Source organism: Kitasatospora sp. NPDC089913 (assembly GCF_044748625.1).
Classification (GTDB): Bacteria; Actinomycetota; Actinomycetes; order Streptomycetales; family Streptomycetaceae; genus Kitasatospora.
In genome coordinates, this window is the sequence record NZ_JBIVGI010000004.1 from 256,069 (window position 1) to 313,739 (window position 57,671).

The 57,671-nt window shown below is 75.1% G+C and carries 22 protein-coding genes (2 of these 22 only partly in view); 19 read left to right on the forward strand and 3 right to left on the reverse strand.

Going from position 1 to position 57,671, the window contains the following annotated elements; translation table 11 throughout:
• The 5 genes in view from ACIPYS_RS09320 to ACIPYS_RS09340 are tightly spaced (at most 25 nt apart) and all read left to right on the forward strand, a layout consistent with a single transcriptional unit that may run on beyond the window.
• On the forward strand, positions 1-677 hold the 3' portion of the coding sequence (locus ACIPYS_RS09320) for an amidohydrolase family protein (RefSeq protein ID WP_093858306.1). Its footprint begins 361 nt before the window's first position; the window shows 677 of its 1,038 coding nt (coding positions 362-1,038); the start codon falls outside the window, past its left edge; the stop codon is at positions 675-677.
• An 18-nt stretch (positions 678-695) separates the two neighbouring features.
• Positions 696-1,385 (forward strand): 4-carboxy-4-hydroxy-2-oxoadipate aldolase/oxaloacetate decarboxylase, encoded by a 690-nt coding sequence (gene ligK / locus ACIPYS_RS09325; protein ID WP_400745028.1) that lies wholly within the window; start codon positions 696-698, stop codon positions 1,383-1,385.
• 2 nt (positions 1,386-1,387) lie between these two features.
• The gene (locus ACIPYS_RS09330) at positions 1,388-2,416 is read left to right on the forward strand and encodes an amidohydrolase family protein (RefSeq protein ID WP_400745030.1); all 1,029 of its coding nucleotides are present in this window, start codon (positions 1,388-1,390) and stop codon (positions 2,414-2,416) included.
• A 25-nt stretch (positions 2,417-2,441) separates the two neighbouring features.
• Positions 2,442-3,749: a protocatechuate 4,5-dioxygenase subunit alpha gene (ligA, locus tag ACIPYS_RS09335; RefSeq protein ID WP_400745032.1), complete on the forward strand. Its 1,308-nt coding sequence runs from the start codon at positions 2,442-2,444 to the stop codon at positions 3,747-3,749.
• Positions 3,750-3,753: 4 nt separating this feature from the next.
• Complete coding sequence (locus ACIPYS_RS09340; protein ID WP_400745034.1) at positions 3,754-4,725, forward strand: Gfo/Idh/MocA family oxidoreductase; 972 nt, start codon at positions 3,754-3,756, stop codon at positions 4,723-4,725.
• Positions 4,726-4,865: 140 nt separating this feature from the next.
• Here ACIPYS_RS09340 and ACIPYS_RS09345 read toward each other — a convergent pair whose 3' ends face one another.
• A complete protein-coding gene (locus ACIPYS_RS09345) occupies positions 4,866-6,326 on the reverse strand; it encodes an acyl-CoA dehydrogenase family protein (protein ID WP_400745036.1) in 1,461 nt (486 codons plus the stop codon).
• 354 nt (positions 6,327-6,680) lie between these two features.
• Between ACIPYS_RS09345 and ACIPYS_RS09350 the strand changes: the two genes are divergently transcribed.
• The 10 genes from ACIPYS_RS09350 to ACIPYS_RS09395 all read left to right on the forward strand — a co-directional run bounded on the left by ACIPYS_RS09350 (position 6,681) and on the right by ACIPYS_RS09395 (position 15,927).
• Positions 6,681-7,580, forward strand: a complete 900-nt coding sequence (locus ACIPYS_RS09350) for an inositol monophosphatase family protein (protein ID WP_400745038.1) — start codon at positions 6,681-6,683, stop codon at positions 7,578-7,580.
• Positions 7,581-7,617: 37 nt separating this feature from the next.
• Positions 7,618-8,214, forward strand: coding sequence for an NADPH-dependent F420 reductase (locus tag ACIPYS_RS09355; RefSeq protein WP_093858299.1), 597 nt, complete (start codon positions 7,618-7,620; stop codon positions 8,212-8,214).
• A gap of 1,600 nt (positions 8,215-9,814) precedes the next feature.
• Entirely contained in the window at positions 9,815-10,099 is a 285-nt protein-coding gene (locus ACIPYS_RS09360; RefSeq protein WP_400745041.1) for a hypothetical protein, read from the forward strand.
• A gap of 101 nt (positions 10,100-10,200) precedes the next feature.
• Entirely contained in the window at positions 10,201-10,746 is a 546-nt protein-coding gene (locus tag ACIPYS_RS09365) for a stage II sporulation protein M (RefSeq protein WP_400745207.1), read from the forward strand.
• Positions 10,731-11,312: a hypothetical protein gene (locus ACIPYS_RS09370; RefSeq protein WP_400745043.1), complete on the forward strand. Its 582-nt coding sequence runs from the start codon at positions 10,731-10,733 to the stop codon at positions 11,310-11,312. Before ACIPYS_RS09365 ends, ACIPYS_RS09370 begins: the two co-directional genes overlap by 16 nt.
• 23 nt (positions 11,313-11,335) lie before the next feature.
• The gene (locus ACIPYS_RS09375; protein ID WP_400745045.1) at positions 11,336-11,887 is read left to right on the forward strand and encodes a hypothetical protein; all 552 of its coding nucleotides are present in this window, start codon (positions 11,336-11,338) and stop codon (positions 11,885-11,887) included.
• A 205-nt stretch (positions 11,888-12,092) separates the two neighbouring features.
• Positions 12,093-13,628 (forward strand): hypothetical protein, encoded by a 1,536-nt coding sequence (locus tag ACIPYS_RS09380; protein ID WP_400745046.1) that lies wholly within the window; start codon positions 12,093-12,095, stop codon positions 13,626-13,628.
• Entirely contained in the window at positions 13,625-14,254 is a 630-nt protein-coding gene (locus ACIPYS_RS09385; protein ID WP_400745048.1) for an ATP-binding cassette domain-containing protein, read from the forward strand. The genes ACIPYS_RS09380 and ACIPYS_RS09385 overlap by 4 nt, the downstream gene beginning before the upstream one ends.
• Positions 14,247-15,179, forward strand: a complete 933-nt coding sequence (locus ACIPYS_RS09390) for an ABC transporter ATP-binding protein (RefSeq protein WP_400745050.1) — start codon at positions 14,247-14,249, stop codon at positions 15,177-15,179. Before ACIPYS_RS09385 ends, ACIPYS_RS09390 begins: the two co-directional genes overlap by 8 nt.
• On the forward strand, positions 15,172-15,927 hold the full coding sequence (locus ACIPYS_RS09395; protein WP_400745052.1) for a hypothetical protein: 756 nt from the start codon (positions 15,172-15,174) through the stop codon (positions 15,925-15,927). The genes ACIPYS_RS09390 and ACIPYS_RS09395 overlap by 8 nt, the downstream gene beginning before the upstream one ends.
• Before the next feature lie 193 nt (positions 15,928-16,120).
• Here the strand turns inward: ACIPYS_RS09395 and ACIPYS_RS09400 are convergent, their stop codons facing one another.
• Positions 16,121-17,476 (reverse strand): DUF4157 domain-containing protein, encoded by a 1,356-nt coding sequence (locus tag ACIPYS_RS09400; protein WP_400745054.1) that lies wholly within the window; start codon positions 17,474-17,476, stop codon positions 16,121-16,123.
• A 490-nt stretch (positions 17,477-17,966) separates the two neighbouring features.
• Here ACIPYS_RS09400 and ACIPYS_RS09405 point away from each other — a divergent pair, with 490 nt between their 5' ends.
• Positions 17,967-19,235, forward strand: coding sequence for a hypothetical protein (locus ACIPYS_RS09405; RefSeq protein WP_400745056.1), 1,269 nt, complete (start codon positions 17,967-17,969; stop codon positions 19,233-19,235).
• Positions 19,236-19,428: 193 nt separating this feature from the next.
• Here the strand turns inward: ACIPYS_RS09405 and ACIPYS_RS09410 are convergent, their stop codons facing one another.
• The gene (locus ACIPYS_RS09410) at positions 19,429-19,962 is read right to left on the reverse strand and encodes a hypothetical protein (RefSeq protein ID WP_400745057.1); all 534 of its coding nucleotides are present in this window, start codon (positions 19,960-19,962) and stop codon (positions 19,429-19,431) included.
• Positions 19,963-20,303: 341 nt separating this feature from the next.
• On the opposite strand from ACIPYS_RS09410, the gene ACIPYS_RS09415 reads away from it, so the two are divergent.
• The 3 genes in view from ACIPYS_RS09415 to ACIPYS_RS09425 are tightly spaced (at most 37 nt apart) and all read left to right on the forward strand, a layout consistent with a single transcriptional unit that may run on beyond the window.
• Complete coding sequence (locus ACIPYS_RS09415) at positions 20,304-34,655, forward strand: type I polyketide synthase (protein WP_400745059.1); 14,352 nt, start codon at positions 20,304-20,306, stop codon at positions 34,653-34,655.
• Positions 34,656-34,671: 16 nt separating this feature from the next.
• Positions 34,672-49,743 (forward strand): type I polyketide synthase, encoded by a 15,072-nt coding sequence (locus tag ACIPYS_RS09420; RefSeq protein WP_400745060.1) that lies wholly within the window; start codon positions 34,672-34,674, stop codon positions 49,741-49,743.
• Between the two features lie 37 nt (positions 49,744-49,780).
• Positions 49,781-57,671: the 5' portion of an SDR family NAD(P)-dependent oxidoreductase gene (locus ACIPYS_RS09425; protein ID WP_400745061.1), read on the forward strand. Its footprint extends 3,959 nt past the window's final position; only the first 7,891 of its 11,850 coding nucleotides appear in the window; it begins with the start codon at positions 49,781-49,783; the stop codon falls past the right edge of the window.

Consider the following 57,671-nt stretch of genomic DNA (forward strand, 5'->3'; position numbering starts at 1 on the left):
CCGCCACCTGCCTGCCCGAACTGCGCCGTGCGGTCGAGGAGCTCGGCGCGGTGTCGGTCAACCTCAATCCCGACCCGTCGGGCGGCCGGTGGAGCGCTCCACCGCTGACCGACCGCAGCTGGTACCCGCTCTACGAGGCGATGGTCGAGTACGACGTCCCGGCCATGATCCATGTCAGCACCTCGTGCAACCCGGCCTTCCACACCACCGGCGCCCACTACCTCAACGCCGACACCACGGCGTTCATGCAACTGGTCCAGGGCGACCTGTTCGCCGACTTCCCCACGCTGCGGTTGGTGATCCCGCACGGCGGCGGCGCGGTGCCCTACCACTGGGGGCGGTTCCGCGGCCTGGCGATGGCGCTCGGCAGGCCGGACCCCGAGACCCTGCTGGACAACGTCTTCTTCGACACCTGCGTGTACCACCAGCCGGGCGTCGACCTGCTGACCCGGGTGGTCCCCAGCCGGTCGCTCCTGTTCGCGAGCGAGATGATCGGCGCGGTCCGCGACGTCGACCCGCGCACCGGCCACCACTTCGACGACACGAAGCGGTACGTGGACGCCACGCCGCACCTCTCCGACGAGGAGCGGGCGGCCGTCTACGCGGGCAACGCCCTGCGCGTCCACCCCCGTCTCGCCGCGCGGCTCGCGGCGCGCCCGGCCGCGTCCGGCCGCTGAACCCACGAGGAGGAACACATGGAGCACACCGAGATCGGCGTCGTGCGCACGTCGGTCACCCGCGCCGCCCCCGAGGCGGTCGCCGCGCTGTCGGCGTTCGGCGTGGCGACCGTCCACGAGGCCATGGGAAGGGTCGGGCTGATGCGTCCTTACCTGCGCCCCGCCTACCCGAAGGCCCGGCTCTGCGGTACGGCGGTGACCGTCCTGCTGCAACCCGGCGACAACTGGATGCTGCACGTCGCCGCCGAGCAGGTCCGCCCCGGCGATGTCGTGGTCGCGGCCTGCACGACCGAGAGCGAGGACGGGTTCTTCGGCGACCTGCTCGCCACGTCCTTCCGCGCCAGGGGATGCCAGGGGCTGGTCATCGACGGCGGCGTGCGCGACGTGGCCGACCTGGAGGAGATGGACTTCCCGGTCTTCGCGCGGGCGATCAACGCCAGGGGCACGGTGAAGGCCACCCTCGGCTCGGTCAACGTGCCGGTGGTCTGCGCCAACGCCCTGGTGCGGCCCGGCGATGTCGTCGTCGCGGACGCGGACGGCGTCGTCGTGGTGCCGCGCGAGCGGGCCGCCGAGGTCGCCGAGGCGTCGGCCGCGCGGGAGGCGGGGGAGGCGGGCAAGCGCGCGAGGTTCCGCGCGGGCGAACTCGGCCTGGACGTCTACGGCATGCGCGGCCCGCTGGGCGCGCTCGGGCTTCGGTACGAGGACTGAGGATGACCCCGACCCCGGCCCCGACCCCGGCCCCGGCCCCGACCCCGGCCCCGGCCCCGACCCCGGCCCCGGCCCCGACCTCGACCTCGGCCCCGGCCCCGGCCCCGGCCCCGGCCCCGGCCTTCGAGAAGACCCCCGGCTGGCTTGACTGGTACGCCGCTCCGAGTCGCCCGGAGCTGCGGCTGCCCGCGGGCGCCGTCGACGCGCACTGCCACGTCTTCGGCCCCGGTACGGAGTTCCCGTTCGCCCCCGAACGCAAGTACACCCCCTGCGACGCCTCCAAGGAGCAGCTGTTCGCGCTGCGCGACCGGCTGGGTTTCGCCCGCACGGTCGTGGTCCAGGCGACCTGCCACGGCGCCGACAACAGCGCCATGGTCGACGCCCTACGGGCGTCGGGCGGCCTGGCCCGCGGGGTCGCGACGGTGCGACCCGGGACCGCGGACGCGCGACTGAGGGAACTGCACGAGGCCGGCGTGCGCGGAGTGCGGTTCAACTTCGTCAAGCGGCTCGTCGACGCCGCGCCGCGGCAGGAGCTGTGGGACGTCGTCGAGCGGATCAGGCCGTACGGCTGGCACGTCGTCGTCTACTTCGAGGCGGCCGACCTCCCCGAGCTGCGCGAGTTCCTCCTCTCGGTCCCGGTGCCGCTGGTCGTCGACCACATGGGCCGCCCCGATGTCACCAAGGACCCGCACGGCCCGGAGTTCGAGGCGTTCCTGGACCTGTTGCGGGCCCGGCCCGACATCTGGTGCAAGGTCACCTGCCCGGAGCGGCTGTCGGTGGACGGCCCACCGGCCCTGCACGGGGAGCGGACGGCGTACCGCGACGTGGTCCCGTTCGCCCGCCGCGTGGTCGAGGAGTTCCCCGACCGGGTGCTGTGGGGCACCGACTGGCCCCACCCGAACCTCACCGACCACATGCCCGACGACGGCCTGCTCGTCGACTTCCTCCCGCACATCGCGCCGACACCGGCCCTGCGGCACAAGCTCCTCGTCGACAACCCGATGCGCCTGTACTGGCCCGATGCCGACTGACCCGCCACCCGATCGGAGCCCCAGCATGTCGCTGGACAAGACCTACCAGCTGGTCCCGGGCACGACCGTCTTCGACGCCGAGCAGTCCGCCAGGGGCTACCACCTCAACCAGTTCTGCATGTCGCTGATGACGGCCGACAACCGCGAGCTGTACCTCGCCGACGAGCGCGCCTACCTGGACGCCTGGCCGCTGCGGGAGGAGCAGAAGCGGGCGCTGCTGGAGCGCGACCTGAACGCCGCGATGCGCGAGGGCGGCAACATCTACTTCCTCGCCAAGTGGGGCGCCACGCTGGGACTGTCGTTCCAGCAGATGGCGGGCTCGATGACCGGCATGACCGAGCAGGAGTACCGCGACATGATGCTGCGCGGCGGCCGCTCGGTCGAGGGCAACCGGATCGACCACGCCGTCCTCGAAGCCGCCCACGCCGACCGCAGGCCGCCCGCCGGGCACGCGACCGTCACCGGCGCGGTCTTCACCTCGCACGTGCCGGCGATCGGTGCGGCGATGGACCACCACAAGACCGACGAGCCCTACTGGCGGCCCGTCTTCGAGGGCTACGAGTACTCCAGGCGGTGGGCGCGCGAGAACCTCCCCGACGTGATCCTCCTGGTCTACAACGACCACGCCTCCGCCTTCGACCAGTCGATGGTTCCGACCTTCGTGCTCGGCACCGGCGCCGCCTGCCCCACCGCCGACGAGGGCTACGGACCCCGCCCGGTCCCCGGGACCGAGGGCGATCCCGACCTGGCCGCGCACATCGCCCACTCACTGATCCGCGACGACTTCGACCTCACCCTGGCCAACGAGATGAGCGTCGACCACGGCCTGACCGTTCCGCTGTCGCTGATGTTCGGCGACGTCGAGCGGTGGCCGTGCAGGGTGATCCCGCTCCACGTCAACGTGGTGCAGTACCCCGTGCCCTCGGGCGCCAGGTGCTTCGAGCTCGGCAGGGCGCTGCGCAGGGCCGTCGAGTCCTACGAGCGGCCGCTGAAGGTCCAGGTCTGGGGCACCGGCGGCATGAGCCACCAGCTCCAGGGGCCGCGCGCGGGTCTGATCAACCGCGCGTGGGACAACGCCTTCCTGGACCGCTTGATCACCGATCCGCAGGGACTGGCCCGGGTCCCACACCTGGAGTACGTCGAGGAGGCCGGCTCCGAGGGCATCGAGCTGGTCATGTGGCTGATCGCCCGGGGAGCGATGAGCGACGTCGACGGCGCGGGCCGCACCGAGGTCAAGCACCGCTTCTACCACGTGCCGGCGTCCAACACCGCCGTCGGCCACCTGATTCTCGAGAACCACCCGGCGGGCGGGACGCCCACCACGAAGGAGTGACGACATGACCGACGAGCAGACCGTGCGGATCGCCCTGGTCGGGGGCGGCGCCTTCGGCGCCAAGCACGCGGCCGCGCTGCGCCGGATCGAGGGAGTGGAGGTGGCCGCCGTGGTCAGCAGCACCCTGGAGAAGGCGCGCAGGTTCGCCGAGGAGCAGGCCGTGGGCCGCGCCGTCGCGACGCTGGAGGAGGTGCTCGCGGCGGACGACATCGACGCGGTGGTCCTCGCGACGCCCACCCACCTGCACGCCGGGCAGACCCTCGCCTGCCTGGAAGCGGGCAAGCACGTCCAGGTCGAGATCCCGCTCGCCGACTCGCTGGGCGACGCGGAGGCCTGCGACGCGGCGCAGCGCCGGACCGGGCTGGTCGCCATGGTGGGCCACACCCGGCGCTTCAACCCCAGCCACCAGTGGGTGCACCGGCGGATCCGCTCCGGCGACTACCGGATCCAGCAGATGGACGTGCAGACCTACTTCCTGCGCCGCGAGAACCTCAACGCCCTGGGCCAGGCGCGTTCCTGGACGGACCACCTGCTGTGGCACCACGCCGCGCACACCGTCGACCTGTTCGCCCACCAGACCGGCTCGCCGATCGTGCAGGCCAACGCGATCCAGGGGCCGGTCCACCCCGAACTGGGCATCGCGATGGACATGTCCGTCCAGCTGCGGGCGGAGAACGGAGCCATCTGCACGCTGTCGCTGTCCTTCAACAACGACGGTCCGCTGGGCACCTTCTTCCGCTACATCGGCGACACCGGCACCTACCTGGCACGGTACGACGACCTGTTCACCGGCCAGGACGTGCCGATCGACGTGAGCGGGGTCGACGTCTCGATGGACGGCATCGAGCTGCAGGACCGCGAGTTCGTCGCCGCGATCCGCGAGGGCCGCGAGCCGAACGCCTCGGTCGCCCAGGTGCTGAACTGCTACCGGACGCTGGCCGTCCTGGAGCAGCAGCTCGCGGCCGCCGCGTCCTGACCGGGGGCCGACGCGAGGCTCCGGGCGCCGCGTGTCGCGACGCCCGGGGCCCTGGGAGGTCCTGACCCGGTCCTCGAGGGGTGCGCCGGGGGCGGGTCAGGTCGGCCCGGCGGGTTTCGCCCCTCCCGCGCCGGTGCTGGTCAGGAGCCGGGCGCAAGGTCGTCCAGGAGGTCGAACTCGACGCGGACGCGGTCGATGTCGGCCCGGAGGAACGCGGCCGCGCGGCGGGCCCGGTCGGCGTCGGCGCCGCTCTCGCGGGCCCACTGCAGGACGCGGGCGGCGGCGAAGGTGTAGGCGATCGCCCGGCCGGCCAGGACCAGGTGCTCCTGGGCGAGTTCGCGGTCGAGGAACCGCAGGTCGAGGCCGTGCGCCGGGACGGCCGGCGCGGTCGGTTCCCAGTCGGCGAGGAAGGCGCTGAGGGAACGGCCGGGCGAACGGTCCAGGCAGTGCTGGGCGAGTTGCTGGCCGAGGAGGTCGTTGGTGCCGTCGAACACGGTGAAGACCCGGGAGTCCAGGAACGCCTGGGCGGCGATGTTGGTCGGCGAGCCGTTGCGGTAGCCCTCGCCGCCCGCGAGTTGCTGGTAGTGGTTGGCGGAGCTCACCATCAGCTCGGTGGCCACGATCTTGACGGCCTGGATGCAGGGGAACGCGGGGGTGAGGTCGGCCGTGAGGTCCAGCCGGGTCCGGACGTAGTGGTCGAGCGCCGCGCAGACGGTGTGGGCGGCGTCGACGGCTTCGAGCCGGTGGCGGACGAACCCGATCGCCGACAGGGGCGAGCGCCCGACGCGACGCGCGTCGGCGTAGGCGCGTGCCTCGCGGGCGAGACGGCGCAGGAAGCCGCACGCCAGCGCGCCGATCAGGGCCCGCCCCGACAGGTAGATGTCCACCATCGAGCTCAGGTCGCCCGCCCCGACGTCGATGCGCCGGTGTGCGGGAACGATCGCGTCGATGTCGTTGACCCCGTAGTCGATCACCTTCAGGCCCAGCGCCTCGTACCGCTGCGAGGTGCGGAACCCGTCGCCGCGCTCGACGACGAACCACCCGTACTCGCGGCCGCCGTCGCGGTCCCGTTTGGCGACGACCACCCACCACGACGCGGTGGCGCTCAGCGCCTGCCAGTGCTTGCGGCCGCGGATGCGGTAGCCGCCCTCGACCTCCTCGAAGGTGGTGGTCAGGCCCGACATGGCGGAGCCGCAGCCGGGTTCGGTGGAGGCGAACCCGGCCGTCGGCGCGACCGGAGCGGCGAACAGGGGCAGCACCTCGCGCTTGGTCTCCTCGCCGGCCCACCGCACGACGGGTCGCAGTGCCAGCCCGGTGACGATCGCCGTGTGGACGGCGACGGCCAGGTTCCGCTCCGCCAGGACCTCGACCACCCGGCACATCTCGACGTGGCTGCCCCGGCCGCCGTACTCGACCGGCAGCACCGGCAGCAGCACGCCCGCCCCCGTCAGCCCGGCCCAGTCCTGCGCGGGCAGTTCCCGCTGCGGGTAGGTGGCCGCGTCGAACCGCACGGCGGCCGCCTCGATCCCGGCGACGAACTCCTCCGTCGGGAGCGAGGCGAGGACCGCGACCGACGTGCGGGCGTCCGCGGCTTCAGTCATGACTCCATCCGTTTCCGGGACGTGCGACCCGGTTGCCCGGAACCGTTCCTGACGGTTCGCGGCGGCCGCCGACCGGGCGGCGCGGGTGTCGGTCCGGTGATCCTACTGACGGGCTCGGCCGGAGAGCCGCAGGGGGCCGGACGGAGTGCTGCCGGCCCCACCCGTCCCCTGCGGCGGTGCGTCGTGCACGGCCCGGCGGATTCGAGTCCGATTGCATGCCGGTAATTCCAGGCGTTCCTGACATGCATTTGAAGTCAGTCATGAGGGCGCCTACCTTCGTTACCGGAGCGCCGCATAGGGCGCGCGGTTCGGTCCGAACCTCCTCATCACCCGCTTTCTGCAAGGGAGTTCACCATGCAAGAAACGCTTCGGAACGCCGTCGCCTCCGCCGGTCCCGCGCCCGCCTCGGTTCCCGGCCCCGCCTCGGTTCCCGGCCCCGTTTCCGTTACCGCCCCCGTTTCCGTTCCCGCCTCCGATGCGGACCTGCTGACCCGTACCGCGCTCGCCGTGCGCGAGGCCGGCGCCGCGCTTCGCGCGCTCTTCGGCGAGGTGGTCCGTTACGAGAGCCGCGAGGAGCTGATGCGCGCGCTGGCCGTCAACGACGACGCGGCGCTGGAGATCCTGCGCCCCGCCCTCACCGGGCTGCGCCCGCAGGCCCGGTGGGTGGAGGACGAGCTCGACGGCGGGGCGCTGCCGCCGGGTGAGTGGTGGGTGGTGGATCCGGCCGAGGGCAACGTCAACCACCTGCACGCCCTGCCCGAGTGGGCGGTGACCGCCACCCTGGTCCGGGAGAACAGCCCGGTCCTGACCGTGGTCCACCTGCCGCTGACCGGCGAGACCTACACCGCGCTCGCCGGCGCGGGCGCCCACCTCGACGGTCGGCCGTTGCGCGTCGCCCCGACCACCGACCTGGGCCTTGGCATCGTGGCCACCAGCCAGGCCCGCCCCGACGAGGACGAGAGCGTCGTGCGGCGCATCGGCTCCTCCGTCACCGCGATGCTCCTCGACGCACTCGTCGTGCGCACCTCGGTGCCCGCGACCCTGCACCTGGCCAACGTCGCCGCCGGCCGCACCGACGTCTTCTGGCAGTTCGCCGGGGCCCGTGCCGACCTGCTCCCCGGCGCCCTGCTCGTCACCGAGGCCGGCGGACACGTCTCCGACACCGACGGCCGCCCCTGGACCCCGCGGAGCGAGAGCTTCCTGGCGACCGCCCCCGGCATCCACGCCCAGGCCGTCACCACCCTCTCGCGCTGAACCTCACCACCGACTGCACGTACGGAAGGACCACATCATGACCACGATCGCAGTTCTCGGGAACGGCCGCGTCGGCGGCAATCTGGCCGCGGCCCTCACCCGGGCCGGCCACCAGGTCACGGTCGCGGACCGCGCACCGGGCGAGGCCGCCGCGGCGGCCCGGACCGCCGAGATCGTCATCAACGCCACCCCCGGCGCCGGCTCGCTGGAGCGGCTCGCCGCCCTGCGCGAGGAACTGCGCGGCAGGATCCTCGTCGACGTCTCCAACGCCACCACCGACGGACCGGACGGACTGCCCGCCGACCTGCTCCACCCCGGCTCCAGCCTCGCCGAACAGCTGCAGGAGGCCCTCCCGGAGACCCACGTCGTCAAGACCCTCAACACCATGCTCTTCCCGGTGATGACCGCACCGGCCACCCTCACCCAGGCGCCGACCGTCTTCCTGTCCGGCGAGGACCCTCAGGCCAAGAAGACCGTCCACGACCTGCTCACCGACCTCGGCTGGCACCCCGAGTGGATCACCGACCTCGGCGGGATCACCACCGCCCGCGCCACCGAGGCCGCGATCCTGTTCGTCCCGCACATCATCCGCTCCACCGGATTCACCCCCTTCGCGATCTCCATCGCCCGCTGACGGTCGGTCCGGAGCCGACCCACCGGCTCCGGACCGGCGCCGACCGGCCGCCAACGCACCGGCCCCGGCGCAGGGGAGGGCACCAGTGCCGGCCTCGCCGGACCGTGAGACGGGCCGGCGATCGCGTACTCCGGAGAGGATCTTCGTGTCGCGGTGAGCGCCCTGCTGCTCGAGCGTGGTCTGTCGTTCTCGACCGAGGCAGCCCGGGAGGACCTGGGCGACCGGTCGGCGGCCGAGGTCAGGAACGCGTTCCGTCCCGGAGATCCGCTCCTTCGGGCGCGAATCCACAGGACTCCGTTACCGACCCGCACGGCGGAACGGCCGGGCGGGCTCGCCTCTTGGTGGCCCGACCCGAGGCCACGGCGGTGCCCGTCGCGCTCTCGGGGCGGGCCGAAGGGGTGAGCTGGTTCAGCGGATGGTGGCGTCGCCGGCGAAGTAGCCGGGCGCGAGCCGGTCGGAGTTGGCGAAGAGCAGCACGCACTGCTCGTTGAGGAAGCCGCTGATCTGCGCGGACTCGCGGGCCATCCTCTCGGCGTCGCGCTTCGCCTTCTGGGGCTGTTCCGGTAGGCGAAGCCGCTGAACGTCCGTGTCTCCTGGGTGCCGGCAACGGCGCGGGCACCGCTCGTCGTGGCGGTCGTGGCGGTCGTGGCGTGAGCGGCGGTCGGCGCGATCACGGCCAGACCCGCGAGGACGAGGGCGGCGCCGCCCCGGACGAGCATCGACGTCATGACGTTCTCCGGCGTGCCCGCCACCCGGCGGGTCTCTTTCCCGCCGGGTGGCGAGTGGGTTCCCCCACCCGGACCCGGTTCCGGTCGCTTCCGGCGATCTACGGTAGGTGGTCCAGGCGCGGCATCGGGGGGATTCCCGGTGTCGTAGCCGCACCGCTCCCACACCACTACGGCGGCCCCACGTGTGCCGGCAGCGGCCGACGGGGGCCGCCCGCCGATGAACGGACCACCGACCTGATGAGCCGGGCTTCGTGACCCACCACCGGCCTGTGCGAACAGTCCCCGCCCCGGAACCGTCCGTCCTGTGCGACTCTTCTTCCTCGCCGAACGGGGACATCCCCCTCCCGCCCCGGGCGGCCAGGGTGGCCGACCTCTCCCTCGGGGTGGAGCCGGCGGCATGGGCGGCACCGGACGCACCGTCAAGCAGCTTCTGCAGAGCCTCCCGCGGGGCTCGGGTGAGCGCGCGCCCGGACGTCGCCCTGGTCGCTGTTCTGGAGCGCGACGGGACGCGGCCGGGCGGGTGGCCATCCGTACACCGGCACCGACGTCCACCTGTTCCTCCGCCGGTTCGTGGACGAAGCTGGTGCTCGGCCCGGACGCAGCCCCTCGGGGACCGGGGGGCCGGGAAGGCCCTGGGCATCCCCGCGTCGCGCCCCTGGGGCGTCGACGGGACGTTCCCGGTGCGTCCGCGCAGCTCCCGATTCATTTCGGAGAGCATGTCCGAAATATCGTTCCGTATATCGGTCCGTTAATTTTTCATCGAATGTGATAGAAACGCCTCTGCCGATTCGCATGGTCGGCAGAAAAGGGGTCGGCCGAGATCCGCGAATGGCCGCGAATCCGGTGTGCCCCGGGGATTTTCCAGAAGGAGAATGATGAACAACATTGCTGCGCCGCGCTTCGTTCGCGCGGCCGCGCTTCCGGCCGCCGTGTTCGGCGCGCTGATGATGGCCGCCGTCTCGGTGCCGAACTTCATGAAGAGCGCGTTCGGCATGAGCTCCGACAGCGCCAGCGCTGCTTGGAACGCCATCAACACCGGAATGGACGTCGCGTCCGCCGTCGGCCTGGCGAGCGGTGGTCTCGCGGTCGGTGCGATCGCGATCTGGGGTCTGAAGCGTGCGCTGAAGTCCGGCGGCAAGTCGGCCGCGATCAAGTAATTCACGGTTCGGCGCGGTCGGGGTGTCCGTTGGAGTCGGGCACCCCGACCGCTGCCGGATTCATTCTCGGATACAGGGAGGCTCGGATCCGGGTGAAAACGATGGGAAGCGGCGTTGCGGCGGCCGTGGGAGGCCTGGTTCACCGGCAGCGCTGGGCGCTCTCGACCGGTGTGCTCGCCTGGTGCGCGGCCTTCGCGGTCGGCTGGCGGTGGTGCGACCCACACCCCTACGGCCTGATCCCGGTCCGGCCGGATCCGGGCCTGGCGTTGTTCTCCGAGATCCTCACACGCAACGTCGGTGTGGCATCGGCTCTCTGGTTGTCAGGGCTGCTGACCGCCGGGGTCGCGGTGCTACCGGCGACGCTGGCGGTCGGTGCGCTGGCGGGCGTGACCTGGGGGCAGGCTCTGCCCGTCCTCGGGCTCGAGGCGGTGGTTCGCCACGTACTGCCCCACCTGGGGGTCGAGTTTCTCGCCGTCGGCTGCGCCGTCGGCGCAGGGCTGGTCCCGTTCAGGCCGCTGTGGCGCAGTGTCACCGGCGCAGGACAGGCCGACTGGCGTGCGGAGCTGGCCGATTCGGGGCGGCTGTGGGGTGTGGTGCTGGTGTTGCTTGCGGTAGCGGCGGGAGTGGAGACATGGATAAGTACCTGAGTGCTGCCGGGCGAGGGCCGAAGGCGTGGCTGCTGTCGCGTCGCGGCCACGTGTGGACGGTCGTCGTCCTGCTTGCGCTGGTGACGGTGATGTGTGTGCCGGTCTGGGGTCCCCTTCGGGCACAGGTCGCGGAGCGGCTCCCGGACACCTCGGCAGAGGCCGTCACCCTCGGCGCCGCCGTCGGCTGGACCGCTCTGACGATCGGGAACCTGGCCACGGTGGGGGTGCTGATGGCCCTGATAAGCGTAGTGGGGGCGGGGCTGGTGCGGTGGGTCGGGGGATCCGGCGACTTCGCGCGGGCCCGCCGGGGTTTCGCGCTGGGCTGGGTCGCCTTCGTGGTGCTGCGGGCAGGCGGCTGGCTTCTGCTCCCCGGACCGGCCGACGGCGAGGCGGCCGCCGCGGTGCCTTCGGTGGTCCGCGCGGACGCCGGCGTGCTGCTGATGCTCCCGCTGGCGGTGTGTGTCGCCTGGGGCCTTTGCGAGCTCTCGCTGCGGAGGGCGCTGCTCGCGGGAGGAGCCCTCGGAGGACTCTTCGCCACGTCCTGTCTCGGCCTGAGCGGCCTGTAGATCCCCGATCCCATGGAGAATCCGTGATCACACGATTCCTGCTGACGATGGCCGGCGACCGGCGGGTCCTGGATCTCTCGATCCGCTGTTGGGTGGCGGTCGTGGACGGCCTGTCCAGGCCCTGGCTGCGGGCGGTGGCGAGCGCCTGCTCGGTGCTGGCCGGAGTGCTCGCGATCGTGCGCTTCGGATGGTTCCGGGCCACGGCCGACGAGACCCTGCGGGCGCTGTCCGCGCCCGGCGCGGTGAACGCCGACCCCCAGCAGGTGATGCGCATGGCCGAACTGATGAACGTGCTCTGGCTCGCCTCGGGAGCGGTCCTGCTGGTGTTCGGCCTCATGGTGGCCGTCGCCGGTTCCGGCAGTGTGACGCTCGTCGTCGGCGGCGTCCTGTGGTGGACGCCCCTGGCGATGATCGGGCAGCGCATGCCGGCGGCCGACGGCCTGCACACCGTCGGTGCGGTGTTCATCGCGCTGTCCGTCGTGTCCACCCTGCTGACACCCGCCCACAACGCCGCCCGCGGCAGGCGGCGGCAGCGACCGAGCGGACCGGGGGCGGGCGATGAGCAGACCGACTGACCAGCATTCGCACCGTACCGGCACGCGAAGCGGTGGCCGATCGGCGGCGTGCACGACCCTGGGCCAACGCCCCTCGCCGGCCGGACTGCTCGTGGAGCTTCGGGCGGTCTCGGCGCTGGCGACGGCGGACCTGCGACGCCTGCTCGCCACGCAGCCAGGGCCACTGGCCGTGATTCTCCGGCGGCGCCGGGCCCTGGCGGGGACATTGGCAGTCACCGTCGCGGTCGCGGCCGTGGGCGTGTGCGTCCTGCTGGGCCGGGTGCTGGGCACGATCGCCCCCGTGACCACCGCCCGCCCGGCCGACATCGCACTCTGGTCCTGGATGCCCGTGACGGTCTACCTGGTGCTGCAGTGCCTGCACGTGGACCCCGCCACCGCCCGAGCCCTGGTCTCGCCCCGGGACCGCGAGGTCCTGCGTACCCTGCCGGTCGGCCTCGGCCGCCTGGTCGCGGCCCGTCTGGTGCTGCCCGGTCTGGCCGTCGCCACCGCCGTGGTGGTACTCGGCGCCGCGATCGCCCTGCCCTGGCTCAGCGCGTCGGACACCGGCTCACAACTGGCCGCCACGGCCCTGCTGCACCTGACCGGTGTCGCCTGCACCGGGGCCCTCGCCCGCATGGTACTGATCACCTGGCTGATGCGACCGCTCGTACGAGTGGCCCACCTGCCGCGCTGCGCCCTGGCGGTGGGGTGCGGTGCTGTGCTGGGGGTGTGGGCCGGACCGTTCCTGCGCGCCCTCGGAGGAGATCCCGCCACTGCGGGCGACTCCGCGATCCACCGCGTCACGGACGTCGTGAGGACGATCCGCCCCTCCCTGTGGGCGGAAATGTTCGAACCCGCCGCCGCTCGCTGGGCGGCCCTCGCCTATGTGCTCGTGACCGTGGCGGCCGCGGTCGAACTCGCCCGCCGCACCCGTGCGGTGGAGCGGGCGACAACGGTACGCCCCGGCGCCCCGGCCCACCGCGGTCGTGGCGGCCGCGCCGCGGTCGTGCCTACCCCCTCCGGCGCCCAGGTCCTTGCCCTGCGCCTGGCCTGGCTCAGGCTCAACCGGGCGGACCCCGCCGTGGTCGGCGGCGCCGCGCGGCTCCATCGTCTGAGCCTGCTGATCGGAACCGCGTGCGTCGCAGCCGTGATCCGGCTCGGAGAGGCACCCTGGCAGTTGCCCGTCCCCGCACTGCTCGGCCTGATGGTCACCCTGGCGTTCGTCGCGAGTGCCGAGGTCGTCCAGATCTGCGGCATCGAATCAGAGCCACGGACCTGGCAGGCGCTGGGCCAGACCGCCGTGCCCTCCGGCGCCTGGCCCGCGGCCAGGGCCGGCGCCGCGGCCCTGGGCATCCTGATCCTCACGGCTCCCTGCTACCTGGGCATCGCCCTGCTCTGCGGCACCCGGGGCAGTTCGTGGGTGCCGGTCCTGCTCGCCCTTCCGCTCACCGCTGTGTGCGCCGGCTGTGCCCTGGTCCTCACCTGGTACGCCGTACCCGGGGCCGAACGCTTCGACAACGGGCGCGTACAGCGTCCCACCTCCACCGAGACCGTCGAGGCCGTCCTGACCCTCCTGCTCCTGGCACCGGCAACCCTGGGCTGTCTGGCCTCCTACCGGATGCTCGGTGGCACCGCTGCGGCCCTTGCCACGGCCCTTGCCCAGTGCGTTCTGCTGATCGCCCTCATCGCGGCGCTCGCCCGGATCCGCTCCACCGAACTCACTTTCACCAGCCCCACGAACGACCCGAGGAAGCCATCGTGATCGCCATCGAGTCACTGACCGTCCGCGGAGGTGACCGTGACCTCCTGGGACGGCTCACGCTGCGGATCAACAGCGGCGAAGCCGTCCGGATCGCCGGCCGCAACGGATCGGGGAAGAGCACCCTGCTGAGCGTGCTGGCCGGGCTGCGCCGACCGGACGAGGGGGAGGTCCTGGTGGACGGACACGCCGCCGGAAGGCCCGGCGCGCGCCGGATCACGGGTTTTCTTCAGGAACCCCACCCGCTCTACGACTACCTGACGGTCGCCGAGCACCTGTCCATGGCCGCCGGCCTGTGGGGGCGTTCGGCCGCCGACCTGGCTGCCCGGGCAGGACGACTGGGTGTCGCGGACCAGGCGGACGAGCTGGTACGTGACCTGTCACTCGGGCAGCGCAAGAAACTCGCCCTGGTGGTCGCCACCGCCCACGACCCCGTCCTCGTCCTGCTGGACGAACCGTTCAACGGGCTCGACGACCAGGCTGTTGGCGAGGTGCGGACCATGATCGGACGGTGGCGCGGGCAAGGGCGCGCCGTCGTCCTCACCTCCCACCTCCTCGACCCGCTCGCGGACGTCGTCGACCGCACCGTCGACCTCGACCGTCTGCCCCAGGCGGTGCCCGGTGATTGACGCCGTCGACCTGGTCAAGCACTACGACCGCCGCCGCGTTCTCGACAACCTCTCCTTCCAGGTCCTGCCTGGCCGGGTAACCGGTCTGCTCGGGCCCAACGGAGCGGGTAAGTCCACCGCGATGCGGATCCTGCTCGGCCTGAGCACCGCCGATTCCGGCACCGCCACCGTCAACGGCCGGCCCTACGAGGCCCGGACCCGACCGCTCACCGAGGTGGGCGCACTGGTCGACGGCGCCGGCGCAGACCCCCGGCGTTCCGCTCGCGCGCACCTCGGATGGCTGGCCCGGGCCAACGGCCTGCCGCGGCGGCGGGCCGACGAGGTGCTCGAACTCGTCGGACTGGCCACCGTGGCAGGGCACCGCGTCGGCGGCTACTCGCTCGGCATGCGCCAGCGCCTGGGCCTGGCAGCCGCCCTCCTCGGCGACCCCGGGGTACTCGTCCTCGACGAGCCCGTCAACGGCCTCGATGTCGAAGGGACCCGCTGGCTGCGCGACCTCCTCCGCCGACTCGCCCACGAGGGACGGACAGTCCTGCTCTCGAGCCACCACATCGCCGAACTGGCCGTGACCGCGGATCACGTCCTGGTGATCGGCCGGGGCCGCCTGCTCGCGGACCGGCCCATCGACGAGCTCGCGAACCGCACCCGGCTCGAGGTACGCATGCGCTGCCCCCGGATCGACGAGTTCGCCCGGATCCTCGCGAACGTCGGCGGCGCGGTCTCGGGGATCTCCGCCGACACCTTGGTGTCCGGCCTGTCCGCCGAGCGGATCGGCGACCTGGCAGCCGCCCACGGCATCGCCGTCCACGAGCTGACCCCGACGCGCACGACCCTGGAAGAGGCGTACCTGAGCCTCACCGGACAAGCCGTCGAGTATGCGGCGCGGAACCCGGACCGTACGACGGTGGAGGGTTCCCGTGCGTGACGCCGTAGCCGGTGAGTGGTTCAAACTCCGCACCCTCGCCTCGACCTACTGGTTGACAGCGGCAGCCGTCCTGACGACCACCCTCACCGGTGTTCTGCTCTGCCGGCTGCTCAGCCCCGACTACCGAGCTCTGGACACCGAGCACCAGCGGGCCTTCGACCCCGTGGGAATGTCCTTCACCGGAGTGCAGTTCGGCCAGCTCTGCATGGTCGTCCTGGCGGTCCGCGCCGTCGGCTCGGAGTTCTCCACCGGCCTGATCCGGCTGTCACTCACAGCCGTTCCGGACCGCTCGACCTTCCTGAGCGCCAAGCTCGCGGTCCTCTCCCTGCTCGGCATGGGCTGCGGCCTGCTCTCCGGTATCCTCTCCGTGGGCCTTGGGACCGCGGCCCTGACAGGCGGTGACTCCCTGTTGTTCACCGTCGACGGTGTGCGCGCCGCTCTTGGGAACGCCCTCTATTTCTCGTCGCTGGCGGCCTTGTCCGCCGCGGTGGCCTTCCTCGTACGGCGCACTCTGACCGCGCTCGGCATCCTCCTGCCCCTCTTCTTCGTTCTCTCCGGACTGTTCGGCACGGCAGACCGGCTACGTCCGTACAGTCGGCTGCTTCCGGACCGGGCAGGCCTGCGCCTGATGCAGATCCACCAGGAGTCCGGTGATCTCGCTCCTGCCGCAGGTGGTCTCGTCCTGTTGCTGTGGACCGCGGCCGCGATCGCCGCCGGATGGTGGGCCCTGCGGGCGCAGGAGGTCTGACCGGTTGGCTGCCGCCCCGTACCGCGTGTGCCCTTGGCTCCCGTTCGGGGCAGGTCCCCCGCTTCGTCGTCCGGCGCGACCGGGCCGGACGGAGCGGTGCCCGGGCCGAGCAGGTTGGTGCTGGAGGCCGCCCAGGTCGGGTGGGTGTCCGCCTTGTTCGGGAAGAGCCGGCCGCGCGGCACCACCGGCGAATCTAGGCGACGTTGGGGTTGACCGGCTGTTCCGAGCCCGCTGCCACCCGGCGGCCCTTGCCGCGCTTGACGAGGACCACGGTCTTCATGGTGACTTCCGGGTAGTGCGGGGTGTAGTACGCGCCCGTCCAGTAGTCGTGGAAGGAGGCCACCGTACCGATCGTGTAAGTCATCGGGTTCGCGGCCGTCTGGCCGCTTCCGGCGAAGGCCTCCATCGTCACCGTGTCCTGGCCGTCCATCCCCACCACCGCTGCGGCGTGGTACTGCGACATGATCTCCTCGCCGGGGTTCATGGCGAGCATCAGGTAGGACTGTCCCACCACCGGGCTGGCGTTGCGGTCCGTCGCCCCCTGGAAGTCGCCTGCGCGGTCGCGGTTCTGCTCGTCCGACATGCCGAAGGCCTTGAGCCCCGCGCTGGTACGGACGTTGCTGTTCGCGCCGTCGGCCAGCTCTCCGACGGCGTTGTGCATGATCTCCTCCGCCGTGTGGAGGCAGTCGTCCAGGATGTTGCGCGCCAGCTCGTGCTCCTGGTACAGCTCCGTGCCGCCGAAGAGGGCCTGCTGCGCCGTGCTCGTCGGGCGCAGGGCCGGGGAGTAGGACCCCGCGGGCGCGCTGACGCGGATCCAGATCGACGTGGCGTCTGCGTTCGGGACGGCGAAGACGCCGTTCGCCGAGACCGTCATCTGCTGCTGGCCCGGGCCGGCCTGTGCGGCCCAGCGCTGGACCGCCTCCTGGGCGGCCCCCCGGCCGGCCCGGCCCGCCTCGTGCGCGTGCTGCTCGGTCCTCGGCGCCGCCCCGCTCATGGCGCGGCGAGCGTTGCTCTCCGCCTCCCGCTCGAAGCGGTCGGAGGGGTCGGAGACCCGCAGGCCCGCTCCGTTGTCCGTACCCGCGACGGGGCCCCGGCGCTGCTGGATCACGTGGGTGAGTTCGTGGGCGAGCGTGTGCTTGTCGGCGCCGCCGTCCCCGATCACCACGTGGTTCCCACTGGTGTACGCCCGGGCGCCCACCTCGGCCGCCGACGCCTTCGCCGCGCTGCCGTCGTGGATGCGGACGTCGGAGAAGTCGGCGCCCAGCCGCCTCTCCATGTCCGCGCGCGTACCGCCGTCCAGCGGCCGGCCGCCGGCCCGCAGCACGTCGTGGACGGCCGAGCGCTGGACCGGCGCCTCTTCCGCCTCGTGGCCGCACCCCGCACCGTGGCGGTGCTGCTGCTTCAGGCGCTGGACGACCACCGAGTTCCCCACCGTCGCCTGCAGCCCGAGGAGCCCGGAGGCCTGTGCGGGTGGTGCGCCGGCCGGCCTGCGGACCGTCGTCCGGGCGTCCTCGGTGGCGTTCGGCCCGGCCTTCGCGTGGTTGTGCACTGGCGCTTCCTCCGTCGGCGGATCGGGGCCGTAGGTGATGTCCATGCCCCGCGTACGTCTCGCGCAGGCCCTTGTCATGGATACGCCGGGCGGGCCCGCGGGCGCCAGGTACCCGAGGGCAGAGCCGGCGGGCGGTGAGGGCAGTCCCGGTTCCCCCGGAGAACGGGCTTGTGCCGTGCGCGAGTCGACCGCCGTCCACGATCTCCCACCGGGGGAGGACGTCCGGCGTCATCCATGTCGGTGACCCGGCCCGGTACCTCGCCGGCTCCGTGTCTGCGTCCTGTCAGTAGCTTGCCGATCGGCCTGCGGGTGCGGCCCGCGGTGGCGGAGACTGGGACCGCACCGGGCCCCGGCCAGGGCCGACCGGTGTCGCCGTACGTCGCGTCAACAGCTCCCGCACCGTGCGCAGTTCACGAGGGCCGGCCTCGGCCGACCCGTCCGGTCACCGTCCAGCCGATCCGCACAGTCGACGAGACAGGAAGCGAACGTCATGAGCACACCCGCAGCCACCCGAACGATCCTCCGCACCACCGGCGCGTTACGGGCCGCCGTCGCGGTGGCCACCGCCGCGGCCGCCGTCGCTCTCGCGGCGCCGGCCGTACCCAGCGCGGCCGCAGCCGGCCGCGGCACGGCACCTTCCGTGGCCGTCGTGCTGCCCACCCCGCCCGGCACGCCCTTCGGCGACCCCACCGGGGTCAACGGGCTCGGCGTCGTCATCGGGAGCGTGTCCTCCGGCAGCCCCGGTGACGGCCCCCGCGCGGTGCGTTGGGACGACGACCACACCGTCGCCGTCCTCGACCCGCTCCCCGGCGACCAGTACAGCAGGACCGTCGCGCTCAACGACGCGGGCACCGTGGTCGGGTTCTCCTGGCAGTCCGGCCTGCCGGGCGGCGGACACGCCGTTCGCTGGGCCCCCGGAGCCGCCACCGCCGCCGCCCTGGCGGCGCTGCCCGGCGACGTATACAGCCGGCCCACCGCCGTCAACAGCGGGGGAACCGCCGTCGGTTACTCCTGGAACGACGCGGGACAGGAGCACGCCGTGGCGTGGCGCCCGGACGGCACGGTGGTCGCGCTCGCCGCGCTCGCCGGAGACGTTCGCACCGTCGCCACCGCGATCAACAGCTCCGGCACGGTGGTCGGTTACTCCGCGGGGGCCGGTTCCCTCGACCCCCGGCACGCGGTGGTCTGGAGCCCCGGCGGGGCCGTCACCGCCCTCGGTGCACCACCGGCCTACCGCTACACGTCCGCCACCGGCATCAACGACGCGGGAACCGTGATCGGTGGCGGGACGGCGGATCCCGACTCCGGTGCCGGGCACGGCCTGGTCTGGGCCGCCGACCACAGCCGCCGGGATCTGGGCGCGGGCACCACTGCCACGGTGCTCAACGCCTCGGGCCACATCGCGGGCACCGTGCCGCCCGCCGACCCGGACACCGCCCGGCAGGACGCGGCCCTCTGGCGCCCCGGTGGTGCGCGCAGGACGCTCGGGGCGCCCGCCGGTGTATCGGGCACTGTGCCCAGCGGCATCAACGCCTCCGCCGTCGTCGTCGGATACACCTGGAGCGGTATTCCCGCCCGCGAGTACCGGCAGGCGATGCGCTGGAGCCCCGACGGGACGGCCACCGTGCTGCCGGTCGGCGCGGGCGAGCCGTACGCGGCCGCCCTGTTCGTCAACGACGCCGGTCTCGTCGCCGGGGTCCGACTGATTCACGGAAGCAACATGTACGCCTCCCACCTGCCGGTGGTCTGGCGACCGTAGTCCCTCGCGGTTCCGCCCCTGCGACCGGTTCCCGCGTCGCAGGGGCGACGACGGCTGCCCCTGCCGGGTCCGCCGGCGCACCGCCGACGGCCCGCCCGCCACGCGCGGGGCGGGCTGTGGCGGTGGGCGCACCGCCGGGACCGCCGACCCGACCGCCACCTGTGAACCCAAGCCCGATGGCGCGTCGGGCGGTTCATTGCCCGTCGTCGAGGCCCTCGACGTCGACGGGCCGCCTTCCGTCGAACGTCACGAGGATTCCGTAGGGGTCCGCCAGCCGGAGCCTGCTCTCCGTGAAACGGATCGCCCAGGTCCGGTCGGCCCACACGGTTGCTTCAGGACCTGCCAGTGGCAACTCCGGACGGTCGAGCCAGCTCAGTTCCTCGGTGGTGAGTCCGAAGCGCGCTTCCCGGAGTCGGGTGCGGCAGTACTCCGAAGCGCGGTCGACGAAGACATCGAACTGGGTCACGATGTCGTGGGCGAAACGGAGGGTGGCCTCGTCCGGCGGGGCGGCCGGCTCGATCACCAGACTCGTCCCGATCTCGGCCGCGCCCATCGGCCCCGGGAAGAAACCGCTCCAGCAGGCCAGTGACGGAGGGCTCTCCGTCCTGCTCAGTACAACCCCGGCGATGCTTACGGTCGAGGGCAGTTGCGGGTCGACGCCAGGCTCTTCAGCGCCCGCGTCTCCCGTGGGTGCGCCGTTGTCGGTCATCGGCCCGTTGTCGGTCATCGCCTCAGCATAGGTCCGCCGGAACGGACGGCCGACCCGGCCCACGGGGTGCGTGCGGCTCTCCCGCTCCGCCGTGACCCTCCGCTCCGCCGCGACCCACCCGGTCCGCCGCGACCTGTCCGGTCTGCCGCGACCCGTCCGCTCGCCGTACCCGCGCCGTGTCGCGGCCTGCGCTATCGGGACGCTATGCGCCTTGGGCAAGATCGACGTCGCGGTCCGGTGGCGGTACACGCCGGGCACGACGATGGCGTCCCGGTCGGCGCGCGACCCGTGGGAGCGGGCACCCCGCCGCGGTCCGGCGACCGATGATCCTGATCGCGGTGAAGGAGTCCGAAGTCACGATGACGCACCCCGACGGCACGGAAGCACCGCTGCTCTGGACACTGGCCGGCAGCGGCAAGGAGTCGCTGGCAGCCGGCGCGCGCGGCCTGCACGCGTACCTGGCCGATCGTGACGACTGGAGCCCGCAGGACATCGCGCTCACCCTCGCGCGCACCGCTTCCCGGGGGAGCCGACGGGCGGCGGTGGTGGCGGACGGTCGGGACGGATTCCTGCGGCGGCTGGACGCGCTCGCCGACGGCAGGAGCATGCCCGGCCTGCTGGAGGGCGCCGCGGGGCCGGGCGGGCGGATCGCCTTCGTGTTCCCCGGGCAGGGCGCGCAGTGGCCCCGGATGGCGGTGGACCTGTTGGACACCTCCACGGTGTTCCGCGACCGGATGGACGCGTGCGCGCAGGCCCTGGAACCGTTCGTCGACTGGTCGCCGATCGACGTGCTCCGCGACCCGGACGCGGCGGGCGCACCCGCCGCGGACCGGGCCGACGTGGTGCAGCCCCTGCTGTTCGCCGTGACGGTGTCGCTCGCCGCGCTGTGGCGCTCCCACGGTGTGGAACCGGCCGCCGTGCTCGGGCACAGCGTCGGCGAGGTCACCGCCGCCGCGGTCTGCGGCGCGCTGTCCCTGGACGACTGCGCGCGGGTGGTGGCGCTGTGGAGCCAGGCCCAGGCGACCCTGGCCGGGAAGGGGGACATGGTCTCCGTCATGGCCCCGGCCGACGAGGTCGAGCCGCGCTTGCGCCGCTGGGACGGCCGCCTCGTCGTCGCCGCGCACAACGGCCCGCGGTCCGTGATCGTCTCCGGCGACCGCGACGCCGCGGCCGAACTCCTCGCCGACCTGGCCTCGGACGCGGTGCACGCACGGCGGATCGCGGTGGGCCTGGCCGCCCATTCCCCCCACATCGACGCGATCGTCCCCCGGATGCGCGCCGACCTCGCACCGGTCCGGCCCCGCACACCGGATCTGCCCTACTACTCCGGACTGACCGGGGGGCGACTGGACGTCCCGGTCCTGGACGCCGACTACTGGTGCCGCAACCTGCGCAGCACGGTCAGGTTCCATCAGGCGGCCGAGGCCCTGCTGCGGGACGGGCACGGGGTCCTGCTGGAGGTCAGCCCGCACACCGTGCTGACCTCCGCCCTCGCGGACTGCGCGGAGGAACACGGCGCGCAGGCCGCCGTCCTCGGGACGCTGCGCCGCGATCAGGACGGTCCGGGCCGGTTCCTGACCTCGCTCGGTGAGCTGTACGTGCACGGGGTCACCCCGGAACGGGACGCGCTGTTCTCCGGGGATCACGCCCGGGTGCGGGAACTGCCGACGGCCGCCCTGGCAGCGCTCACGGAGCCCGCCCCGCAGGACGCGAACGGGCCGGGCGGCGCGGGCGCCGCGGGCGGTGACCGGGACGCCGGCGCCGCGTTCCGCGCGGAGCTGGCCGGACTGGACGTACCGGAGCGGCGTGCCGCGCTGGTACGGCTGGTGGGCGAGGAGATCGCCGCGCTGACCGGCCGGTCCGACCCGGTCCCCGCCGAACTCGCCTTCCTCGACCTGGGATTCGACTCCGTCACCGCCGTGGAGCTGCGCAACCGGTTGGGTGCGGCGACGGCGCTGCGCATCCCGGCGACGATCGCCTTCGACTGCCCGACCCCGATGGCCCTGGCCGAGTACCTCTGCGCCGCGATCGGCGGCGACCGGGCCGACAGGACGACGGCCGCGGACGTGCCGGTGCGGCGGTCCGAGGACGACGACCCCGTGGTGATCGTCGGTATGGGCTGCCGCTACCCCGGCGGGGTCACCAGCCCCGACGAGCTCTGGGAGCTGGTCTCGGCAGGTGCCGACGCCGTCTCCGCGCTGCCGGACGACCGCGGTTGGGACACCGCCGGTCGCTACGACCCCGCACCGGGAACTCCCGGCCGGTACTACCAGCGCGAGGCGGGTTCGCTGGCCGGCGCGGCGGACTTCGACGCGGAGTTCTTCGGCATCTCGCCGCGCGAGGCGCTGGCCATGGACCCGCAGCAGCGGCTGCTGCTGGAGACGACCTGGGAAGTACTGGAGCGCGCCGGGATCGACCCGGCCACTCTGCGGCGGACCCCGACGGGCGTCTATGTCGGGGCGATGACCATGGACTACGGGCCCACTCTCGAACAGGGCGCCGACGAGGGCGGCCACCTGCTGACCGGCAACACCGGAAGCGTCACGTCGGGCCGACTGGCCTACACCCTCGGCCTGGAGGGAGCGGCGGTCACCGTCGACACGGCGTGCTCGTCCTCGCTGGTGGCCCTGCACCTCGCGGTCCGGGCGGTGCGGTCGGGCGAGTGCTCGCTGGCGCTGGCGGGCGGCGCGACCGTGATGTCCACGGTCGGCATGTTCGTGGAGTTCAGCCGGCAGGGCGGTCTGGCCCCGGACGGCCGCTGCAAGTCCTTCGCGGCGGCCGCCGACGGTTTCGGCCTGGCCGAGGGCGTGGGGATGCTGCTGGTGGAGCGGTTGTCGGACGCGCGGCGCAACGGGCATCCGGTGCTGGCCGTCGTCCGGGGCTCGGCCGTGAACCAGGACGGTGCGAGCAACGGTCTGACGGCGCCGAGCGGTCCGTCGCAACAGCGGGTGATCCGGGCGGCGCTGGCGGACGCGGGACTGTCGGCGTCCGAGGTGGACGTGGTGGAGGCGCACGGTACGGGGACGCGGTTGGGCGACCCGATCGAGGCGCAGGCGCTGCTGGCGACGTACGGGCAGGACCGGCCCGCGGACCGTCCGGTGTGGATCGGCTCGCTCAAGTCCAACATCGGCCATGCCCAGGCCGCGGCGGGGGTGGGCGGTGTCATCAAGTCGGTGCTGGCGATGCGGCACGGGGTGATGCCGAAGACGCTGCACGTGGACGGCCCCACGCCCGAGGTGGACTGGTCGGCGGGAGCCGTGGAGATCCTCTCCGAGGCCCGTGCCTGGGACGACACGGGCCGTCCGCGTCGGGCGGGGGTGTCCTCCTTCGGTATCAGCGGGACCAACGCTCACGTGATCCTGGAGTCCGCGCCGGCCGAGGCTCCGGCCGGAGCGGTGGAGAATGTCCGGCGTCCTGGGCCGGTGGTGTGGCCGGTGTCGGCGCGCAGTGCGGAGGCCCTGCGGGCGCAGGCCGGGACGCTGGCGGCGCGGGTGGTGACGGAGCCCGGACTCGACACGGCGGACGTGGGTTTCTCGCTGGCGGTGGGGCGTGCGTCCTTCGAGCACCGTGCCGTGCTGGTGGGCGCGGACCGGAGCGAGTTGCTCGACGGCGTGAAGGCGCTCGCGGACGGGCGTTTGACCCCGGGGTCGGTGTCCGGTGGCGGGTTGGTTTCGGGTCGTTCGGTGCTGGTGTTCCCGGGTCAGGGTTCGCAGTGGGTGGGGATGGCCGCGGAGTTGCTGGCCGGGTCTGCGGTGTTCGCGGGGCGGATGGCGGAGTGCGGGCGTGCTCTGGCGCCGTACGTGGATTGGTCGTTGGTGGAGGCGTTGGGTTCGGAGGCGCTGTTGGCGCGGGTGGATGTGGTGCAGCCGGTGCTGTGGGCGGTGATGGTGTCGTTGGCGGAGGTGTGGCGTTCGTTCGGTGTGGTGCCGGACGCGGTGGTGGGCCATTCGCAGGGTGAGATCGCCGCGGCGGTGGTGGCGGGTGGTCTGGGTCTGGAGGACGGGGCGCGGGTGGTGGCGCTGCGTTCCCGCGCGATCAGGGTTCTGGCGGGTCGTGGCGGTATGGCCTCGGTGCCCCTGCCGGCAGACGTGGCACGGGAGCGCATCGCCCCATGGGCGGGCCGGTTGTCGGTGGCGGCGGTCAACGGCCCCTCGTCGACGGTGGTTTCCGGTGACGCGGACGCGGTGACGGAGCTGGTGGAGGAGTTGGTGGGGGAGGGGGTTCGGGCGCGCGTGATCGAGGTCGATTACGCGTCGCACTCCTCGCACGTGGAGGAGATCCGCGAGGAGCTGCTGTCCGATCTGGACGGGATCACGCCGGTGTCGGGTGCGGTGCCGTTCTTCTCGACGGTGACGGGTGGTTGGCTGGACACGAAGGCCCTGGACGCCGGGTACTGGTACCGCAATCTGCGGGAGACCGTCGAGTTCGGGCAGGCCACGGCGGCGTTGTTGGGCGAGGGTTTCCGGTTCTTCGTCGAGTCCAGCCCGCATGCGGTGCTGTCGGTCGCGGTGGGGGAGTCGGTGGAGGCCGCGGGGGTGGACGCGGCGGTGCTGGGGACGTTGCGCCGTGGCGAGGGCGGTCGCGAGCAGGTGCTTCGTGCGGTGGGCCGTGCGTGGGAGCGGGGGTTGGGGGTGGACTGGTCGGGGGCGTTCCCGGGGGCCCGCCGGGTGGACCTGCCGACGTACGCCTTCCAGCGCACCCGCTACTGGCTGACGGCCCCCGCCGCCGTCCCGGCCGCCCCCGCCGAGGACCGCTGGGACGACCTGGAACTCGACGACCCCGCCCGGCTCGCCGAAACCCTCGGGGTCGGCCGGGACGCCCTGGACGAAGTCCTGCCCGCGCTGGCTGCCTGGCGCTCCGTCAGGAGCCGTGAACGGAGGGCGGACTCCTGGCGCTACCACGTCGCCTGGGCGCCCCTGTCGGTCGCGCCGGCGGACGGCCTCCCCGGTCGCTGGCTCGCCCTGCGTCCCGAGGGTGACGACGCGGCAGCCGTCCTGGACACCCTCGCCGAGGCCGGAGCCGACCTCCTCCCGTGCGTCGTCGCCGATCCGGGCGCAACCCGCGAACACCTGGCCGCCCTGCTGACGAAGACCGCCGGGGAGCACCCGATCGCCGGTGTGCTGTCCCTGCTGTCCTGGGAGGAGCGCCCCCATCCCGACCATCCCGACCTGCCCGGCGGTCCGGCGCTGACCCTCGCGCTGGCCCAGGCGCTGGAGGACGCGGGCGTTTCCGCCCGGCTCTGGACGCTGACGCAGGGAACGGCGGTCCTGGGCGGCGCGGAGCGGCCCGGACCCGTCGGTCAGGCCGCGTCCGCCGCCCTGGGCCGGACGCTGGCACTGGAGCACCCGCATCGCCGCGGCGGTCTGGTCGACCTGCCCGAGGTGCTGGACGTACGGGCCGCCCGCCGCCTGTGCGCGGTGCTCGCGGGCGCCGCGGCCGACGAGGAACAGGTGGCGGTGCGCTCCACCGGGGTCCACGGACGCCGCCTCCGGCCCGCGTCGCCCGCGCCGGCGAAAGCCCGTCGGGGTGGCGCGGCCGTGCGGAAGCGACCGCGGTGGCAGGGCACGGTCCTCGTCACCGGTGGCACCGGTGGCGTCGGCTCGCACACGGCGCGCTGGCTCGCGGGCCAGGGTGCGGAGCGGCTGCTGCTGGTCAGCCGACGCGGTGCCGACGCACCCGGCACCGACGCGCTGCGGACGGAACTGACGGCGCTGGGCGCCGAAGTGACCTTTGCCGCCTGCGACGTCGCGGACCCGGCCGCACTGGCGGCGCTGATCGCCGACATCCCGGCGCGGTGCCCGTTGTCCGCCGTCGTCCACGCGGCAGGCGTCCTCGACGACGGTGTGCTCGACGCGCTGGACCCGGCGCGGCTCGCCGGGGTGCTGCGCGCCAAGCTGACCGCCGCCCGGAACCTGCACGAGGCCACCGCCGGTCTCGACCTGTCGGCCTTCGTGGTGTTCTCGTCCGTGATGGGTGTCGTGGGCAACGCCGGGCAGGGCAACTACGCCGCCGCCAACGCGGCCGTCGACGCGCTCGTCGCCGCCCGCCGGGCCGCCGGGCTGCCCGGCACGTCCGTGGCCTGGGGCGCCTGGGCCGGGCCGGGCATGCTGGCGGACGAGGTCGCCGCACGGCTGCGGGACCTCGGCATGCCGGTGATGGAGCCCGGAACGGCCGTCACCGCGATCGGCCGGGCGCTCGCGGAGGACGACGAGCTGGTCGTGGTCGCCGATGTCGACTGGAGGCGCTTCACCACGGGCAGGGGCCGGTGGACCGCCGCCCTCCTGCACGGGATCCCGGACCCGGCGACCGAGAGGCCCGTCCCGGATGCCACCGCAACGTCGGCGGCCCGGGAAGGCGGCGACCCCGCCGACGCCCTGCGGCAGCGGACCGCCGTACTGCCGCGCCACGAGGACCGGGTGCGGGCCCTCACCGAGCTGGTACGCACCCACGCGGCGACGGTCCTGCGCCACCCCGACGTCGACACGGTCCAGCCCGGAAGGGCTTTCTCCGCGCTCGGCTTCGACTCGCTGACGGCGGTGGAGCTGCGCAACCGGCTCGCCGCCGTCACCGGACTGGCCCTGCCCGCCACCGTCCTTTTCGACCATCCCACACCGTCGGCGCTCGCCGACCGGCTGCTCGCGGACCTGGACCTGCCGGACGCCGCGAGCGGCACCGCCGGGCCCGCCGGCTCCGTCGACGCCGGGGCGGGCCGGGCAGCGGCACCCGGCGGCAACGAGCCGATCGCGATCGTCGGCATGGGCTGCCGCTTCCCCGGCGGGGTCGCGGGGCCCGAGGACTTCTGGCACCTGCTCTCGAAGGGCACCGACGCCGTCGGCGACTGGCCGTCCGACCGGGGCTGGGACACCGAGGGGCTGTACGACCCCGACCCCGACCACGCCGGCACCACGTACAGCAGGCAGGGCGGCTTCCTGCACGACGCCGCCGAGTTCGACGCGGAGTTCTTCGGCATCTCGCCGCGCGAGGCCCTGGCCATGGACCCCCAGCAGCGGCTGCTCCTGGAGACCGCCTGGGAGGCGGTCGAGCGCGCCGGGCAGGACCCGACCGCGCTGAAGGACCGACAGGTCGGCGTCTACATCGGTACCAACGGCCAGGACTACTCCGCGCTGCTGCGGGGCGCCGAGGGCGTGTCCGAGGGCCATCTGCTGACCGGGAACACGGCCAGCGTGCTCTCCGGGCGGCTGTCCTACGTGCTCGGCCTCCAGGGACCCTCGCTCACCGTCGACACCGCGTGCTCCTCGTCGCTGGTGGCGCTGCACCTGGCCGTGCAGGCACTGAGGCGCGGCGACTGCGAGCAGGCCCTCGCGGGCGGGGTGACGGTGATGAGCACCCCGCAGCTCTTCGTGGAGTTCAGCCGTCAGCGCGGACTCGCCGCCGACGGCCGCTGCAAGGCGTTCTCGGCGGACGCGGACGGCACGGGCTGGGGCGAGGGCGCCGGAGTGCTGCTGCTGGAGCGCCACAGCGACGCCCTGCGCCACGGTCACCCCGTTCTCGCGCTGATCACCGGCACCGCTGTCAACCAGGACGGCGCCAGCAACGGGCTCACCGCCCCCAACGGCCCGTCCCAGCAGCAGGTCGTCCGCGCCGCGCTGGCCGACGCCGGGCTGCGCGCCGACCAGATCGACGCGATCGAGGCCCACGGCACGGGCACGAAGCTCGGCGACCCCATCGAGGCGCAGGCGCTCCAGGCCGTCCACGGACCGGCGCGCCCGGCGGACCGGCCGCTCTGGCTCGGCTCCGTGAAGTCGAACATCGGGCACACCCAGGCGGCGGCCGGGGTGGCCGGCGTGATGAAGATGGTGCTGGCCGTCCGCCACGGCGAACTTCCGGGGACCCTGCACGCCGGGACGCCGAACCCGCACGTCGACTGGTCCGACGGTGCCGTCCGCCTGCTCACCGCGCACACCCCGTGGCCGGAGACCGGGAACCCGCGCCGGGCGGGCGTGTCGTCGTTCGGCATCAGTGGCACCAACGCGCACGCGATCATCGAGCAGGCGCCGGTCGTCGCGGTCGTGCCCGCCCCGGAGCGCACCGGTACCGCTGCCGTACCCGCCCCGGACACCGCCGAGACGGCCACCGCGCGCCGGGCCGCCCCGCCCGTGCCGCTGCTGCTCTCGGCCGGCACACCGGAGGCCCTGCGGGCACAGGCCGGCCGGCTGGTGAGCCGGCTCGATGCCGACCCGGACGCCGAACTGGCGGACGTCGCCTACTCGCTCGCCACCGGACGGGCCCCGCTCGAACACCGGGCCGCCGTCCTGGGACGGGACCGCGCATCCGTCCGACGCTCGCTCACCGCACTCGCGCGCGGCACGGCGGCGGGCCACCTGCTCACCGGAGGCGCCGCACGCCCCGGCCGGACCGCCTTCCTCTTCCCGGGACAGGGCAGCCAGCGGGCCGGAGCCGGCGCGGAGCTCTACCGCGAGGACCCGGTGTTCGCCGACGCCCTCGACGAGGTACTGACCGGCCTGGACCCGCACCTCGACCGGCCCCTGCGCGAGATTCTGTTCGCCGGGCCCGGAACCCCCGGTGCGGCGCTGCTCGACCGCACCCGGTACACCCAGCCCGCGTTGTTCGCCCTGGAAACGGCGCTGTTCCGGCTCGTGCGCCACTGGGGTGTGCGGCCCGACCTGCTGATGGGGCACTCCGTCGGCGAACTCGCCGCCGCCCACGCGGCGGGCGTGCTGGACCTGCCCGACGCCTGCGCGCTGGTAGCGGCCCGGGGCCGGCTGATGGACGAACTGCCCGAGGGCGGGGCGATGGTGGCGGTGGAGGCCACCGAGGAGGAAGTGCGGCAGGCCCTGCTGGACGACCGTACCGGGCACCCCCTGCCGGAGACGGACACGGACCGCGGCCCGGGCCGGGACGCGGTGGACATCGCCGCCGTCAACGGGCCCGCCTCCGTGGTCCTGTCCGGTGACGCGGACGCGGTGCTGCGCCTGGCCGGGGTGTTCCGCTCCCGCGGCCGGCGCACCCGCCGGCTGAGTGTGAGCCACGCGTTCCACTCCGCCCGGACGGAGGCGATGCTCGACGCGTTCCGGGACGTGGCCGAGTCGCTGACCTACCACGCGCCCGCCGTCGAGATCGTCTCCAACCTGACCGGGCGCACGGCCACGGCCGCGGAACTCCGTTCGCCCGAGCACTGGGTGCGCCACGTCCGGGGCACCGTGCGCTTCCTGGAAGGGGCCCGCCGGCTGCGGGCCGAGGGCGCGACGACGTACCTCGAACTCGGACCGGGCGGCGTGCTGTCCGGCATGCTCCACGCCTGCCTCCCCGACGCCACCCCCACCACCGGCGGCCCCGGGACGGTGCCGCTGCTGCGCGACGGCCGCGGCGAGCCGGACGCGGTCCGCACCGCGCTCGCCTCGCTGCACCTGCGCGGCGTGCCGGTGGACTGGTCGGCGGGCTGGCGCGACACCGACGTGCGGCGGGTCGACCTGCCCACCTACGCCTTCCAGCGCAGGCGCTTCTGGCCGGTGGCCGCGCCGGACCCGGCGCCCGGCGCCGGGCCGTCCCGCCGGGAGACCGAGGTCCCCGCCGGCCCCCGCCGCTACCGCATCGCCTGGGAGCCGCTCACCGCGCCCGCGGAGCCCCGCCTCTCCGGCCGCTGGCTGCTCGTCACCCCGGACGGACCCGGTGCCGAGGACACCGCGCTCGCCTGCGAACAGGCGCTCGCCGGACACGGCGCCGACGTGGCGGTGATCCGGGTCGGGGCTGCCGCCGGACGCGCCGAACTGGCCTCGCTGCTACAGGAGTTCGACTCCCCGGAGGGTGTCCTGTCGCTGCTGGCCCTGGCCCGGGGCCCCCGCCCGGGCCTGCCGATGCTCGACGCCTGCCTGAGCGGGACCCTGCTGCTGCTCCAGGCCCTGGGCGACAGCGGCGTCGACGCACCCCTGTGGTGCGCCACCCGCGGCGCGGTGGCGGCCGACGGCACGGAGGAGGTCCGCCCCGAGCAGGCCCAGGTGTGGGGCCTGGGCCGGGTGGCGGCACTGGAGCACCCGTTGCGCTGGGGCGGCCTGGTCGACCTGCCGGACCTGCTGGACGGGCCCGCGCTGGACGGGCTGTGCGCGGTGCTGGCCGGACGGGACGGCGAGGACCAGGTGGCCGTACGCGCGCCCGGACCGTTGGGCCGTCGGCTCGTCCCCGCGCCGGAGCCCGCGACACCCGCCCCCGTAGCGTGGACGCCGCGCGGCACGGTCCTCGTCACCGGCGGCACCGGAGGCCTCGGCGCCCAGGTGGCGCGCTGGCTCGCGGAGCGCGGTGCGGAACACCTCGTCCTGCTCGGCCGGCGGGGCCCCGACGCCCCCGGGGCCGACGCGCTGGTCGACGCCCTGGCGGCGCTCGGCGCCCGGAGCACCCTGCTGGCCTGCGACGTCGCCGACCGCACCGCCCTGGATCGGGTCCTGGGGCGGCTGCGCGACGAGGGCGACACCGTACGGGCCGTGGTGCACGCCGCCGGACTCACCTCGGACACCGCGCTGATGGACTGCACGCCGGAAGAACTGGCCCGGCGGACGGCGGCCAAGACGCGCGGCGCGGCCCACCTCGACGCCCTGTTCGAAGACCGCCCGCTGGACGCCTTCGTGCTGTTCTCCTCGATCTCGGGCACCTGGGGCAGCGGCGGCCAGGGCGCCTACGCGGCAGCCAACGCCTACCTGGACGGCCTCGCCGCGGCGCGGCGCGGCCGGGGCCTGGCGGCGACCTCGGTGGCCTGGGGCCCCTGGGCCGGCGCGGGCATGGCCGAGGGCGCGGTCGGTGACGGCCTGCGCCGGCACGGGCTGGTGCCGATGGCCCCGGCAGCGGCGCTCTCCGCGCTCGGCCTGGCGCTGACCCTGGACGAGGGCGAACCGGTCGTCGCCGAGCTGGACTGGAGCCGCTTCGCGCCGATCTTCGGCTCGGTCAGGGACAGTGCGCTGCTTCGCGCCCTGTCCGCCGCCCCGGATCCCCGTGCGGCGGACGGCGGCCCCGCGGCGGGGGACGCCTCCGCCGGGACCGGACCCGGTACGGGCGCCGGCCGGTCGTGGCTGCACCGGCTGCACCGGCTGTCCGAGTCCGAGGGCCGCAAACTGCTGACGGAACTGGTGCGGAGCGAAGCGGCCGCCGTGCTGGGCCACGAGTCGGCCGCCGGCCTCACGGCCGAGCGCCCGTTCCGCGAGCTGGGCTTCGACTCGCTCACCGCCGTCGAACTCCGGAACCGGCTGGTCACGGCCACCGCTCTGCCGCTCGCGTTCACCACCGTTTTCGACCACCCGACGGCGGCCGCCCTCGCCGCTCACGTCTTCGCCGGGCTGACCGGCACCGAACCGGCCGCCGACGGCGCGACCGGCGCGACCGGCACGGCCGCGACGGACTTCGCAGCCGCCGACGGCGCGGCCGGGCCCGCGCCGGCCGACGAACCCCTGGCGATCGTCTCGATGGCCTGCCGGTTCCCGGGCGGCGTCCGCTCGCCCGAGGAGCTGTGGCAGCTGGTGGCCGACGGAGTGGACGCGGTCGCCGCGCTGCCCGCCGACCGCGGCTGGCCGCTGGACACCCTCTACGACCCGGACCCCCTGCACCCGGGCACCTTCTACACCACCGGCGGCGGCTTCCTGGACGGCGCGGCCGAGTTCGACGCGGAGTTCTTCGGCATCTCCCCGCGGGAAGCACTGGCCATGGACCCGCAGCAGCGACTGCTCCTGGAGACCAGCTGGGAGGCGCTGGAGCGGGCCGGGATCGACCCCGCGTCGGTCCGCGGCAGCGAGGGCGGCGTCTACGTCGGCGTCGCCGCCCAGGGCTACGGCACCGGCCCGCAGAACCCGTCCGACGAGGTCGAGGGGCACCTCCTCAGCGGCACGGTCACCAGCGTCGCCTCCGGCCGCGTCGCCTACACCCTCGGGCTCGGCGGCCCCGCCGTGACGGTGGAGACGGCCTGCTCGTCCTCGCTGGTGGCACTGCACCTGGCCGGCCAGGCCCTGCGCGCCGGCGACTGCTCGTTCGCCCTGGTCGGCGGCGCCGCGGTGATGGCGAGCCCGGACGCCTTCGTCGAGTTCAGCCGCCAGCAGGGCCTGTCGCCCGACGGCCGCTGCCGCTCCTTCGCCGAAGGGGCGAACGGCACGGGCTGGGGCGAAGGGGTGGGCGTCCTGCTGGTGGAACGCCTCTCCGACGCGCGCCGTCTCGGGCACCCGGTGCTGGCCCTCGTCCGGGGCACCGCGGTCAACCAGGACGGTGCCAGCAACGGCCTCACCGCCCCGAGCGGCCCCGCGCAGCAGCGGGTGATCAGGAGTGCGTTGGCCGCCGCCGGACTGTCCGGCGCCGAGGTCGACCTGGTCGAGGCGCACGGCACCGGCACCGTGCTCGGCGACCCCATCGAGGCGCAGGCCCTGCTGGCCACCTACGGCCAGGACCGGCCCGCCGACCGCCCGCTGTGGCTGGGCTCGCTGAAGTCCAACATCGGGCACACCCAGGCCGCCGCCGGGGTCGCCGGGGTGATCAAGACGGTGCTCGCCCTGCGGAACGGCGTGCTCCCCGGCACCCTGCACGCGCAGGAGGCGTCCAGCCGGGTGGACTGGTCGGCCGGAGCGGTCCGGCTGCTCGCGAACGCCCGCCCCTGGGACGCCCCGGAGGGGGACCGGCCGCGCCGGGCCGGCGTCTCCGCGTTCGGCATGAGCGGCACCAACGCCCACGCCGTTCTGGAGGAGGCACCCGCCGCCGAGGCCGGCCCGCTGCCCGGGGGCACGGACGGCGAACCGTCCGAGGACACCGGGACGGCGGTTCCGTGGCTGCTCTCCGCCATGACCCCCGCGGCCCTGCGCCGCCAGGCCCGCCGGCTGGGCGAGCACCTGCGGGCCGACCCCGCCGCGGGCGCCGCCGCGGCCGCCCGGGCGCTCGCCACGACCCGCCCCGCCCTGCCCTTCCGGGCGGCCGCCACCGGCCGCGACCGCGCCGCGCTGCTCGGCCGGCTGGACGCCCTCGCGGCGGGCGAACCCGCGCCCGACACCGTGCAGGACCGGGCGCGCGGCGGTCGTACGGCCTTCGTCTTCCCCGGCCAGGGCTCGCAGTGGGCCGGCATGGCCGCGGCGGCGCTCGACGCCTCCGCGCCGTTCGCCACCGCCGTCGCCGACTGCGAACGGGCGCTCGCCCCGCACACCGACTGGTCCCTGACCGAGGTGCTGCGCGGCGCGCCCGGCGCACCGACCCTCGACCGCGTGGACGTCGTCCAGCCGGTGCTGTTCGCCGTGATGGTCGCGCTGGCCGCGCACTGGCGCGCCACCGGGGTCACCCCGGACGCGGTCGTCGGGCACAGCCAGGGCGAGATCGCCGCCGCCCACGTCGCCGGAGCGCTGTCGCTCGACGACGCGGCCCTCGTGGTGGCGCTGCGCAGCCGGGCGCTGCTGAGGCTGGCGGGACGCGGCGGCATGGTGTCGGTCGCGGCCTCCGCCGAACGGACCACGAGCCTGATGCCCGTCGGCGGACGCCTCTGCGTGGCCGCGGTGAACGGCCCCGACGCGGTGGTCGTCGCCGGGGAGCCCGAGGAACTGGCCGCCCTGCTCGCGGCCTGCGACCGGGAAGGCGTCCGGGCCAGGGCGATCCCGGTGGACTACGCGGCCCACTCGGCCCAGGTCGCCGAGATCGAGGACGAACTGCGCGAGGCCCTCACCGGGATACGCCCCCGCGCCTCGGTCGTCCCGCTCTACTCGACGGTGACCGGCGAGCCCGTCGCCGGAGAATCGCTCGACGCCGACTACTGGTACCGCAACCTGCGCGAGCCGGTCGACTTCGTCGCAGCGACCCGCGCCCTGCTCGACGCGGGCCACACCCTGCTCGTCGAGGTCAGCCCGCATCCGGTGCTGCTCGCCGGGATCGAGGCGGTGGCCGCGGAGGCCGGGCGGGAGGTGTCGGCGGTCGGCACGCTGCGGCGCGGCGACGGCGGTCGGGACCGGCTGCTGGCCTCACTGACCGAGGCATGGGCGGCCGGCGGCGGCCCGGTGGACTGGTCGCCCTGGACGGGGGCCCCCGGGCCGGGCGGCCCGGCACCCGTCCTGCTGCCGACGTACCCCTTCCAGCGCGACCGGTACTGGCTGGCCGCGCCGGGCCGGACGGCCGCCCCGGCCACCACCGCGGCGCCGGCCGAGGACACCCCGCGGACCGCGGGCGAGGAGGACGGTACCCCCGCCGCACGGCTGGCCGCCCGGCTGGCCCCGCTGGACCGGCAGGCCCGCCGTCAAGCGGTGCTCGACCTGGTCGTCCGGCACGCGGCCGCGGTCCTCGGCCATCCCGGAACCGGTCCGGTGCGCGCGGAACGCGCCTTCTCCGAGGTCGGCTTCGACTCGATGCTCGCGGTGCGGTTCCGGAACGCGCTGTGCGAGGCCACCGGGCTGGCCGTCCCGCCGACGGTCGTCTTCGACCACCCGACGCCCGAGGCGCTCGCCGCCCACCTGGACGCGGAGCTGTCCGCCGCGCCCGCACCGCCCTCGCCGCTGCTGGCCGAGCTGGACCGGCTGGCCGCGCTCCTCGCGGCCGTCCCGCCCGGAACGGCCGGCACCGACGGGGTCGGCGAACGACTGGACGAACTGCTGCGCGGCTGGGGCCGGCGCGCCGGTGCACCGGGTGGCGAGGCGCCACCGCCCGGTCCGGTGGACGACACCCCCACGGCCGTGGAGACGGCGACAGCGGACGAGCTGTTCGCCCTGATCGACAACGACTTCGGCAACGCCTGAGAGAGAGCTGTCCCTGATGTCCGACGACAAGAAGCTGCTCGACTACCTCAGGCGCGCCACCGCGGACCTGGGTGACGCCCGGAGGCAACTGCGCGAGGCCGAGCAGGCCCGCCACGAACCGATCGCCATCGTCTCCATGGCCTGCCGCTACCCCGGCGGCGCCGACACGCCGGAACTGCTGTGGGACCTGCTCTCCCGGGGTGCCGACGCGATCTCCGCCTGGCCGGTGAACCGCGGCTGGGACCTGGAGGGCCTCTACGACCCGGACCCCGAGCGGCCCGGTACCTCGTACACCCGGCACGGCGGCTTCCTCCACGACGCGGCCGACTTCGACGCGGAGTTCTTCGGCATCTCGCCGCGCGAGGCCCTGGCGACGGACCCGCAGCAGCGGCTGGCACTGGAGACCGCCTGGGAGGCGGTCGAGCGGGCCGCGATCGACCCCCGCACGCTGCGGCGCACCGCCACGGGCGTCTTCCTCGGGGCGATCGGCAACGGCTACGGGGCGGGCTCGCGCCACCTCCCCGAGGTCCAGGGCCTGTTGGACACCGGGACCGCGAGCAGCGTGGTCTCCGGCCGGATCGCCTACACCCTGGGCCTGGAAGGGCCCGCGGTCACCGTGGACACGGCCTGCTCCTCCTCCCTGGTCGCCCTGCACCTGGCGATCCGGGCCCTGCGGGCGGGCGACTGCACGCTGGCCCTGGCCGGCGGGGTGTCGGTGATGGCGACCCCCGACGCGTTCGTGGCGTTCAGCCGCCAGCGCGCGTTGTCGGCCGACGGACGCTGCAAGGCGTTCGGGGCCGGCGCGGACGGAACCGGCTGGTCCGAGGGTGCCGGCGTGCTGTTGCTGGAGCGGTTGTCGGACGCCCGGCGCAACGGGCATCCGGTGCTGGCCGTCGTCCGGGGTTCGGCCACGAACCAGGACGGTGCGAGCAACGGTCTGACGGCGCCGAGCGGTCCGTCGCAGCAGCGGGTGATCCGGGCGGCGCTGGCGGACGCGGGTCTGACCGCGTCCGAGGTGGACGTGGTGGAGGCGCACGGCACGGGCACCACCCTCGGCGACCCGATCGAGGCGCAGGCCCTGCTGGCCACCTACGGTCAGGGCCGGCCCGCCGAACGACCGCTGTGGCTGGGCTCGTTGAAGTCGAACATCGGCCACACCTCGGCGGCGGCCGGAGTGGGCGGCGTCATCAAGATGGTGCTGGCGATGGAGCACGGCGAACTGCCCAGGACCCTGCACGCGGACCGGCCGACGCCCATGGTGGACTGGTCCTCGGGAGCCGTGGAGATCCTCTCGGAGGCCCGCGCCTGGGACGGCACGGAACGCCCGCGCCGGGCCGGGGTGTCCGCCTTCGGCGTCAGCGGCACCAACGCCCATCTGATCCTGGAACAGGCCCCGGTGGAGGACGCCGAACCGGCCGAACCGGCCGGACCTGCGGCCGGTGGCGACGCGCACCCGCTTCCCTGGGTGCTGTCGGGGCGCACCGACGAGGCGCTGCGCGACCAGGCGGCCCGCCTGCTGGCCCACCTGAGCGCCCGTCCCGGACCTCTGCGGGCCGACGACACCGGCCGCGCCCTCGCCCTCACGCGTACCGCCTTCGAGCGGCGGGCCGTGGTCGTGGGCGGAGACCGGAGCGAGTTGCTCGACGGCGTGAAGGCCCTGGCCGAGGGCCGGTCCCTGCCGGGACTGGTACGGGGCGACGGGGTGTCGTCGGGTCGTTCGGTGCTGGTGTTCCCGGGTCAGGGTTCGCAGTGGGTGGGGATGGCTGCGGAGTTGCTGGCCGGGTCTGCGGTGTTCGCGGGGCGGATGGCGGAGTGCGGGCGTGCTCTGGCGCCTTACGTGGACTGGTCGTTGGTGGAGGCGCTGGGCTCGGAGCGGTTGCTCGCCCGGGTGGATGTGGTGCAGCCGGTGCTGTGGGCGGTGATGGTGTCGTTGGCGGAGGTGTGGCGTTCGTTCGGCGTCGTTCCGGACGCGGTGGTGGGCCATTCCCAGGGCGAGATCGCAGCGGCGGTGGTGGCGGGCGGTCTGAGCATCGACGACGGGGCGCGGGTGGTGGCGCTGCGTTCCCGCGCGATCAAGGTTCTGGCGGGTCTTGGCGGTATGGCCTCGGTGCCGTTGCCGGTGGACGGGGTGCGGGAGCGGATCGCTTCCTGGGCGGGGCGGTTGTCGGTGGCGGCGGTCAACGGCCCCTCGTCGACGGTGGTTTCCGGTGACGCGGACGCGGTCACGGAGCTGGTGGACAAGCTGGTCTCCGAGGGTGTGCGGGCGCGCGCGATCGAGGTCGACTACGCGTCGCACTCCTCGCACGTGGAGGAGATCCGCGAGGAGCTGCTCGCGGACCTGGCCGGCATCACCCCCCTCCCGGGTGCGGTGCCGTTCTTCTCCACGGTGACGGGCGACTGGCTGGACACCAAGGCCCTGGACTCCGGGTACTGGTACCGCAATCTGCGGGAGACGGTGGAGTTCGAGCGGGCGACCACGACGCTGCTGGGGGAGGGCTTCCGGTTCTTCGTCGAGTCCAGCCCGCACCCCGTGCTCACCTTCGGTGTCCAGCAGACCGCCGACGCGGCCGACGTCGCCGACTCCGCGCAGGGCCCCGCCGTGATCGTGGGTACACAGCGGCGCGGCGAGGGCGGTCTCGACCGCTTCCTGACGTCCCTGGGCGAGGCCCACGTGGGCGGCCTGCTGCCCGACTGGGAGCGGGTGTTCGCCGGACACCGTCCGGACGGCGTCTCCCTGCCCACCTACCCGTTCCAGCGCCGCCCGTACTGGCTGGAGGACACCGGCCCCGGGGCGGGCGGTCCGTCCGGGACGCCCTCGGCGGGCGACGACTTCTGGGAGGCCCTGGGCGGAGGCGACCTGGACCGGTTCACCGCCACCCTCGGGGTGACGCCCGAGGACCCGCTGAACGTGGTGCTCCCCGCGCTCGCCACCTGGCGCACCGAGCGCACCGAGCGCTCGGTGGTCGACTCCTGGCGCTACCGCGTGACCTGGCGGGCCCTGCCCGAGGGCTCCCCGGGCGCGCTGGACGGCAGCTGGCTCGTGCTGTCGTCCGACGGTCAGCCCGAGGACGGGGTGCGCCGGTCGGAGGCGACCGTCCACGCCATGGAGCAGGCCGGGGCCGCGGTGGTCCACGTACGGATCACCGCGGCGGAGGCCGAGCGCGCCGTCCTGGCCGACCGGGTGCGCGCGTCCCTCGACGCGCTGCCCGGCCCGGTGGCGGGAGTGCTGTCGCTGCTGGGCCTGGACGAGCGCCCGCACTCGGCGCACCCCTCCGTCCCGCTGGGTACCGCGCTCAACCTGGCCCTGGTGCAGGCCCTCGGCGACGCCGGAACCGACGCGCCCCTGTGGTGGGCGACCCGGGGCGCGGTGTCGGTCGGCGGCACGGACACCGGCGGCGGGGTCAGCGCCGCGCAGAGCCTGCTCTGGGGCCTGGGCCGGGTCGCCGCGCTGGAGTTCCCGCAGCGCTGGGGCGGCCTCGTCGACCTTCCGGAGGTCCTGGACCGGGACACCGCCCGGCGGCTGTGCCGGGTGCTGGCCGGCGAGGCCGGGGACGAGGACCAGGTGGCCGTCCGGGCCACCGGCTGCCACGGCCGGCGGCTGGTCCGGTCCGCCCTGGGGGACACCGCGCCGCGGCGGAGCTGGCGGCCCGGGGACACCGTGCTGATCACCGGCGGCACCGGTGGGATCGGCACGCAGATCGCGCGCTGGCTGGCCCGGCGGGGAGCCGGGCACCTGGTGCTGGTCAGCCGGCGCGGCGCGGACACGCCGGGTGCGCCGGAGCTCGTCGAGGAACTGGCCGCCCTCGGCACCCGGGTCACCCTGGCCTCGTGCGACGTCGCCGACCTGGAGGCCCTGCGCGCCCTGAAGGACGGCCTCGAACAGGACGGTCACCGGATCGGCACCGTCTTCCACGCCGCGGGGGGCGGGCTGCTGGTGCCGCTGCCCGACACCGACGCGGAGGAGGTCGCCGGCACCCTGCACGCCAAGGTCGGCGGGGCCCGGAACCTGGACCTGCTCTTCGACCGGGACACGCTCGACGCGTTCGTGCTGTTCTCCTCCATCTCCGGGGTGTGGGGCAGCGCCGTCCACGGTGCCTACGCCGCCGCCAACGCCTACCTCGACGGCCTCGCCGAGGACCGCAGGAGCCGGGGCCTCGCCGCGACCTCCGTGGTGTGGGGCATCTGGAGCCCCGAGGACGGGGCCGGCGGGATGGCGGCCGAACTGGCGGAGGACACCCTGCGCGGCCACGGCGTGCTCTTCATGCCGCCCGCGGTCGCGATCACCGGGCTCCAGCAGGTCCTGGACCACGACGAGACGGTGGTCGTGGTCGCCGACATCGACTGGGACCGCTTCGCGACGGTCTTCACTGCGGCGCGCCCCAGCCCGCTGATCGGGGAGCTCCCCGAGGTGCGCGGCGCGCTGGCCGCCGAACCGGAGACCGGCGGGGCCGGCACCGGGGGGACGCCCTCGGCGCTGCGCGAGCGGCTGGAGCCGCTCCCGGCGGCCGAGCGGACCCGGGTGCTGGTCGACCTGGTCCGGACGCACGCGGCCGCCGTCCTCGGCCACGACTCGCCGGACGCGGTCGCCGCCGGACGCGCCTTCCGCGACCTGGGCTTCGACTCCCTGACCGCCGTGGACATGCGCAACCGGCTCAACACCGCCACCGGCCTGCGGCTCCCGGTCACCGTGGTCTTCGACTACTCGTCGGCGACGGCGCTCGCCGGGCGCCTGGAGACCGGACTGCTGGGCGCCGCCGAGGAGCCGGCCGCCGTCCGGCAGCCCCCCGCGGCGGCACCCGCCGCCGACGACGACCCCGTCGTGATCGTCGCCATGAGCTGCCGCTACCCCGGCGGCGTCCGCACCCCCGAGGACCTGTGGCGCCTGGTCGCCGACGGGCGCGACGCCGTCTCCGGCCTGCCGTCCGACCGGGGCTGGGACCTCGACGCGCTGTACGACGCGGACCCCGACCGGCCCGGCCGGAGCTACGCCGCCGCGGGCGGTTTCGTCCGGGACGCGGACCGCTTCGACCCCGGGTTCTTCGGGATCTCCCCGCGCGAGGCCCTGGCCATGGACCCGCAGCAGCGACTGCTGCTCGAAACCGCCTGGGAGGCGATCGAGCGCGCCGGCATCGACCCGACGACCCTGCACGGCACCCCGACCGGGGTCTTCGCCGGCGCCTCCTACCAGGGCTACGGCGGCACGCTGCGCGACGTCCCCGAGGAAGTGGAGGGCCTGATCGTCGCGGGCATCTCCACCAGTGTCCTGTCCGGGCGGGTCGCCTACCAACTCGGCCTCCAGGGGCCCGCCGTGACCGTGGACACGGCCTGCTCCTCGTCACTCGTGGCGGTCCACCTCGCCGCGCAGTCGCTGCGCTCGGGCGAATGCGCGCTGGCCCTGGCGGGCGGCGCCACGGTGATGGGCACCCCGCTGTCGTTCACCGGTTTCAGCCGGCAGCGCGGGCTGGCCGAGGACGGGCGCTGCAAGTCCTTCGCCGCCGCGGCGGACGGCTTCGGCATGGCCGAGGGCGTGGGCCTGCTGCTCCTGGAACGGCTCTCGGACGCCCGCCGCAACGGCCACCCGGTGCTCGCGGTGCTGCGCGGCTCGGCGATCAACCAGGACGGCGCGAGCAACGGGCTGACCGCGCCCAGCGGCCTGGCCCAGCAGCGGGTGATCCGCGACGCGCTGGCGAACGCCCGGCTGACGGCCGCCGACGTGGACGCCGTCGAGGCGCACGGCACCGGTACCCGGCTGGGCGACCCGATCGAGGCGGACGCGCTGCTGGCCACCTACGGCCAGGACCGGCCGGCCGACCGGCCGGTGCGGCTCGGGTCGCTGAAGTCGAACATCGGGCACACCCAGGCCGCCGCCGGGGTCGGCGGCATCATCAAGATGGTCCTGGCGATGGAGCACGGCGAGCTGCCGCGGACCCTGCACATCGACCGGCCGTCCCCGAACGTCGACTGGACGGCGGGCGCCGTCGCCCTGCTGACCGAGGCCACGCCCTGGCCGGAGACCGGCCGGCCGCGCCGGGCCGGCGTGTCCTCGTTCGGCCTGAGCGGCACCAACGCCCACGTCGTCATCGAGCAGCCGCCCGCCGAGTCCGAGCCCGCCCCCGTACCCGCCCCCGCGCCCGTACCCGGGGCGTCCGCCGTGCCGTGGGTCCTGTCCGGGCGGACCGCCGAGGCGGTGAAGGCCCAGGCGGAGCGGCTGCACACGTACCTGACGGAGCACCCGGAGCTGTCGTCCGCCGACGTCGGGCACTCCCTGGCCACCACCAGGACCGCCTTCGAGCACCGCGCGGCCGTCGTCGGCGACGACCGGGCGACCCTGCTGGGCGGCCTGGCCGCGCTGGCCGCGGGAGAGCGCGCACCCGGCCTGGTCGAAGGCACCGTCGCCCGGCAGGCCAGGACCGTCTTCGTGTTCCCCGGCCAGGGGTCCCAGTGGGCCGGCATGGCCCGGGAGCTGCTCGACCGCGCCCCGGCCTTCGCCGACCGGGTCGCGGCCTGCGAACGCGCCCTCGCCCAGTACCTGGACTGGTCGCTGCTCGCGGTCCTGCGGGAGGAGCCCGACGCGCCCCCGCTGGACCGGGTGGACGTGGTGCAGCCGGTGCTGTTCGCCGTGATGGTGTCGCTGGCCGAGCTGTGGCGGGCGCACGGGATCGTCCCCGACGCCGTGGTCGGCCACTCCCAGGGGGAGATCGCCGCCGCCTGCGTGGCCGGCGCGCTCTCGCTGGACGACGCGGCCCGGATCGTCGCCCTGCGCAGCCGGGCCCTGCTGGCCCTGACCGGGCGCGGCGGCATGCTGTTCGTGCCGCAGCCGGTCGAAGCCGTGCGCGACACACTGTCCGCCGGCTACCCGGCGCTCGACGTTGCCGCGGTGAACGGGCCGACGTCGGTGACGGTCTCCGGCGACCCGGCGGCACTGGAACGGCTGCGCGACCAGTTCTCCGAGGCGGGCGTCCTGACCTGGCCGGTCCCTGGCGTGGACTTCGCCGGACACTCGCCCCAGGTGGAGGAGCTCCGCGAGGAACTGCTCACCCTCCTCGGCGGCACCGCACCGCGGACGGCCGACATCCCGTTCTACTCCACGGTCACCGGCGGTCCCCTGGACACCCTGGGCCTGGACGCCGCGTACTGGTACGAGAACCTGCGCCGGCCGGTGGAGTTCGGACGCGCGGTCGACGCGCTCGTCGCCGACGGGCACCACACCTTCGTCGAGTGCAGCACCCACCCCGCGCTGACCGTCTGGCTCCAGGAGGCCGTCGAAGCGGCCGGAGCCGCCGACGGAGCCGTCGTCGGCACCCTGCGCCGCGACGACGGCGGCCCCGGCCGCTTCCTCGCCGCGCTCACCGAACTCCAGGTGCGCGGACTGCCGGTGGACTGGGAGGCGGTGTTCGCCGGAACCGGCGCGCGCAAGCGCCCCCTGCCCACCTACGCCTTCCAGCAGCAGCGCTACTGGCTCGACACCACCCCCGACCGGCCCGCCGACGCCGTCACGGGCACCGACGCCACGACCGGCACCGGCCCGGCCGACTCCGGTTTCTGGGAGGCGGTCGACCGCGGCGACCTGGACGCCCTCGCCACCACCCTGCGGGTCGAGGACGGCGAGCCGAGGGCCTCCCTCGCCTCCCTGGTGCCCACCCTCGCCGCGTGGGCGCGCGGCCGGGCGGGCGACCGGACCGCCGACAGCTGGCGCTACCGGGTCGCCTGGAAGCCCCTGCCGGCACCCGAGCAGCCCCGGCTGACCGGCAGCTGGCTCGTCGTCGCCCCGGCCGGAGCCGTCGACGACCCGGCCGTCGCGTTCGCCGTGGACTCCCTGCGCCGGAACGGCGCCGCACCCGTCCTGGTCGAGGCGGGCCCCGACGCGACCGACCGGACCCGGTTCGCCGCCCTGCTCCGCGACGCCCACGAGCACCCCGACGGGCCGCCCGCCGGAATCCTGTCGCTGCTCGCCCTGGCCGAGGAACCGCACGGCGACGGATCGGCGCTCCCCCTCGGCCTCACCCTGACGGTCGCACTGCTCCAGGCCCTCGGCGACCTCGGTACCGACGCCCCGCTCTGGTGCGCCACCCGGGGCGCGGTGTCGGTCGGCCGCTCCGACCGGATCGACAGCACGCTCCAGGCCCTGGTCTGGGGCCTCGGCGGGGTCGCCGGTGTCGAGTACCCGCAGCGGTGGGCCGGCCTGGTCGACCTGCCGCGACGGCTCGACGAGCGGGCCGCGACCCGGCTCGCCGAAGCACTGACCGGCCCCGACGGCGAGGACCAACTGGCGGTGCGCGCCACCGGCCTCTACGGCCGCCGGGTCGTGCACGCCGGACTCGGTGACACCGCCCCCGTACGCGACTGGACACCCGAGGGCACCGTCCTGATCACCGGCGGCACCGGAGGGCTCGGCGCCCAGATCGCCCGGTGGCTCGCCCGCACCGGCACCGCGCACCTGCTGCTCACCAGCCGGCGCGGCGCACAGGCCCCGGGGGCCGACGCCCTGCTGGCCGAACTGCGCGGACTCGGCGCCGCCGCCACCGCGGTGGCCTGCGACGTCGCGGACCCCGACGCGCTGGCGGAACTGCTCGCCGGGATTCCGGCCGAGCGCCCGCTGCGCGCCGTCCTGCACACCGCGGGCGTCCTCGACGACGGGGTGATCGACTCGATCACCCCGGAACGCGCGGCCGGCGTCCTGCGCCCCAAGCTCGACGGCGCACGCAACCTCGACGCGCTCACCCGTGACCTCGACCTGACCGCCTTCGTGCTGTTCTCCTCGCTGGCCGGCACGCTCGGCGGCACCGGCCAGGGCAGCTACGCCGCCGCCAACGCCTACCTCGACGCCCTGGCCCGGCGGCGCCGCGACCTGGGCCTGCCCGGCACCTCGGTGGCCTGGGGCCTGTGGGGCGGCGAGAGCCTCGCCTCCGGAGCGGTCGCCGAACGGCTGGTCCGCGACGGCCTGCCCGCCATGGATCCCGCCGCGGCCACCACCGCGCTGAGCCGGGCCCTCGACCACGACGACACGGCCGTCCTGGTCGCCGACTTCGCCTGGGACCGCTTCACCCGGGCGTTCACCGCCCTCCGGCCCAGTGCCGCGATCGGGGACCTGCCCGAGGTGCGGGCGGTGCTCGCCGCCGCCGGACCCCGGGGCGCGGCCGACGGCGCCGAACCGCCGGCCGCGAGGCTGGCCGCACTGCCGCCGACGGAACGGGACCGGGCCCTGCTGGACCTGGTCCGCCGCGAGGTCGCCGCCGTGCTCGGCCACCCCGGGCCCGAGGCGGTGGCACCGGACCAGGCGTTCAAGGACATCGGCTTCGACTCGCTGATCGCCGTCGAACTGCGCAACCGGCTCGCCGCGGCCACCGGCCTGCGCCTGTCGGTGACCCTGGCCTTCGACTACCCCACGGCCACGGCGCTGGCCGGCCACCTGCGTGCCGAACTGCCGGGGACGTCCGCCACCGGGACGTCGACCACCGGGACGTCCACCACCGGGACGTCCGACGCCCCCGGGCAGCCGACCGCGGCCGCCGCGGTGCCCGAGGACGAGGCGATCGCCGTGGTCGCCATGAGCTGCCGCTACCCCGGGGGCGTCAGCACCCCCGAGGAGCTGTGGGACCTCGTCGCGGGTGGACAGGACGCGATCACCGGCTTCCCCACCGGACGCGGCTGGGACCTGGACGGCCTCTACGACCCGGACCCGGACCGGGTCGGCAGCACCTATGCACGGGAGGGCGGCTTCCTCCACGACGCCGACCGCTTCGACCCGGCCTTCTTCGGGATCTCGCCGCGAGAGGCGCTGACCATCGACCCGCAGCAGCGGCTGCTGCTCGAACTCTCCTGGGAGGCGTTCGAGCGGGCCGGCATCGACCCGCTGTCGCTCAAGGGCAGCGCGAGCGGCGTCTTCGTCGGCTGCAGCCACCACGACTACGGGTCGCGCGTCACCGAACCCTCCGAGGAGTTCGAGGGCTACCTCGGCATCGGCAGCGCGGGCAGCGTGGCGTCCGGGCGGATCTCCTACAGCCTCGGCCTCGAAGGGCCCGCGGTGACCGTCGACACGGCCTGCTCCTCGTCGCTGGTCGCGGTCCACCTCGCGGCCCGGTCGCTGCGGGCCGGCGAATGCTCGCTGGCGCTCGCGGGCGGGGTGACCGTGATGTCGACACCGGGCGCGTTCGTGGAGTTCAGCCGGCAGCGCGTGCTCGCCGAGGACGGCCGCTGCAAGCCGTTCGCCGCCGCCGCCGACGGCACCTCCTGGGCCGAGGGCGCCGGACTGCTCGTCCTGGAACGCCTCTCCGACGCCCGGCGCAACGGCCACCCGGTGCTCGCCCTGGTACGCGGCTCCGCCGTCAACCAGGACGGTGCCAGCAACGGCCTGACCGCCCCCAACGGGCCGTCCCAGCAGCGCGTCATCCGGGCGGCCCTCGCCGATGCCGGACTGAGCGCCGCCGAGGTCGACGCGGTGGAGGCGCACGGAACCGGGACCCGGCTCGGCGACCCGATCGAGGCCCAGGCGCTGCTGGCCACCTACGGCCGGGAGCGCGGCGAGCGGGAGCCGCTGTGGCTGGGGTCGCTGAAGTCGAACATCGGGCACAGCCAGGCCGCCGCCGGGGTCGCCGGCATCATCAAGATGATCCAGGCCATGCGGCACGGGACCCTGCCGCGCACGCTGCACGTCGACGCGCCGACACCCCACGTCGACTGGTCGGCCGGCGCGGTCCGGCTGCTCACCGACGACACCCCGTGGCCGGAGACCGGCCGACCCCGGCGGGCCGCGGTGTCCTCGTTCGGGGTCAGCGGCACCAACGCCCACACCATCCTCGAACAGCCCGCCGAACCGGCCCCGGCCGCCGCCCCCGCGCCGACCCCGGCGACCACCCCGGACACACCCGCCCTGCCCTGGCTGCTCTCCGCCCGCGGCGCGGACGCGCTGCGGGAGCAGGCCGCCCGGCTGCTCCGGCACGTGGAGCGGACCCCGGCCCTCGCCGTCGCGGACCTGGGCCGCTCCCTGGCGCTGAACCGCAGTGCCTTCGAGTACCGGGCCGCCCTCACCGGCACGGACCGGCAGGCCCTGCTCCAGGGGCTCGCCGCCCTCGCCGCGGGCGAGCCGTCGGCGGATCTGGTGACCGGTGTCACCGGCCCGGCCGCGAAGACCGCCTTCCTGTTCGCCGGCCAGGGCAGCCAGCGCACCGGCATGGGCGCCGGACTGTACGCGCGGTTCCCGGTGTTCGCCGACGCCTTCGACGCGGTCTGCGCGGAACTCGACCCGCTGCTCGACCACCCGCTGCGGGAGGTGATCGACGCGGCCCCCGGCGACCCCGGCCACGGCCTGCTGGACCGCACCGAGTACACCCAGCCCGCGCTGTTCGCCCTCGGCGTCGCCCTGTTCCGCCTGGTCGAGCACTGGGGCGTGCGTCCCGACCGCCTGCTCGGCCACTCCGTGGGCGAGCTGGCCGCCGCCCACGTCGCCGGGGTGTTCACCCTGCCCGACGCCGCGGCGCTGGTGGTCGCGCGGGGACGCCTGATGCAGGCCCTCCCGGAGGGCGGCGCGATGACCGCCCTCGCCGCCGGGGAGGAGGAGGTGCTGCCGCTGCTCGCGGGCCGCGAGGCCGAGGTCGGCCTCGCCGCGGTCAACGGCCCGGCCTCCACCGTGATCTCCGGCGACGCGGCAGCGGTGGACGAGATCGCCGCCGTGCTCGCCGCGCGCGGCCGCAAGACCCGTCGGCTGCGGGTCTCCCACGCCTTCCACTCGCCGCTCATGGAGCCGATGCTCGCCGAGTTCCGCGAGGTCGTGGCCCGGACCGTCCCGGGCGAGGCCCTCATCACCGTCGTCTCCGACCTGACGGGCGAGCCGGCCACCGCCGAGCAGCTCGGCTCGCCGGACTACTGGGTGGAGCACGTGCGCGGCACCGTCCGGTTCCAGGACGGCGTACGCCACCTGGAGCGCGACGGCGTCACCGCGTTCCTCGAACTCGGACCCGACGGCGCGCTCACCGCCATGGGCCAGGACTGCCTGACCGGCGCCACCGGCGGCCCCGTGCTGGTGCCCCTGTTGCGCAAGGACCGGCCCGAAGCCCCCGCGGCGACCGCCGCCCTGGCCCGGCTGCACGTCACGGGCCTGCCCGTGGACTGGAACGCCGTCCACGCCGGCGGCCCGTCCCGCCCGGCCGTCGACCTGCCGACCTACGCCTTCCGGCGCGACAGCTACTGGCTGCCGGCCGGCCCGGCCGCGGCCGGCCTGCCCGCGGCCGGACTGCTGACGGTCGACCACCCGCTGCTCGGCGCCGGAACGGAACTCGCGGACTCCGACGGCTTCCTGTTCACCAGCAGGTTCTCGGTCCGCAGCCACCCCTGGCTGGCCGACCACGGCGTCTACGAGGGCGTGCTGTTCCCCGCCACCGCGTTCCTGGAACTCGCGGTCCGCGCGGGCGACCAGCTCGGCTGCGACCAGGTCGAGGAACTGACCCTGGAGGCACCGTTGGTGCTCCCGGCGGGCGGAGCCGTCACACTCCAGCTCACCGTCGGAAGCGCGGACGCCTCCGGCACCCGCCCGCTGAGCGTCCACGCCCGGGCCGCCGAGGACGGCCCCGACGCCCCCTGGACCCGGCACGCGAGCGGCCTGCTCGGCTCCGCCGCAGCCCCCGACCCGACGGACCCGACGGACCCGGCGGACCCGGCGGACGCCGGGGCCTGGCCGCCGCCCGGCGCCGTCCCCCTCGACACCGAAGGCCTGTACGACCGGTTCGCGGGCGGCGGATTCGCCTACGGCCCCGCGTTCCAGGGCCTGCGCGCGGCCTGGCGGCTCGGCGACGAGGTGTACGCCGTCGCGAGCCTGCCGGAGGAGCAGCGACCGGACGCCGCCGCGTTCGGCCTGCACCCGGCCCTGCTGGACGCCGCCCTGCACGCGCTGGTGTTCGACGTACTGGAGGGGCCCGCGCAGGGCTGGCTGCCGTTCTCCTGGAACGGGGTGCGCCTGCACGCCTCCGGCGCCACCGAACTCCGGCTGCGGCTGACCCCCACCGGCCGCGACGCCGTCGCCGTACGGGCGACCGACGCCGCCGGCCGGCCGGTGGTCTCGGCCCGCTCCCTCGTCCTGCGACCCGTCTCGGCCGACCGCTTCAAGGCCACCCGCGCCGGACACCACGAGGAGCTGTTCCGCCCCGAGTGGCAGGCCCTGCCGGAGCGCGCCGCGACCGGCACCGTCCCCGGCCCGGAGTCCTGGACCGTGCTCGGCGCCGGGACGCCCCTGCTCTCCGGCGCCGCGCCGCTCCCCGGCCGTCCGGTCACCGACCTCGCCGCGCTGTCCGCGCTGCTCGACGCGGGCGCCCCGGCACCAAGGCTGGTGCTGGCCGCCTGCCCGCCCGCCCCGGCCCCGGACGCGCCGCCCGGCACCCTCCGCGACGCGGTCCACGACGGCCTCGGCACGGTCCTCGCCCTGCTGCGCGACTGGCTGGCCGAGGAGCGGCTGACCGGCTCCAAGCTGGTCCTGGTCACCGCGGGAGCGGTCCCGGTGAGCGGCGACGACGTCCCGGACCCGGCCCTGGCCGCGCTCTGGGGCCTGGTCCGCTCGGCGCAGACCGAGAACCCCGACCGCTTCGTCCTGCTGGACCTGGACGCCCACGACACCCCGCCCGCCCTGCTCGCCGAAGCCCTCGCCTCCGGGGAACCCCAGCTCGCGATCCGGGCCGGCGCCGTCCACCTCGCCCGGCTGGCCCGCGTACCGCTGGCCGCCGACGGGCGCACCTCCGGCTGGGGCGGTGACGGAACCGTCCTGATCACCGGTGGCACCGGCGCCATCGGCGCCCACGTCGCCCGTCACCTGGCCGCCGAGCACGGTGTCCGGCACCTGCTGCTGACCAGCCGCAGCGGCCCCGCCGCCGACGGCGCGGCGGAACTCCTCGCCGAGCTCGCCGCCCTGGGCGCGAACGCCGAGATCGCCGCCTGCGACGCCGCCGACCGCGACGCCCTCGCGGCCCTGCTGGCCGCCCTGCCCCCCGCGCACCCGCTGACCGGGGTGGTGCACGCCGCGGGCGTCCTGGCCGACGGCGTCGTCGCCACCATGACGCCCGAACAACTGGACCTCGCCCTGCGCCCCAAGGTGGACGCGGCGATCAACCTGCACGAACTCACCGCCGGCCTGGAGCTGACCGAGTTCGTCCTGTTCTCGTCCATCGCCGGCGTCTTCGGCGGCATGGGGCAGGGCAACTACGCCGCCGCCAACGCCTTCCTGGACGCCCTGGCCCATCGGCGCCGCGCCGACGGGCTGCCCGGCCGCTCGCTCGCCTGGGGCCTGTGGGCCAACAGCACCGGAATGACCGGCGGGCTCACCGAGGCCGACCTGCGACGGATCGCCCGCGGCGGGATCGTCGCCTTCGACCCGGCCCGGGGACTGGCGCTCTTCGACACGGCCGGCACCCTCGACGAGCCGGTCCTCCTCCCGCTGCGGCTCGACACCGCGGCCGTCCGCGCCCAGGCCGGCACCGGCGGCGTCCCCGCCCTGCTGCGCGGCCTGGTGCGCCCCGCCGCCCGGCGCGGCGCCGCGGGTCCCGCGACCGGCACCGGCCCCGACGGGCCCGAGGCCCTGATGCGGCGCCTCGGCTCCCTCGACGAGCCCCGGCGCGTCCGGGTCCTCCTCGACCTGGTCCGCTCGCACGCCGCCCTGGTGCTCGGCCACAGCGGCCCGGCCGCGGTCGAGCCCGGCCGCGGCCTGCTGGAGGTCGGCTTCGACTCGCTGACCGCGGTGGAACTGCGCAACCGGCTGCGCGCCGCCACCGGCCACCCGCTGCCCGCCACCCTGCTCTTCGACCACCCCACCCCCGCCGCGATCGCCGCGCACCTCGCCGCCGAACTCGTCGTCGACGCCGGACCCGGCCCGCTCCCCGGCCTCGCCGAACTGGACCGCCTGGCCGGTGCCCTCGACGGTGTCCCCGACGACCCGGCGGACCGCGCACGGCTCGCCGACCGGCTCCGGGAACTCCTGGGCCGCCTCGACCCGGCGGCCACCGCGGCCGGCGGCGACGGCACGGCCGCCGACTCCATCGAGGACCGGATGGACGGGGCCAGCGACGACGAACTCTTCGACCTCATCGACAACGAACTCGGCCTGTCATGACACCGACCCGACACCCGAACCAGGACGGCGGCCCCCGATGGTGAACGACGACAAGCTGAGGGACTACCTCAAGCGCGTGACGGCGGATCTGCACCACACCCGCCGGCGCCTGACCGAGGCCGAGGAAGCGGGCCGCGAACCGATCGCGGTCGTCGCGATGAGCTGCCGCTACCCCGGCGGCGTACGGTCCCCCGAGGACCTGTGGCGCCTGGTCACCGACGGCACCGACGCCATCACCGGCTTCCCCGCCGACCGGGGCTGGGACCTGGACCACCTGGACGACCCGGAACGACTGCGCGAGGGCACCAGCCACACCGCCCTGGGCGGATTCCTCGACGACGTCGGGTACTTCGACCCCGGATTCTTCGGGATCTCCCCGCGCGAGGCGCTCGCGATGGACCCGCAGCAGCGGCTGCTCCTGGAGACCACCTGGGAGGCGTTCGAACGGGCCGGCATCGACCCCGCGACCCTGCGGGGCAGCAGGACCGGCGTCTTCGCCGGAGTGATGTACCAGGACTACGCGGTACGGCTGCGCCACGTCCCCGACGACGTGGCCGGCTACGTCGGCAGCGGCAGTTCCGACAGCGTCGCCTCGGGCCGCGTCGCCTACACCTTCGGCCTGGAGGGCCCGGCGGTCAGCATCGACACCGCCTGCTCCTCCTCGCTGGTCGCCATCCACCTCGCCGCCCAGGCGCTGCGGGGCGGCGACTGCACCCTGGCCCTGGCCGGAGGCGCGATGGTCATGTCGACACCCGTCCCGTTCGTCGAGATGAGCCGTCAGGGCGGCCTGGCCCGGGACGGCCGCTGCAAGTCCTTCTCCGCCGCCGCCGACGGCACCGGCTGGGGCGAGGGCGTCGGCATGCTGCTGCTGGAGCGCCTCTCCGACGCCCGGCGCAACGGCCACCCGGTGCTCGCCCTGATCCGCGGCACCGCCGTCAACCAGGACGGCGCCAGCAGCAGGCTCACCGCCCCCAACGGCCCCGCCCAGCAGCGCGTCATCCGCCACGCGCTGGCCAACGCCGGACTCACCCCCGCCGACGTGGACGTGGTCGAGGCGCACGGCACCGGCACCCCGCTGGGCGACCCGATCGAGGCCCAGGCCCTGCTGGCGACGTACGGACGCAACCGCGCCGACGGGCAGCCGCTGCTGCTCGGCTCGCTGAAGTCCAACATCGGGCACACCCAGGCGGCGGCCGGTGTCGGCGGCGTCATCAAGACCGTCCTCGCCATGCGGCACGGCACCGTCCCGCCCACCCTGCACGCGCAGGACCCGTCCCCGCAGATCGACTGGACCGCGGGCGCGGTGCGCCTGGTCACCCAGAACACCCCCTGGCCCGAGACCGGACGGCCCCGCCGGGCCGCGGTCTCCTCCTTCGGTGTCAGCGGCACCAACGGACACGTCGTCCTGGAACAGGCGGACGAAGCCGTCCCGGCCGACGCGGACGGACCCGCCCCGGTGGTCGCGGACGGGTCCGCCGCCCCCGCCGTCCTCCCCTGGCCGGTCTCCGGACGCACCGCCGAAGCGCTGCGCGCCCAGGCCGCCCGGCTCCGCGACCACCTCGACGCCCACCCCGGCCCCGGACCGGCCGAGGTCGGCCACGCCCTCGCGACGACCCGCACCGCGCACGAGCACCGGGCGGTCCTGATCGGCACCCGCCCCGAGGAGTTCCGGGCCGGCCTCGACGCGCTGGCGGCCGGACTCGACGCCCCCGGACTGCTCCTCGGCACCGCCGGAACCGGCGGCGAGGTCGCCCTGGTGTTCCCCGGCCAGGGGTCCCAGTGGGCCGGCATGGCCGTCGAACTCCTCGACTCCGCCCCCGCCTTCGCCGCCCGGATCGCGGACTGCGACCGCGCCCTGGCGCCCCATGTCGACTGGTCCCTGGAAGCCGTCCTGCGCGGTGCCCCCGGCACCCCGCCGGCCGACCGCGTCGACGTGGTGCAGCCGGCGCTGTGGGCCGTCATGGTCTCGCTGGCCGAACTGTGGCGCTCCCACGGCATCACCCCCGGCGCCGTCGTCGGCCACTCCCAGGGCGAGATCGCCGCCGCCGTGGTGGCGGGGGCGCTGAGCCTGGAGGACGGGGCGAAGGTCGTCGCCCTGCGCAGCCGGGCGATCCGCGCCCTGTCCGGCCGCGGCGGCATGGCCTCGGTGGCCCTGCCCGTCGAGGAGACCGCCGAACACCTCGCCCCCTGGGACGGCCGGCTGTCCGTCGCCGCCGTCAACGGACCCGCCTCCACCGTGGTCTCCGGCGACACCGACGCGCTCGACGCGTTCCTCGAGCGCACGGCGGCCCTGGGCGTCCGCACCCGGCGCGTCCCCGTCGACTACGCCTCGCACAGCGCCCACGTCGAGGACATCCGCGCCGAACTGCTCGACCGGCTCGACGGACTGACCCCCCGCCCGTCCGCCGTCCCCTTCTACTCCACCCTCAGCGGCGGCCTGCTGGAGGACACCACCGCCCTGGACGCCGACTACTGGTACCGCAACCTCCGCGGCACCGTCCGGTTCGAAGCGGCGACCCGCGCCCTGCTCGCCGACGGCTACCGGGTCCTCCTGGAGAGCAGCCCGCACCCCGTCCTCACCGTCGGCGTCCTGGAGACCGCCGAGGACGCGGGCAGCGACGCCGCCGCCGTCGGCACCCTGCGCCGCGCCGACGGCGGCCCGCGCCGGTTCGCCGAGTCGCTGGCCGAACTCCACCTGCGCGGCGTCTCCCCGGACTGGGACGCCGTCTTCGCCGGCCGCCGCCCCGGCCGGGTGGAACTGCCCACCTACGCCTTCCAGCGCGACCCGTACTGGCTGGAGGACGGCGCCGCGCCCGCCGCCGACGTCGGCTCCGCCGGACTGACCCCCGCGGACCACCCGCTGCTGGGCGCCGTCGTGGTCCTCGCCGACAGCGACGGCCTGCTCCTCACCGGCCGCCTGTCGGCCCGCACCCACCCCTGGCTCGCCGACCACGCCGTCGGCGGCCGGGCCCTGCTCCCGGGCACCGCCTTCCTGGAACTCGCGCTCCAGGCCGGAGCCCGGACCGGCTGCCCCCGGGTCGAGGAACTCACCCTGCAGGCCCCCCTGGTGCTGCCCGAACACGGCGGCGTCGTGCTGCGCCTCACCGTCGGCGCCCCCGACGCCCGGGGACACCGCCCGCTCGCCCTGCACTCCCGGCCGGACGCCGCTGCCGACGGCGACCCCGACGAGGAGTGGACCCGGCACGCCGAAGGCGTCCTGGCCCCGGACGGCGCGGACGGCGCGGACAGTGCGCTCGGCGCCGAGGCCGCCGGGCCGATGCCCTGGCCGCCGCCCGGCGCCGAACCCCTCGCCCTCGACGGCCTGTACGAGCGCTTCGCGGCGGGCGGATTCGCCTACGGCCCCGCCTTCCGGGGCCTGCGCGCGGCCTGGCGGCGCGGCGACGAGCTGTTCGCGGAGGCCGTCGTGCCCGTCGGCCCCGCCGGGACCGTGCCCGAGGCCGCGCGCTTCGGCCTGCACCCGGCCCTGCTGGACGCCGCCCTGCACGCCACGGGCGTGCCCGGCACCCCCGGCGCGGACGCCCACCCGGAAGGACGGCTGCCGTTCGCCTGGAACGGCGTGACCCTGCACGCCACCGGCGCCGGGACGATCCGGGTCCGGCTCACCCCGGCCGGGCCCGACGCGGTGGCGCTCGCCGTCGCCGACGCGACCGGCGTCCCCGTGGCGACCGTGGACGCGCTGGTCCTGCGGCCCGCCGGCACCGCCGCCCTCGGCGCCGGCCCCGGCGGCCGCCACCACCGGGACCTCTACGCGACCGAGTGGGTCACCGTGCCCCCGCGCGGCAGCGGCGCACCCGCCCACCGCACCGCTGACCTGGCCGCGCTGCGGGCCGCCGTCGACGCCGGAGCCCCGGTGCCCGGGACGGTCCTGCTCGTCCGCCCCGGGCCCGCCGCCGGGGCCGGACCCGCCGCGGCGGTCCGCGCGGCCGTCCACCAGGCCCTCGACGACGTCCGGGCCTGGCTCGCCGACGACCGCTTCGCCGACTCGCGCCTGGTGTTCGCCACCCGGGGCGCGGTCGGCACCCGGGAGGGGGAGGACGTCCGTGACCCCGCGCACAGCGCGCTCTGGGGCCTGATCCGCTCGGCCGGCTCCGAACACCCCGGGCGCTTCGCCCTGCTCGACCTCGACGCCGACGACGAGCACGGCACCTCCGCGGCCGTCGACGCGGCCCTCGCCTCGGGAGAACCGCAGTCCGCGGTCCGCGGCGGCGACGTCCGCGTCCCCCGGCTGGTCCGGGTCCCCCGGAACGACCGGAGCCCCTCGGACGACCAGGACACCCCGGCCGACGCGGCCGCGCCGGTCCGGGCCTTCGACCCGGACGGGACGGTCCTCGTCACCGGCGGCACCGGCCTGCTCGGCTCCCACGTCGCCCGCCGCCTGGTCACCGGACACGGCGTCCGGCACCTGCTCCTGCTCTCCCGCAGCGGCCCGGCCGCCCCGGGGGCCGAGGAACTGCGGGCCGAACTCGCCGCCCTGGGAGCCGAGACCGCCGTCGTCGCCTGCGACGCCGCCGACCGGACCGCCCTGGCCGCCGTCCTCGCGGACCTGCCGCCCGCGCACCCGCTGACCGCCGTGGTCCACACCGCCGGCACCCTCGACGACGGCGTCGTCACCGCCCTCACCCCGGAGCGGGTGGACACCGTGCTGCGCCCCAAGGTCGACGCGGCCCTCCACCTGCACGAGCTGACCCGCGACCTCGACCTCACGCACTTCGTGCTCTTCTCCTCGGCCGCCGGCACCTTCGGCGGCCCCGGACAGGCCAACTACGCCGCCGCCAACGCCTTCCTCGACGCCCTGGCCGTCCGACGCCGGGCGGCGGGGCTGGCCGGCCAGTCCCTGGCCTGGACCCTGTGGGAGCAGCCCAGCGGCCTCACCGGACACCTGGACGCGGACGACGTCCGGCGCCTCGCCCGGTCCGGGATGCCGCCGCTCTCCACCGAGCGGGGACTCGAACTCCTCGACACCGCCCTCACCGTGGACCGGGCCGCGCTGGTCCCGATGCGCCTCGACACCGCGGCCCTGCGGTCCGCGGCGGCGGACGGCACCCTGCCGCCGCTGCTGCGCGGCCTCGTCCGCACACCCCCGCGCAGGGCCGCGACCGGGGCGGCGGAGGCCGACGACAACGCCCTGCGCCTGCGCCTCGCGGCCCTCGACACCACCGGACGGACCCGGCTGCTCGTCGACCTCGTCCGCACCCACGCGGCGGCCGTCCTCGGCCACGCCTCCCCGGACACCCTCGATCCCGGACGGGCCTTCCGCGAACTGGGATTCGACTCGCTGGCCTCGGTGAACCTGCGCAACCGCCTGAACACCGCCACCGGCCTGCGGCTCCCCGCCAGCCTGGTGTTCGACCACCCGACCCCGGCGGCGCTCGCCGACTTCCTGGCCGCCGGACTCATGGACACGGGAGCGGCCGCGGCCGCCGTGCCCGCCGTGCCCGCCGGTCGCGGCCAGGACCCGGACGACGGCCGGATCGCGATCGTCTCCGCGGCCTGCCGCCTCCCCGGCGACGTCCGCTCGCCCGAGGACCTGTGGCGGATGCTGGACGAGGGCCGCGACGGCATCTCCGAATTCCCCGACGACCGGGGCTGGAACCCGGACGCGCTCTACGACCCCGACCCCGACCGCGTCGGCACCTCCGTCACCCGGCACGGCGGCTTCCTGCACGACGCGGCCGACTTCGACGCGGAGTTCTTCGGCATCTCGCCGCGCGAGGCGCTGGCCATGGACCCGCAGCAGCGGTTGCTGCTGGAAACCACCTGGGAGCTGTTCGAGCGCGCGGCCATCGATCCGGCCGCCCTGCGCGGGGCCCCGGTCGGCACCTACGTCGGCCTGATGCAGCAGGACTACGCGGCCCGGCTGCTGCCCCACATCCCCGAGGACGTCGAGGGATTCCTCGGCACCGGGAACTCGGGAAGCATCGTCTCCGGACGCCTGGCCTACTTCTTCGGCCTGGAAGGCCCCGCGGTCACCGTGGACACGGCCTGTTCCTCCTCCCTGGTGGCCCTGCACCTCGCGGTCCGGGCGCTGCGCTCCGGCGAGTGCTCGCTCGCCCTGGCCGGCGGCGTCAACGTGATGTGCAGCCCCGAACTGTTCGTCGAGTTCAGCCGGCAGGGCGGACTCGCGCCGGACGGCCGCTGCAAGTCCTTCGCGGCGGCCGCCGACGGCACCGCCTTCGGCGAGGGCACGGGCATGCTGCTGCTGGAGCGGCTGTCGGACGCCCGCCGCAACGGGCACCCCGTGCTGGCGGTCGTCCGGGGCAGCGCGGTCAACCAGGACGGCGCCTCCAACGGTCTGACGGCGCCGAACGGTCCGTCGCAGCAGCGGGTGATCCGGGCGGCGCTGGCGGACGCCGGGCTGACGGTCTCGGACGTGGACGTGGTGGAGGCGCACGGTACGGGGACGCGGTTGGGCGACCCGATCGAGGCGCAGGCGCTGCTGGCGACGTACGGGCAGGACCGTCCCGCGGACCGTCCGGTGTGGATCGGCTCGCTGAAGTCCAACATCGGCCACACCTCCGCCGCCGCCGGGGTGGCGGCCGTCATCAAGTCGGTGCTGGCGATGCGGCACGGGGTGATGCCGAAGACGCTGCACGTGGACGGCCCGACGCCCGAGGTGGACTGGTCCGCGGGCGCCGGCCGGCTGCTGACGGAGGCCCGGGCCTGGGACGACACCGGCCGTCCGCGCCGGGCGGGCGTGTCCTCGTTCGGCGTCAGCGGCACCAACGCCCACGTCGTCCTGGAACAGGCCCCGGCCGACCCGACGGCGCCCGCGCCCGAGCCCCCGCTCACGGACGAGCCCGGGCCTCCGGACACTGCCACCGCCGCCGTTCCCCTGCTCCTCTCGGCGTGCAGCCCCGAGGCGCTGCACGCCCAGGCCGCGGCACTGTCGGCCCGGATCGCGGACGGGTCGGGCGTCCGCGCCGCGGACCTCGGCTTCTCCCTGGCCACCGGCCGCGGCGCGCTGGCACACCGAGCGGTGCTGGTGGGCACGGAGGACAACCTCGCCGAACACCTGACCGCGTTGGCGCAGGGTGCCGCGGTGTCCGGTGGCGGGTTGGTTTCGGGTCGTTCGGTGCTGGTGTTCCCGGGTCAGGGTTCGCAGTGGGTGGGGATGGCTGCGGAGTTGCTGGCCGGGTCTGGGGTGTTCGCGGGGCGGATGGCGGAGTGCGAGCGGGCGTTGGCGCCGTACGTGGACTGGTCGTTGGTGGAGGCGCTGGGCTCGGAGGGGTTGCTCGCCCGGGTGGATGTGGTGCAGCCGGTGCTGTGGGCGGTGATGGTGTCGTTGGCGGAGGTGTGGCGTTCGTTCGGTGTGGTGCCGGACGCGGTGGTGGGCCATTCGCAGGGCGAGATCGCCGCGGCGGTGGTGGCGGGCGGTCTGAGCATCGACGACGGGGCGCGGGTGGTGGCACTGCGTTCCCGCGCGATCAGGGTTCTGGCGGGTCGTGGCGGTATGGCGTCGGTGCCCCTGCCGGCAGACGTGGCACGGGAGCGCATCGCCCCATGGGCGGGCCGGCTCTCGGTGGCGGCGGTCAACGGCCCCTCGTCGACGGTGGTTTCCGGTGACGCGGACGCGGTGACGGAGCTGGTGGACAAGCTGGTCTCCGAGGGTGTGCGGGCGCGCACGATCGAGGTCGACTACGCGTCGCACTCCGCCCATGTCGAGGAGATCCGCGAGCGGCTGCTCGCGGACCTGGTGGGCATCGTCCCTCGCTCCGGGGCGGTGCCGTTCTTCTCGACCGTGACGGGCGACTGGCTGGACACCGAAGCCCTGGACTCCGGGTACTGGTACCGCAATCTGCGGGAGACCGTGGAGTTCGAGCGAGCGACCACGACGCTGCTGGGGGAGGGCTTCCGGTTCTTCGTGGAGTCCAGCCCGCATGCGGTGCTGGGTGTCGCGGTGGGGGAGT

Excerpts from the sequence above, each read along its gene's own strand:
- ligK (WP_400745028.1), top strand. The coding sequence starts at position 696 with ATGGAGCACACCGAGATCGGCGTCGTGCGCACGTCGGTCACCCGCGCC.
- ACIPYS_RS09330 (WP_400745030.1), top strand. The coding sequence starts at position 1,388 with ATGACCCCGACCCCGGCCCCGACCCCGGCCCCGGCCCCGACCCCGGCC.
- ligA (WP_400745032.1), top strand. The coding sequence starts at position 2,442 with ATGTCGCTGGACAAGACCTACCAGCTGGTCCCGGGCACGACCGTCTTC.
- ACIPYS_RS09340 (WP_400745034.1), top strand. The coding sequence starts at position 3,754 with ATGACCGACGAGCAGACCGTGCGGATCGCCCTGGTCGGGGGCGGCGCC.
- ACIPYS_RS09345 (WP_400745036.1), bottom strand. The coding sequence starts at position 6,326 with ATGACTGAAGCCGCGGACGCCCGCACGTCGGTCGCGGTCCTCGCCTCG.
- ACIPYS_RS09350 (WP_400745038.1), top strand. The coding sequence starts at position 6,681 with ATGCAAGAAACGCTTCGGAACGCCGTCGCCTCCGCCGGTCCCGCGCCC.
- ACIPYS_RS09355 (WP_093858299.1), top strand. The coding sequence starts at position 7,618 with ATGACCACGATCGCAGTTCTCGGGAACGGCCGCGTCGGCGGCAATCTG.
- ACIPYS_RS09360 (WP_400745041.1), top strand. The coding sequence starts at position 9,815 with ATGATGAACAACATTGCTGCGCCGCGCTTCGTTCGCGCGGCCGCGCTT.
- ACIPYS_RS09365 (WP_400745207.1), top strand. The coding sequence starts at position 10,201 with ATGGGAAGCGGCGTTGCGGCGGCCGTGGGAGGCCTGGTTCACCGGCAG.
- ACIPYS_RS09370 (WP_400745043.1), top strand. The coding sequence starts at position 10,731 with ATGGATAAGTACCTGAGTGCTGCCGGGCGAGGGCCGAAGGCGTGGCTG.
- ACIPYS_RS09405 (WP_400745056.1), top strand. The coding sequence starts at position 17,967 with ATGAGCACACCCGCAGCCACCCGAACGATCCTCCGCACCACCGGCGCG.
- ACIPYS_RS09410 (WP_400745057.1), bottom strand. The coding sequence starts at position 19,962 with ATGACCGACAACGGGCCGATGACCGACAACGGCGCACCCACGGGAGAC.
- ACIPYS_RS09415 (WP_400745059.1), top strand. The coding sequence starts at position 20,304 with ATGACGCACCCCGACGGCACGGAAGCACCGCTGCTCTGGACACTGGCC.
- ACIPYS_RS09420 (WP_400745060.1), top strand. The coding sequence starts at position 34,672 with ATGTCCGACGACAAGAAGCTGCTCGACTACCTCAGGCGCGCCACCGCG.